This window comes from Nostoc sp. (genome assembly GCF_036919595.1).
In the GTDB taxonomy this organism is placed as follows: Bacteria; Cyanobacteriota; Cyanobacteriia; order Cyanobacteriales; family Nostocaceae; genus Nostoc.
Window position 1 is genome coordinate 1 of record NZ_JBALCO010000038.1, and the last position, 56687, is coordinate 56687.

Annotated in this window: 60 protein-coding genes and 4 pseudogenes (1 of these 64 running past the window's edge); 49 read left to right on the forward strand and 15 right to left on the reverse strand. The window is 41.9% G+C overall.

Annotated elements, in window-relative coordinates; all coding sequences use genetic code 11:
- Nucleotides 1-125: 125 nt before the first annotated feature.
- The 10 genes from rpmI to V7K21_RS04580 all read left to right on the forward strand — a co-directional run bounded on the left by rpmI (nucleotide 126) and on the right by V7K21_RS04580 (nucleotide 8093).
- Complete coding sequence (gene rpmI, locus V7K21_RS04535; RefSeq protein WP_335083311.1) at nucleotides 126-323, forward strand: 50S ribosomal protein L35; 198 nt, start codon at nucleotides 126-128, stop codon at nucleotides 321-323.
- A gap of 19 nt (nucleotides 324-342) precedes the next feature.
- A complete protein-coding gene (gene rplT / locus V7K21_RS04540) occupies nucleotides 343-699 on the forward strand; it encodes a 50S ribosomal protein L20 (RefSeq protein WP_069069781.1) in 357 nt (118 codons plus the stop codon).
- Between the two features lie 12 nt (nucleotides 700-711).
- A complete protein-coding gene (locus V7K21_RS04545) occupies nucleotides 712-1527 on the forward strand; it encodes a transporter substrate-binding domain-containing protein (RefSeq protein WP_335171942.1) in 816 nt (271 codons plus the stop codon).
- 94 nt (nucleotides 1528-1621) lie between these two features.
- Nucleotides 1622-2146 carry a tetratricopeptide repeat protein gene (locus tag V7K21_RS04550; RefSeq protein ID WP_335171944.1) on the forward strand — a complete coding sequence of 175 codons (525 nt, stop codon included), beginning with the start codon at nucleotides 1622-1624 and terminating at the stop codon, nucleotides 2144-2146.
- A 229-nt stretch (nucleotides 2147-2375) separates the two neighbouring features.
- Nucleotides 2376-4358, forward strand: a complete 1983-nt coding sequence (locus tag V7K21_RS04555; RefSeq protein ID WP_335171947.1) for a primary-amine oxidase — start codon at nucleotides 2376-2378, stop codon at nucleotides 4356-4358.
- 114 nt (nucleotides 4359-4472) lie between these two features.
- Nucleotides 4473-5042, forward strand: coding sequence for a peptidylprolyl isomerase (locus V7K21_RS04560; RefSeq protein ID WP_335171949.1), 570 nt, complete (start codon nucleotides 4473-4475; stop codon nucleotides 5040-5042).
- 361 nt (nucleotides 5043-5403) lie between these two features.
- Complete coding sequence (bchB, locus tag V7K21_RS04565; protein WP_335171952.1) at nucleotides 5404-6930, forward strand: ferredoxin:protochlorophyllide reductase (ATP-dependent) subunit B; 1527 nt, start codon at nucleotides 5404-5406, stop codon at nucleotides 6928-6930.
- Between the two features lie 153 nt (nucleotides 6931-7083).
- The gene (locus tag V7K21_RS04570; protein WP_335171954.1) at nucleotides 7084-7458 is read left to right on the forward strand and encodes a hypothetical protein; all 375 of its coding nucleotides are present in this window, start codon (nucleotides 7084-7086) and stop codon (nucleotides 7456-7458) included.
- 15 nt (nucleotides 7459-7473) lie between these two features.
- Nucleotides 7474-7830, forward strand: a complete 357-nt coding sequence (locus V7K21_RS04575) for a hypothetical protein (protein ID WP_335171956.1) — start codon at nucleotides 7474-7476, stop codon at nucleotides 7828-7830.
- Nucleotides 7831-7856: 26 nt separating this feature from the next.
- Nucleotides 7857-8093, forward strand: coding sequence for a hypothetical protein (locus V7K21_RS04580; protein ID WP_335171958.1), 237 nt, complete (start codon nucleotides 7857-7859; stop codon nucleotides 8091-8093).
- A gap of 163 nt (nucleotides 8094-8256) precedes the next feature.
- On the opposite strand, the gene V7K21_RS04585 is transcribed toward V7K21_RS04580, so the two are convergent.
- The 3 genes from V7K21_RS04585 to V7K21_RS04595 form a co-directional block, all read right to left on the reverse strand.
- The gene (locus V7K21_RS04585) at nucleotides 8257-9537 is read right to left on the reverse strand and encodes a tetratricopeptide repeat protein (RefSeq protein ID WP_335171960.1); all 1281 of its coding nucleotides are present in this window, start codon (nucleotides 9535-9537) and stop codon (nucleotides 8257-8259) included.
- A 195-nt stretch (nucleotides 9538-9732) separates the two neighbouring features.
- Nucleotides 9733-9915 carry a hypothetical protein gene (locus V7K21_RS04590; protein ID WP_335171963.1) on the reverse strand — a complete coding sequence of 61 codons (183 nt, stop codon included), beginning with the start codon at nucleotides 9913-9915 and terminating at the stop codon, nucleotides 9733-9735.
- Between the two features lie 30 nt (nucleotides 9916-9945).
- Nucleotides 9946-10251 (reverse strand): DUF2281 domain-containing protein, encoded by a 306-nt coding sequence (locus V7K21_RS04595; RefSeq protein ID WP_335171966.1) that lies wholly within the window; start codon nucleotides 10249-10251, stop codon nucleotides 9946-9948.
- Between the two features lie 402 nt (nucleotides 10252-10653).
- On the opposite strand from V7K21_RS04595, the gene V7K21_RS04600 reads away from it, so the two are divergent.
- Nucleotides 10654-13779, forward strand: a complete 3126-nt coding sequence (locus V7K21_RS04600; protein WP_335171968.1) for a plasmid replication protein, CyRepA1 family — start codon at nucleotides 10654-10656, stop codon at nucleotides 13777-13779.
- A gap of 313 nt (nucleotides 13780-14092) precedes the next feature.
- On the opposite strand, the gene V7K21_RS04605 is transcribed toward V7K21_RS04600, so the two are convergent.
- On the reverse strand, nucleotides 14093-14377 hold the full coding sequence (locus tag V7K21_RS04605) for a DUF2470 domain-containing protein (protein ID WP_335022487.1): 285 nt from the start codon (nucleotides 14375-14377) through the stop codon (nucleotides 14093-14095).
- A 258-nt stretch (nucleotides 14378-14635) separates the two neighbouring features.
- Here V7K21_RS04605 and V7K21_RS04610 point away from each other — a divergent pair, with 258 nt between their 5' ends.
- Nucleotides 14636-15391, forward strand: coding sequence for a metallophosphoesterase family protein (locus tag V7K21_RS04610; RefSeq protein ID WP_335171971.1), 756 nt, complete (start codon nucleotides 14636-14638; stop codon nucleotides 15389-15391).
- A gap of 78 nt (nucleotides 15392-15469) precedes the next feature.
- Here the strand turns inward: V7K21_RS04610 and V7K21_RS04615 are convergent, their stop codons facing one another.
- Nucleotides 15470-16333, reverse strand: a complete 864-nt coding sequence (locus V7K21_RS04615; protein WP_335171974.1) for a M48 family metallopeptidase — start codon at nucleotides 16331-16333, stop codon at nucleotides 15470-15472.
- 392 nt (nucleotides 16334-16725) lie between these two features.
- Between V7K21_RS04615 and V7K21_RS04620 the strand changes: the two genes are divergently transcribed.
- Complete coding sequence (locus V7K21_RS04620; protein WP_273762176.1) at nucleotides 16726-17259, forward strand: DUF4330 domain-containing protein; 534 nt, start codon at nucleotides 16726-16728, stop codon at nucleotides 17257-17259.
- Between the two features lie 95 nt (nucleotides 17260-17354).
- Here the strand turns inward: V7K21_RS04620 and V7K21_RS04625 are convergent, their stop codons facing one another.
- A complete protein-coding gene (locus V7K21_RS04625) occupies nucleotides 17355-18347 on the reverse strand; it encodes a metal ABC transporter solute-binding protein, Zn/Mn family (RefSeq protein WP_335171977.1) in 993 nt (330 codons plus the stop codon).
- A gap of 539 nt (nucleotides 18348-18886) precedes the next feature.
- Between V7K21_RS04625 and V7K21_RS04630 the strand changes: the two genes are divergently transcribed.
- The 6 genes from V7K21_RS04630 (at nucleotide 18887) to V7K21_RS04655 (ending at nucleotide 24071) form a co-directional block, all read left to right on the forward strand.
- Nucleotides 18887-19222 (forward strand): hypothetical protein, encoded by a 336-nt coding sequence (locus V7K21_RS04630; RefSeq protein WP_334794452.1) that lies wholly within the window; start codon nucleotides 18887-18889, stop codon nucleotides 19220-19222.
- 245 nt (nucleotides 19223-19467) lie between these two features.
- On the forward strand, nucleotides 19468-19818 hold the full coding sequence (locus tag V7K21_RS04635; protein WP_273762171.1) for a YtxH domain-containing protein: 351 nt from the start codon (nucleotides 19468-19470) through the stop codon (nucleotides 19816-19818).
- Between the two features lie 11 nt (nucleotides 19819-19829).
- Nucleotides 19830-20369 (forward strand): DUF948 domain-containing protein, encoded by a 540-nt coding sequence (locus V7K21_RS04640; protein ID WP_335171980.1) that lies wholly within the window; start codon nucleotides 19830-19832, stop codon nucleotides 20367-20369.
- A 647-nt stretch (nucleotides 20370-21016) separates the two neighbouring features.
- On the forward strand, nucleotides 21017-21826 hold the full coding sequence (locus V7K21_RS04645; RefSeq protein ID WP_334958059.1) for a TPM domain-containing protein: 810 nt from the start codon (nucleotides 21017-21019) through the stop codon (nucleotides 21824-21826).
- 103 nt (nucleotides 21827-21929) lie between these two features.
- Entirely contained in the window at nucleotides 21930-22559 is a 630-nt protein-coding gene (locus V7K21_RS04650) for a precorrin-8X methylmutase (protein WP_335171982.1), read from the forward strand.
- A gap of 99 nt (nucleotides 22560-22658) precedes the next feature.
- Nucleotides 22659-24071 carry a right-handed parallel beta-helix repeat-containing protein gene (locus V7K21_RS04655; protein ID WP_335171985.1) on the forward strand — a complete coding sequence of 471 codons (1413 nt, stop codon included), beginning with the start codon at nucleotides 22659-22661 and terminating at the stop codon, nucleotides 24069-24071.
- A 208-nt stretch (nucleotides 24072-24279) separates the two neighbouring features.
- Here V7K21_RS04655 and V7K21_RS04660 read toward each other — a convergent pair whose 3' ends face one another.
- Together V7K21_RS04660 and dapB are read right to left on the reverse strand one after the other, a co-directional pair.
- Nucleotides 24280-24966, reverse strand: coding sequence for a phosphate ABC transporter permease (locus V7K21_RS04660; RefSeq protein WP_335171987.1), 687 nt, complete (start codon nucleotides 24964-24966; stop codon nucleotides 24280-24282).
- Nucleotides 24967-25005: 39 nt separating this feature from the next.
- Nucleotides 25006-25842 (reverse strand): 4-hydroxy-tetrahydrodipicolinate reductase, encoded by an 837-nt coding sequence (dapB, locus tag V7K21_RS04665; RefSeq protein ID WP_335171989.1) that lies wholly within the window; start codon nucleotides 25840-25842, stop codon nucleotides 25006-25008.
- Nucleotides 25843-26188: 346 nt separating this feature from the next.
- Here dapB and V7K21_RS30585 point away from each other — a divergent pair.
- Nucleotides 26189-26351 (forward strand): annotated as a pseudogene (locus V7K21_RS30585) (transposase); the annotation flags it as partial.
- A gap of 452 nt (nucleotides 26352-26803) precedes the next feature.
- Nucleotides 26804-26960: pseudogene (locus tag V7K21_RS04670) on the forward strand (IS6 family transposase); the annotation flags it as partial.
- Between the two features lie 147 nt (nucleotides 26961-27107).
- Here V7K21_RS04670 and V7K21_RS04675 read toward each other — a convergent pair.
- On the reverse strand, nucleotides 27108-27770 hold the full coding sequence (locus tag V7K21_RS04675; RefSeq protein WP_335115531.1) for a TetR/AcrR family transcriptional regulator: 663 nt from the start codon (nucleotides 27768-27770) through the stop codon (nucleotides 27108-27110).
- 311 nt (nucleotides 27771-28081) lie between these two features.
- Here V7K21_RS04675 and V7K21_RS04680 point away from each other — a divergent pair, with 311 nt between their 5' ends.
- From V7K21_RS04680 to V7K21_RS04700, 5 genes are all read left to right on the forward strand, one after another.
- A complete protein-coding gene (locus V7K21_RS04680; protein ID WP_335171991.1) occupies nucleotides 28082-28390 on the forward strand; it encodes an antibiotic biosynthesis monooxygenase family protein in 309 nt (102 codons plus the stop codon).
- Nucleotides 28391-28646: 256 nt separating this feature from the next.
- Nucleotides 28647-29951 carry an alpha/beta hydrolase family protein gene (locus V7K21_RS04685; protein WP_335171993.1) on the forward strand — a complete coding sequence of 435 codons (1305 nt, stop codon included), beginning with the start codon at nucleotides 28647-28649 and terminating at the stop codon, nucleotides 29949-29951.
- Between the two features lie 53 nt (nucleotides 29952-30004).
- Nucleotides 30005-30337 (forward strand): hypothetical protein, encoded by a 333-nt coding sequence (locus V7K21_RS04690; RefSeq protein WP_335171996.1) that lies wholly within the window; start codon nucleotides 30005-30007, stop codon nucleotides 30335-30337.
- An 80-nt stretch (nucleotides 30338-30417) separates the two neighbouring features.
- Complete coding sequence (locus V7K21_RS04695; RefSeq protein ID WP_335171999.1) at nucleotides 30418-31029, forward strand: FAD-dependent monooxygenase; 612 nt, start codon at nucleotides 30418-30420, stop codon at nucleotides 31027-31029.
- Entirely contained in the window at nucleotides 31008-31379 is a 372-nt protein-coding gene (locus tag V7K21_RS04700; RefSeq protein WP_335172001.1) for an aromatic-ring hydroxylase C-terminal domain-containing protein, read from the forward strand. Before V7K21_RS04695 ends, V7K21_RS04700 begins: the two co-directional genes overlap by 22 nt.
- A 344-nt stretch (nucleotides 31380-31723) precedes the next feature.
- Here V7K21_RS04700 and V7K21_RS04705 read toward each other — a convergent pair.
- Nucleotides 31724-32009, reverse strand: a pseudogene (locus V7K21_RS04705) (transposase); the annotation flags it as partial.
- Between the two features lie 654 nt (nucleotides 32010-32663).
- Here V7K21_RS04705 and V7K21_RS04710 point away from each other — a divergent pair.
- Entirely contained in the window at nucleotides 32664-32822 is a 159-nt protein-coding gene (locus V7K21_RS04710; protein WP_335172004.1) for a hypothetical protein, read from the forward strand.
- A 29-nt stretch (nucleotides 32823-32851) separates the two neighbouring features.
- Here V7K21_RS04710 and V7K21_RS30590 read toward each other — a convergent pair.
- Nucleotides 32852-33168: pseudogene (locus V7K21_RS30590) on the reverse strand (transposase); the annotation flags it as partial.
- Between V7K21_RS30590 and V7K21_RS04720 the strand changes: the two are divergent.
- From V7K21_RS04720 to V7K21_RS04755, 8 genes are all read left to right on the forward strand, one after another.
- The gene (locus V7K21_RS04720) at nucleotides 33133-33264 is read left to right on the forward strand and encodes a hypothetical protein (protein WP_335172091.1); all 132 of its coding nucleotides are present in this window, start codon (nucleotides 33133-33135) and stop codon (nucleotides 33262-33264) included. The pseudogene V7K21_RS30590 and the gene V7K21_RS04720 overlap by 36 nt on opposite strands.
- Before the next feature lie 55 nt (nucleotides 33265-33319).
- Entirely contained in the window at nucleotides 33320-33865 is a 546-nt protein-coding gene (gene psbP, locus V7K21_RS04725) for a photosystem II reaction center PsbP (RefSeq protein ID WP_335172008.1), read from the forward strand.
- A gap of 98 nt (nucleotides 33866-33963) precedes the next feature.
- Nucleotides 33964-34557 (forward strand): Maf family protein, encoded by a 594-nt coding sequence (locus V7K21_RS04730; RefSeq protein WP_335172010.1) that lies wholly within the window; start codon nucleotides 33964-33966, stop codon nucleotides 34555-34557.
- The gene (locus V7K21_RS04735; protein WP_335172012.1) at nucleotides 34535-34747 is read left to right on the forward strand and encodes a hypothetical protein; all 213 of its coding nucleotides are present in this window, start codon (nucleotides 34535-34537) and stop codon (nucleotides 34745-34747) included. The genes V7K21_RS04730 and V7K21_RS04735 overlap by 23 nt, the downstream gene beginning before the upstream one ends.
- Before the next feature lie 3 nt (nucleotides 34748-34750).
- The gene (locus V7K21_RS04740) at nucleotides 34751-35488 is read left to right on the forward strand and encodes a phycocyanobilin:ferredoxin oxidoreductase (protein WP_334793554.1); all 738 of its coding nucleotides are present in this window, start codon (nucleotides 34751-34753) and stop codon (nucleotides 35486-35488) included.
- Nucleotides 35489-36510: 1022 nt separating this feature from the next.
- Nucleotides 36511-37950 carry an HlyD family efflux transporter periplasmic adaptor subunit gene (locus V7K21_RS04745; RefSeq protein ID WP_335172087.1) on the forward strand — a complete coding sequence of 480 codons (1440 nt, stop codon included), beginning with the start codon at nucleotides 36511-36513 and terminating at the stop codon, nucleotides 37948-37950.
- Nucleotides 37951-38515: 565 nt separating this feature from the next.
- Nucleotides 38516-39670, forward strand: a complete 1155-nt coding sequence (devC, locus tag V7K21_RS04750; RefSeq protein WP_335172014.1) for an ABC transporter permease DevC — start codon at nucleotides 38516-38518, stop codon at nucleotides 39668-39670.
- A gap of 123 nt (nucleotides 39671-39793) precedes the next feature.
- Nucleotides 39794-40501: a DevA family ABC transporter ATP-binding protein gene (locus V7K21_RS04755; protein WP_335172016.1), complete on the forward strand. Its 708-nt coding sequence runs from the start codon at nucleotides 39794-39796 to the stop codon at nucleotides 40499-40501.
- Nucleotides 40502-40641: 140 nt separating this feature from the next.
- On the opposite strand, the gene V7K21_RS04760 is transcribed toward V7K21_RS04755, so the two are convergent.
- Nucleotides 40642-41463, reverse strand: coding sequence for a hypothetical protein (locus V7K21_RS04760; RefSeq protein ID WP_335172089.1), 822 nt, complete (start codon nucleotides 41461-41463; stop codon nucleotides 40642-40644).
- Nucleotides 41464-41567: 104 nt separating this feature from the next.
- Here V7K21_RS04760 and V7K21_RS04765 point away from each other — a divergent pair, with 104 nt between their 5' ends.
- The 8 genes from V7K21_RS04765 to V7K21_RS04800 all read left to right on the forward strand — a co-directional run bounded on the left by V7K21_RS04765 (nucleotide 41568) and on the right by V7K21_RS04800 (nucleotide 50312).
- Nucleotides 41568-42365, forward strand: a complete 798-nt coding sequence (locus V7K21_RS04765) for an HAD family hydrolase (protein WP_335172018.1) — start codon at nucleotides 41568-41570, stop codon at nucleotides 42363-42365.
- A 50-nt stretch (nucleotides 42366-42415) separates the two neighbouring features.
- Nucleotides 42416-43156, forward strand: coding sequence for a Uma2 family endonuclease (locus tag V7K21_RS04770; protein WP_335172020.1), 741 nt, complete (start codon nucleotides 42416-42418; stop codon nucleotides 43154-43156).
- 337 nt (nucleotides 43157-43493) lie between these two features.
- Complete coding sequence (locus V7K21_RS04775; protein WP_335172022.1) at nucleotides 43494-43661, forward strand: hypothetical protein; 168 nt, start codon at nucleotides 43494-43496, stop codon at nucleotides 43659-43661.
- Between the two features lie 452 nt (nucleotides 43662-44113).
- Nucleotides 44114-44908, forward strand: a complete 795-nt coding sequence (gene rpsB / locus V7K21_RS04780; protein WP_334813368.1) for a 30S ribosomal protein S2 — start codon at nucleotides 44114-44116, stop codon at nucleotides 44906-44908.
- 217 nt (nucleotides 44909-45125) lie between these two features.
- Complete coding sequence (gene tsf, locus V7K21_RS04785) at nucleotides 45126-46070, forward strand: translation elongation factor Ts (RefSeq protein WP_335172025.1); 945 nt, start codon at nucleotides 45126-45128, stop codon at nucleotides 46068-46070.
- 218 nt (nucleotides 46071-46288) lie between these two features.
- Entirely contained in the window at nucleotides 46289-47128 is an 840-nt protein-coding gene (locus V7K21_RS04790; RefSeq protein WP_335172028.1) for a hypothetical protein, read from the forward strand.
- Nucleotides 47129-47212: 84 nt separating this feature from the next.
- The gene (gene recG / locus V7K21_RS04795) at nucleotides 47213-49699 is read left to right on the forward strand and encodes an ATP-dependent DNA helicase RecG (RefSeq protein ID WP_335172030.1); all 2487 of its coding nucleotides are present in this window, start codon (nucleotides 47213-47215) and stop codon (nucleotides 49697-49699) included.
- Nucleotides 49700-49964: 265 nt separating this feature from the next.
- Entirely contained in the window at nucleotides 49965-50312 is a 348-nt protein-coding gene (locus V7K21_RS04800) for a hypothetical protein (RefSeq protein ID WP_335172032.1), read from the forward strand.
- Nucleotides 50313-50478: 166 nt separating this feature from the next.
- On the opposite strand, the gene V7K21_RS04805 is transcribed toward V7K21_RS04800, so the two are convergent.
- Entirely contained in the window at nucleotides 50479-50694 is a 216-nt protein-coding gene (locus tag V7K21_RS04805; protein WP_335172034.1) for a hypothetical protein, read from the reverse strand.
- 23 nt (nucleotides 50695-50717) lie between these two features.
- The gene (locus V7K21_RS04810; RefSeq protein WP_335172035.1) at nucleotides 50718-51683 is read right to left on the reverse strand and encodes a glycosyltransferase family 2 protein; all 966 of its coding nucleotides are present in this window, start codon (nucleotides 51681-51683) and stop codon (nucleotides 50718-50720) included.
- Between the two features lie 482 nt (nucleotides 51684-52165).
- Between V7K21_RS04810 and V7K21_RS04815 the strand changes: the two genes are divergently transcribed.
- From V7K21_RS04815 to V7K21_RS04835, 5 genes are all read left to right on the forward strand, one after another.
- Nucleotides 52166-52381, forward strand: a complete 216-nt coding sequence (locus V7K21_RS04815) for a hypothetical protein (protein ID WP_335172037.1) — start codon at nucleotides 52166-52168, stop codon at nucleotides 52379-52381.
- Nucleotides 52382-52528: 147 nt separating this feature from the next.
- Nucleotides 52529-52765 (forward strand): hypothetical protein, encoded by a 237-nt coding sequence (locus V7K21_RS04820; RefSeq protein WP_335172039.1) that lies wholly within the window; start codon nucleotides 52529-52531, stop codon nucleotides 52763-52765.
- A gap of 208 nt (nucleotides 52766-52973) precedes the next feature.
- The gene (locus V7K21_RS04825) at nucleotides 52974-53366 is read left to right on the forward strand and encodes a hypothetical protein (protein ID WP_335172042.1); all 393 of its coding nucleotides are present in this window, start codon (nucleotides 52974-52976) and stop codon (nucleotides 53364-53366) included.
- A 37-nt stretch (nucleotides 53367-53403) separates the two neighbouring features.
- Nucleotides 53404-53622, forward strand: coding sequence for a hypothetical protein (locus tag V7K21_RS04830; RefSeq protein WP_335172045.1), 219 nt, complete (start codon nucleotides 53404-53406; stop codon nucleotides 53620-53622).
- A 395-nt stretch (nucleotides 53623-54017) separates the two neighbouring features.
- A complete protein-coding gene (locus V7K21_RS04835) occupies nucleotides 54018-55220 on the forward strand; it encodes an argininosuccinate synthase (RefSeq protein WP_335172048.1) in 1203 nt (400 codons plus the stop codon).
- Between the two features lie 88 nt (nucleotides 55221-55308).
- Here the strand turns inward: V7K21_RS04835 and V7K21_RS04840 are convergent, their stop codons facing one another.
- Nucleotides 55309-55941 (reverse strand): DedA family protein, encoded by a 633-nt coding sequence (locus V7K21_RS04840; RefSeq protein WP_335172050.1) that lies wholly within the window; start codon nucleotides 55939-55941, stop codon nucleotides 55309-55311.
- Between the two features lie 483 nt (nucleotides 55942-56424).
- Between V7K21_RS04840 and V7K21_RS04845 the strand changes: the two genes are divergently transcribed.
- Nucleotides 56425-56687, forward strand: the 5' portion of a protein-coding gene (locus tag V7K21_RS04845; RefSeq protein ID WP_335172052.1) for an STAS domain-containing protein. It continues 88 nt past the right edge of the window; 263 of the gene's 351 nt are visible here — the first part of the coding sequence; it begins with the start codon at nucleotides 56425-56427; its stop codon lies beyond the right edge, outside the window.

The window sequence follows — 56687 nt, forward strand, 5'->3', positions numbered from 1 at the left end:
ACTCTGCGTATTTTTCTGCGCCAGCGTTTTGGTATTGATGTTCTTACTTTTGAACAGCATCCTGTGGCTTAATTCACATAAGGCGTAGTATATAATTATGGATCGTGTCGAATTAAAGCTAGACCATGCCTAAACTAAAGACTCGTAAAGCAGCAGCGAAGCGATTCCGTGCCACCGGCACCGGCAAAATCGTCCGTCGTAAAGCTGGCAAAAACCACCTTTTAGAGCACAAATCTTCAGACAAAAAGCGTAGCATGTCCAAGAGCGGACTTGTACATGAACGCGATGAACTCAACGTGCGCTTGATGCTCCCATATTTGTAAGTATTTCAGGAAATAAGTTATGACACGGGTAAAACGCGGTAATGTAGCTCGGAAGCGCCGCAATAAAATTCTCAAACTAGCTAAAGGTTTTCGCGGTTCCCACTCAACTCTGTTTAGAACTGCCAACCAACAAGTGATGAAGGCTCTACGGAGTGCCTACCGCGATCGCAAAAAGAAAAAGCGCGATTTTCGTCGCCTCTGGATCACCCGCATCAACGCTGCTTCAAGGCAACACGGCTTGAGCTACAGCCAGTTGATCGGTAACTTGAAAAAAGCTGATATCCAACTAAATCGCAAGATGTTGGCGCAATTGGCAGTCCTCGATCCAGCTAGCTTCGGCAAAGTTGCTGAACTAGCAAATCAAGCTAAAGGATAAAGGTGGCAACGGATGTACAACGGATGTAACAGATGGCAAGTAATTACTCGGTTACATCTGGTATTATCCGCCACTATTTTTTGGATATCTTGCTTTTCCATACTGGGGACAGGATTAACTGCATCTGCCGCCGAAATGCCAGAGATTCAGCAGCGGGGCTATTTAACTGTTGCAGTTAAAGATAACTTGCGTCCCTTGGGATTTAAAGATACCAGTGGCAATTTGCAAGGCTTAGAAATTGACTTGGCACAGCGCTTGGCAACTGATTTGGTTGGGAAAGCAAAGGCTGTCAAATTGAAACCTGTAGCGAATCGCGATCGCCTGTCTGTAGTCTTAGATAAGAAAGTTGATTTTGTGATCGCTAGGGTAACAGCAACTGAATCTCGTAGCCGCATAGTTAGTTTCAGTGTTCCCTACTATTTGGATGGCACTGTATTAGTTACAAAAGATGCCTCTGTCCAGCAATTGAGTGATTTGGCAAAACAAAAAATTGCCGTACTGAATAACTCCAGCACGATTGCTAAAGTGCGGTACTATGTGCCAAATGCCGAGTTAGTAGGAGCGAATTCCTATGACGAAGCGCGAGAGGAAATAGAAAGTAATGCCGCCGTAGCCTTTGCCGCAGATGCTAGCGTTCTGAGCGGTTGGGTGCAACAATATCCCCAATATCGGCTACTACCAACTAAGCTGTCAACTGAACCCTTGTCTGTAGTCATGCCCAAGGGATTGCAGTACGATGAGTTAAGACGAAATGTGAATCAAGCGATCGCTCGTTACTTAGCAGAAGGTTGGCTCCAGCAACGCTCTCAATATTGGGGTTTACCTTAAGAGACGCGATTAATCGCGTCTGCCTCATCTCCCTCATGCCCAACAGGCTGATAATAGATTACAGAAGCAACTTTTAATATTTGTATTTGCAGCAATGGATAACAGTCTAGCCGTTGTTTATCTCTCAATTTTGGTGGTTCTACTCACAATTGCGGCCGTGGGTGTTTTTCGCCAGATTTTCAAAACTCGCAAGATTGAAGGCTCGTTTGGAAAATTGCGAAAGAAGTTAGAGAAAGAAAAGGGTACTACTCAAGAATATTATGAGTTAGCCAGTATTTATTCCGAAAAAAAAATGTATTCCCAAGCGATCGCACTGTTTCAAAAAGCTCTGAAAGCTGCCCCAGAAGAGGGAGAAGAAAATATTGCCCCCATTTACAACGGGCTGGGTTATGTTTATTTTATCCAAGAGCAATATGACCTAGCAATTCGTCAGTATAAAGAAGCCCTCAAATCTAAACCAGACTACGTAACAGGGTTGAATAATCTTGGTCACGCTTACGAGAAGAAAAAGTTAACTACTCAGGCGTTACAAACTTATGAAGAAGCACTAAAATTTGCTCCAAATAACTCTATTGCTAAACGTCGTGCTGAATCTTTACGCCGTTTGGTTTCTGCGTAAATTAAGACTTAACAAGAACAGCCCCTTCCGTACTAGCGTTGGAGTAAGATTCAAAGGAGAGAGGAATGGAAGTGAGGTCAGTGTGTATTGTATACAAACTAAAAGTGCTATAGTCTCCAGTCCCCCCAACTATTAGCAAATTAATTTAGCTTTAGCTTGCTTAATTTATCGGGTTTCAGGCTTCGGCTTAGAAATAGATAACTATACGTTTTTTGTAAGAATGTAAAAGATGATTAAGCGGCTAAAGCGTTTTTTGTGGCTAGCTATTCCCATCATTGTCGTCATTTCTATCTCACTTGGATTAATGGGGAAATTAATGGCTCAACAGCCTTCAATTTCCCATCCACTTACTTCGCTAACAGAGGTAGAAATTAGCACAGCTGTTTCGATCATCAAAAGAGAAAAAACTTTGAGCGAAATGGCAGCTTTTCCACTGATCGCTTTACAAGAACCAGATAAAGAAGAAGTTCTTAAATTTACACCTGGTAAAGCTTTTGGGCGAAAAGCTTTTTTGGTAATCTATGAGCGATCGCAAAACAAAACCTTTGAGGGAATTGTTGATCTGACAAGCAAAACCTTAAGTTCTTGGAAAGAAATACCGTCTGTCCAACCTGCGATCGTCAATTCAGAATATGAACTGGCAATTCAGGTAGTCAAAGCCGATCCCCGATGGCAAAAAGCGATGCGAAGGCGGGGAATTACTGATTTCGATCAAGTCAAAATTAGTTCGTGGGCCCCAGGAATCCTGAGTAAACAGGAAGAAGCAACAGGAAATCGTTTTTGTCGGAGCTTATCTTACTACAAGGGTAAAGGCTGGAACTATTACGGTAGTCCGATTGAAGGAGTCGTAGCAACTGTCAATTTGAACACGGGTAAAATCGCCAGTTTTGTTGACAGAGGAAATGTACCTTTCTCTAAGGAAAACTGGAACTATGATGTAAATTCCTTGGGCAAATTACTTTCACCACTTAAAGCATTAAAGATTCTGCAACCAAATGGTGCAAGTTTCCAAAGCAAAGACAATGAAATTAGCTGGCAAGGTTGGAAGTTTCGCTATTTAATGCATCCTCGGAATGGATTAATGCTGTACCAAGTGACGCATAAGTACGGGGAAAATATCCGACCAGTTTTATACCGCGCTAGCCTATCGGAGATGGTAGTACCTTACGGCGATCCTGAGCCTACTTGGTCATTTAGGAATGCCTTTGATGTTGGAGAATACAACCTTGGTTTGCTAGCAAATACGATGGAGTTAAGTAAGGAAATTCCCGAAAACGGCCTGTTACTAAATGCTGTATTTGCTAATGAGCAGGGAGAACCTTATGTAATGCCGGGGGTTATCGGTATCTACGAGCGCGATAACGGAATGCTGTGGAAGCACTATGAGTATAATACTCAGCGCAATGATGTCCGTCGCAGTCGAGAACTAGTGATGACAATGACTGCGGCGATTGACAACTATGATTACAGCATCAATTGGATCTTTCACCAGGATGGGACTTTGGAAGTCCAAAATGAATTAACGGGTATCGTCCTGGGGCAGGGAACGGCTTCTGAAAAGGAATCTGAAGATAATTCCTATGGTCGGCTAATTGCTAAGAATATCTTCGGAGTAAATCACCAGCACTTTTTCAACTACCGCTTAGATTTCGATGTAGATGGTCAAGCTAATTCTGTGATCGAAATGAACGTGAAAGCTTTGCCGATGGATGAGAAAAATCCATTAGGAAATGCGATCGCACTTGTAGAAACCACATTAACAAATGAAACGGCTGCTGTGCGCGATTTGGATCTGAAAAACAGTCGGGAATGGATGATTGTTAGTGCAGATAAGAAAAATCCGCTAGGGGCTGCACCTGGATATATGCTAATGCCTGGTGGAAACTCCATGTTTTTCCCAGTGGAAGGCTCAAAAATCCGTCAAAGGGCAGAATTTGCGACTCACCACGTCTGGGTAACAAAATATAAACCTGCTGAACTTTATGCTGGGGGCGATTATCCCAACCAGACTCAACCAGGACAGGGTTTGCCAAAATATATTGCAGACGATGAGTCCTTGATGAGTGAAGATATCGTGCTGTGGTACACAATGGGCGTAACTCATATTCCGCGATCGGAAGATTGGCCTGTGATGCCTGTTCACCGAGTTGGCTTTAAGCTAGTCCCTAGAGGATTCTTTAGCCGTAATCCAGTGATAAATTTGCCTGAGTAAAATATTCGTTTGCTCAAGTTTCCTTCAGTTTTTTGTCATGTTTAAAGGGAGCAACTTGAATGCTGATAAACTTGTATAGGTCAAATACAGGCACTTGTTAAAGTAGGATATCTAATGAACTTTCCAGAAATTAATATTCCCGGTAATGGCAAGCTGCACGCTCGTTTAATTACTTCCTTGGGTGAAATTGTAGTTCGTTTGGAGGAAGATCGAACCCCCAACACCGTCAAAAATTTTGTCGGTCTAGCAACCGGAACAATCGACTGGAAAGACCCTAAGACAGGTCAATCTCTGAAGGGTACTCCTGCTTACGATGGAATTCGCTTTCATCGAGTCATCCCTGATTTTATGATTCAGTGTGGCGATCCCCTGGCTCGTTATCCGGATATGGCCAACCGGTGGGGTACTGGTGGCCCAGGATATCAATTTGAAGATGAGTTTCATCCTGAATTGAAACACTCTAGTGCCGGTATCCTCTCAATGGCAAATGCCGGACGCGGTACAAATGGTTCGCAATGGTTCATTACAGAAGGGCCAACGCCTCATCTCGACCGCAAACACAGTGTTTTTGGTAAAGTTGTCGAAGGTATGGATATAGTCAACCGCATCGCCAATGTGCCTACGACTAGAGATCGTCCGAATCAAGACGTAGTGTTAGAAAAAGTAGAAATTTTTCGGCAGTAACTAACGCCTCTCTAAGTTGATTTATACTCTCTCGAATGAACAAACTACGCTAATATTATTCCCCTCTTTTTTAAGGGGGGTTAACATCCCGCCCCAAATTGAAAACAAATTTGCCGAAAAATTAAGATTTATTTAACTAAAACAACAGCCATGTTGTTAAAATCATCAGCTAGATTCCAATCAGTAAGCAGGTTTGAGGGATACCTACGCCTATGCACTCCAAATAAAACCCTTACAACTCTTCACTTATTCAGGGCTACAAGTTTTGAGACAATCAGAAACGATTTAATAATAATCAAGCACTTATAGTCCACTCTTATCGGACTCCGTGTTATTTCTGTTGAAAAGGGAGAACACAAACATGAAATTGGCTTACTGGATGTATGCAGGCCCAGCCCACATCGGCACTCTGCGAATCGCTAGTTCTTTTAAAAATGTTCATGCGATCATGCACGCCCCCATTGGCGATGATTACTTTAACGTCATGCGCTCCATGCTATCGCGGGAGAGGGATTTCACTCCGGTGACAACCAGTGTCGTTGACCGCAACGTTTTGGCGCGTGGTTCCCAAGAAAAGGTGGTAGATAACATCGTCCGCAAGGATGCTGAGGAACACCCAGATTTGATTGTGTTAACTCCCACCTGCACCTCCAGCATTTTGCAAGAGGATTTACACAACTTTGTCGAACGGGCACAATTGGAAGCGAAAGGAGACGTAATGCTGGCGGATGTCAACCACTACCGCTATAACGAACTGCAAGCAGCCGATCGCACTTTGGATCAAATTGTCCAATACTACATTGAAAAAGCCCGGAAGCGGGGCGAATTGGCAGAGGGCAAAACTGCAAAGCCCTCGGTTAACATTATCGGTACTACTACCCTTGGTTTCCACAACAATCACGACTGCACCGAACTGAAACGGTTGATGGCTGACTTGGGGATTGAGGTAAATACCTTAATTCCCGAAGGTGCTTCGGTGAATGATTTGAAGAAGATGTCCAGAGCCTGGTTTAACCTGGTGCCTTACCGTGAACTTGGTTTAACCACAGCTCGTTACCTGGAAGAACAATTTGGCACACCTTATATAGACATTACTCCAATGGGTGTAGTGGAAACTGCCCGTTGTATTCGCAAGATTCAGCAGGTAATTAACGCTCAAGGTGCAGAAGTTGACTACGAAGACTTCATCAATGAGCAAACCCTGTATGTATCTCAGGCTGCTTGGTTCTCCCGTTCTATTGACTGTCAAAACTTGACTGGCAAAAAAGCTGTGGTCTTTGGTGACAACACTCACGCCGCCGCCATTACCAAGATTCTGGCGCGAGAAATGGGGATTCATGTTGTTTGGGCTGGAACCTACTGCAAATATGATGCAGACTGGTTCCGCGAACAGGTTAGCGAGTATTGCGATGAAGTGCTAATCTCCGAAGATCATGGTGCAATTGGAGATGCGATCGCTCGTGTCGAACCCTCTGCTATTTTCGGCACCCAAATGGAACGCCACGTTGGTAAACGCTTAGATATTCCCTGTGGCGTAATTGCTGCACCCATCCACGTCCAAAACTTCCCCATTGGTTACAAACCATTTATGGGTTACGAAGGGACGAATCAGATTACAGATTTGATCTACAATTCCTTCACTTTGGGAATGGAAGATCACCTATTAGAAATCTTCGGTGGTCATGATACCAAGGAAGTAATTAGTAGAGGAATTTCTGCCGAATCTGATTTGAATTGGACAAAAGATGGTCAAGCAGAATTGAATAAGATTCCTGGTTTTGTGCGCGGGAAGGTGAAGCGAAATACTGAAAAGTTTGCTCGTGAGCGTGGATTTAAGGAGATTACAACTGAGGTATTGTACGCTGCGAAGGAGTCGGTTGGAGCGTAGATTTGGAGGTTGATTGAGAAGATTAAGGGGTAAGGATTTGTTGAGGATCTTTACCCCTCAATTTTATTCAATAAAAGGCTTGACAAGCAATTTTAGTCTAAGATAATATTAAATTTATTATATAAATTATTATTTTAAATAACCCAATTAAATATGAATCAAGACACAGCGGCATTACTTGCGGCGCTCCTTGATGCTGGCATTAAACACAGTCCTGAGAAAATTGTGCGGATTGCCAAGCAAACTGATGGCAAAATCATATTTTTAGAAGAGGGAAATGCTGAAGCAGGACTTCAACACATATTAGAAGAACATTCTTTAGAGTTTGCAGATCAGGGAATCGAGCCAAACCAGATACCAGATGCAATTATTACCGCAGTAACCCAAGGTAAAATAATTGGTTATCAAGGAAGAAAAAAAACTCGTACTATTTATGAAGTTAATTTTAATGGCAAAACCCAATACATCTGCGTGACTGTGAGCGATAATGGATATATAGTGGGTGCTAATCCTAGAACTTCCTCATAATTCGGTGAAGTGACTATGGCAGAAAAAATCAAACTCATGGCTGATTATGGATGCTACCCAATATGGTGGGCTAGTTCCGATAAAGCTGGAGATATTGATCCAGAGAGAATGCCATTAAGTCAAGAAACTATTAGCCGTTTGGAAAAATGGGCAGAAGTTTATGATGCAAAGTTGAACTGGGAAGATCCTAATTCTTCAGGTTTTCCCAGTTTAGAGGCTAAAAGGGCTTTTGAAGCAGAAGGAATTAGCTTGTGGAAGCGACTGCAAAAAGAACTTGCACCTAACTATGAAGTTTTCTATTTCAGTGAAACATTACGTAAAGTTATAACTGATACTAATGAATTAGACTCTTTGCGTACTATCTGTGCTTAATTGATAGTCCACAAAAAAATTAAGCAATGACAAAAGTTAGTTTATTTCAGTGGGTAGAACTGAAGCAAGATGTTCCTAACAGCCCTGTAAAAGCTGGCAATAGCGGGGTTGTATTGGATCATCTATGCCCTACTAAAACTCAGCAAGAGCCAGGATATATTTTAGAAATCTTTATAGACGGTGAAACTCTAGATGTTGTTTCTGTGCCTATTTCCTGGGTCAACCCTCTACCTGAAACCTGGAGAAGTATTGAACTAATATAAATCTAATGCAGCACCAAGAAATTTAATTGCGATCGCGGTTTCAAAGAAATCAACGCTGAGGTGTTGTATGCTGCGAAGGAAGCTGTCGGGGCTTAGTTTCGGGATTAGCAGATTTTGATATAGGGGCGTTACTTAAACAGAACGCCCTTACTATTATCAATAATCAATAACTGTAAAGATAATCCTCTGGATTGCTGAGGTCATCCACATAGCCGTAATCCATAGATGTATCATAAGCTTCTTCAGGAAAATAGCCTTGGTTATAAGAATTATCAATTTCCTCAGCATCAAAAAATTTTAGTTCTGATAAACACCTATTATCAGGTTTAGATTTATCAGAATGTTTAAATTTTCCATTAGGAACAGAGTTCAAATTTTCTAATATAGCTTTTGCTAAATTTCTGTTATAGCTTTTTGGATCGTTATTAGCAATTTCTTGAATTATTGGAAATGCATATTTAGGCAAGTTGATTAGAGAAAGAGCCTTTAAAGCGTATTGCCTAACCTGTGGTGCAGGGTAAGTTAGATTATCTAATAAAAGACGAATAGCTAAAGCACAGATATTTTTGTAACTATTGGCAAGTTTGTGTATAGCTGAAGCAGCTAATCTTTTCTCGTCATAGGAGCTTTTTCTAGAGAGATATGGAATAAGATAGGAAATTGCTTCTTCTCGATTTGATTCACCTAACTCAAATGGAGTCCATTTAGCCAGTTTATCAGGTTGGTTATTTTCACAAAAAAGTTTTGCAGATGTTTGAAAATCTCTGATAGCTTCTTCCCTTTTTTTTAATTTATAGTAACTCTTTCCTCGACTGTAGTATGCTGCAACCAGATTAGGATTAATCTGTAATGCTTGGTTAAATTCTTTAATTGCTTCTTGATACTCTTCAAAGTGTAAACGAACTCTTCCACGCTGATAATATTGAGTAGCATTATTGGATTTGAGTTGTAAAACTGTACTATCGCCTCCTAATAAATATAGACGAATTTTTTCTAGCTGACGGTTAGCATTTAAATATTTAGAAGTTATACATAACGCCTGCTTTAAATCTTCAACTGCACCATCATAATTGCCTATTTCAGCTTTAGTTATTCCTCTATAGTAGTAAGCATGGGCATTATTATGATTAAGACTTAATGCTTCATTCCAAGCCATTATTGCCCCTTGCTGATCTCCTCGCTGACGACGGTCAACCCCTAAATTAAAATAATTAATAAATGTTTTAATAGCAATATTTTGCTGACAAAAACTCTCTTGTGGAAATTCATCAACTTCTTTTTTATCAACTGAATTTATTGATTCCTCACATTCATCTTCATCTATAAAGTCAAGTGCATCAGAAGGTGAAGGATCATAATATGAATTATCTATAAGCTCTGATAAATCATCACCATAACCGCCACTCAGATAATGAGAACTAATTCCATTGATTCTGCCTTGCATTGCAACATCCTCTAAACTCACACTTAAATCGTATGTTTTAGATCGACGAATGACCTCAGAAAATCTTCGGTTAACACTGCAAGAAATAAGTTAGTCCATCCTGATATATTTACGAAGACTTTATTTAGCAATCTTTAACTCCTGCTCCAAATTTTTCCTTAGATACTTATCGTGGTTTTCTCCTAAATCAGAAACCTAAAATCTCAATGTACCTAGTAGCGGTAAAATTGGATCTGACTCAGAAGTATCTGCTAATTTTACTGATTGAGCCAGTAATTGCATAATTAAGTCTTCTAAAGATAGATTCAGTTTCTCAGCCTGAGCAGTTAATTTACTTTCTAAGTCATCTGGCAACTGTATTGTTAATTTTTTAGCCATTTAATTTACTGTTACTAATCTAGTGAGCACTTATTCAGATTGCACTACTAAAACTCCCTCAAAATACTTAACAGGCAAACCCTTCTCCAGTTCTCCTGGTTGCCAATCATAAGGTTCATAGCTACCCAAATTTGATAAGTCAGTCTCTAGCCATCCAGCATCAGATTCTTCATCTAATTCTTCACTGACTACAGATAACTGAGATTCTTGACGATTCTCCTTTCGCAACTCTAAAAACTCAACAAAATCTAGAACTTCCTGCTGTACATTTTTTGAGAGGTGTTCTAGTTTCTCTAAAATCTTTTCTTTGAGAAAATCCATGCTTGCAGCCACCATATTTGCATAATAGTGTAACTCATAAGTTCTACCCAGAATAATCGGCTTTTATGCAAAAAGCGGTGTATAACCACAAGCCCCTGGTGCGTCTATGAATCCTGACAAAACTGTTCTTGCAAAATGTCACCCCATAGCGATCGCTGCTGCAACCCCTGAGGCGATCGCATTCCTTAACAGAAAAATTTACTGATAAATAAAAATTAATTGCGAATAAATATCACAATACAAAATTATTACTTTGGGGATCTAATAAGCAGAATAACCCACTAGAGTCAGAACCGATGTGTCTCCCATTACTAAGTAAAAAAAGTATCATTAAAGTCTAGCAATCTCTCTTAGAGGAAAAAAGTAGATGCATGTTAATGTTTTAATCTCATTGACTTTCCCTTCGTACGTTTCCCTATGCATCTGCACTATTTACACCCCCAACACCTTGAAGAATTAGTCAAGAGTAGTGGTATAGACTTACACCTAGTGCAACTCAATTTTAGGTCACTCCAAGGCGTAACTGCTTATGAGTACCTATTGATTTCTGAGCTACTCCCCCGCACCAATACTGGAATGGTGAAAAGTGGATGGTTGCAGCGTTACGCTCATATCACTGAAGGTGGTTGGTGGTGTTCCGGGCTAGACCCTTTGAATAATTGGCAAATGATGGAATGGGGATGCTTTAAGCCAAACCAACCCCGACAGAATCACAATGGTAAGTCCATCAAATACGAACATCCTCCCAGCACGCCAACGCGGTTATTTTGTTTGCGGGTGACGCTGCAAGTGTGGCAGCAAGTCGCTGGACGTTACAATCTGGTCATGCCTGACAATATTACCATTACTGCTGATGGTGAAGTTAGAGGCTTTTGGCAATGGGTGATGCAACAGAACATTCCTCTGATTCTCTGCGAGGGTGTGAAGAAAGCAGCCACACTTTTGACGCAAGGATATGCAGCTATTGCCATTCCCGGAATTACCAGTGGTTATCGGGTTGTCAAAGACGAATTTGGTAAAGTTACCCGTCGTCAGCTGATTCCCGACTTAGCAGCGTTTGCAATTACAAAGCGTAGCTTTTATATTTGCTTTGATTTTGAAATTCAACCTAAAAAAATTGCTGCTGTAAATAATGCTATTTCTCAGCTTGGTTGTTTATTCCAGCAAAAAAATTGCCCTGTTAAAGTCATTGAACTTCCAGGAATGGAAAAAGGGGTTGATGAGTTTATCGTTGCTAAAGGTGCAAGTAGTTTCGAGAAAGTTTATCGTCAAAGTGTTGATTTAGAAATTTATCTTGCTCAAACCAAACCCCACACTGAGTTAAGCATTCCTGCTGCACTCACCTTCAACCGTCCTTATATAAGTGAAATACCTTTCCCCACTTCTGGATTAGTAGGAGTCAAATCAGGCAAAGGAACAGGTAAAACTACAGCACTGCAAGCTGTTGTTCAGCAAGCAAAAAGTAGAAATAAACCCGTTTTATTAATCACTCACAGAATTCTACTAGGACGATTTTTGTGTGAGAAAATTGGTATTCAATGGGGAATAGATAAAAATTCTAAATTCCTAACTCCTAACTCCTGTACAGACGCGATTAATCGCGTCTCTCCTCTTAAATCTTTTGGATTGTGTGTTGATTCCATTTGGAAACTTAACCCTGAAAATTGGCAGGGAGCAATAGTAATTCTGGATGAAGTAGAGCAATCTTTGTGGCATCTATTAAATAGTAATACTTGTATACACAAGCGTGTAAAAATATTAAAATTATTTCAGCAACTAATTTCCACAGTTTTAACAACTGGGGGATTAGTAATTGCCCAAGATGCTGATTTATCAGATGTATCACTTGAATATTTACAGGGATTGGCAGGAATAAAATTAACACCTTGGGTAGTTCTCAACCAGTGGAAACCTCAGCATGGTTGGGACGTAACTTTTTATGATTCGCCGAACCCAACACCGCTAATTCACCAACTCGAATTAGATTTACTTGCTGGACGTAAATGTTATGTTACTACCGATAGTCGGGCTGGGCGTTACAGTTGTGAAACAATTGAACGTTATCTGAAAGAGCGGTTAGAAAAATTACGACGGCAATTTCCTAAAACTTTAGTAGTTAGTAGCCACACTACAAACACACCTGGCCACGAAGCAGTTGATTTTATCGCAGCTATCAACCAAAAAATCTCTGAATATGACGGCATTTTTGTTACCCCAAGCCTTGGTACAGGAATTAGTATTGATGTCCAACATTTCGACCGAGTTTATGGCATTTTTCAAGGGGTAATTCCTGACTCGGAAGCAAGACAAGCATTAGCGAGAGTGCGGGATGATATTCCGCGTATTGTCTGGTGCGCTAAACGAGGTATTGGTTTAATTGGTAGTGGTAGTACAAATTATCGCTTGCTATCTGATTGGTATCAGGAAAATCAAAAAGAAAACTTAGCTTTGCTTAGTCCACTACATAAAATAGATGTAGATTTACCTTTAGTTCATGACCCGATTCATTTGCGAACTTGGGCTAAGTTATCTGCACGAGTAAATGCCTCTATCCGCCTCTACCGACAATCGATGCAAGATGGTTTGATTGCTGATGGACATCAAATTCAGATGCGGAGTAATGCTGTTCACAATAATATTATTCGAGATTTACGCCTGGCCTTTTTGGCAACTGATGCTGATGATTTAGCTACCCGTAGAAGATTAATTTTAGAAATTGTCAAAGTTCAAAAAGATTGGGTGCAAAGCCGTCAAAAAGCTAAAGAAATTAAACGTAAAATTAAAGATATTAAGCAGCAAAATCAACTATTGTTAGCAACTGCTGTAGCTAATGCTCAAGATATCGATTATGTAAAATATGAGCAGCTATTAGTGAAGCATTCCCTAACTGATGGAGAACGCAACCAAATTAACAAATATGTTCTCAAACAAAAATATGAGATAGAAGTTACTCCTTGGCTGAAGTTGCAGGATGACCACGGATATTATCCTCAACTGTTAATTCACTATTATTTAACTCACGAAAGCGAGTATTTTCATGTTAAAGATGAGCAAGAATGGTATCAGCAATTATCTTGGGGTGAAGGTAAAGTTTTCCTACCAGATTTAAAAACTTATACGCTCAAAGTTGAGGCGATGAGAGCCTTGGGAATGCTTCAGTTTCTCGAAGCAGAACGAGAATTTACCGAGAGTAATCAAGATTTGATATTGCTGAAGAATATTGTTTTTCAGCATAGTAAGCATATTAAAAGAGCACTTGGTATTAACTTAGTTTGGGAGAAAGAGCAGGTTTCAGCAATAAAAATACTCAGCCGACTGTTAAATTTGTTAGGTTTGAAACTAAAGCGGGTAAATGAGGTTTATCAAATCGACCTGAAAACGCTTTATGATGGCAGAGAGAAAATATTTGCAGTTTGGCATCAACGGGATGAGTTAATGTTGGCTCATGTTAAGAGTGTTGGCTATGAGTTGACTGATTATTCTTCAGACTGGAAGCTTGAAATTATCCAAACCAAGCCTTATGCCGCAGTGGTCAACAAATAATTACAAATTGTGAATATCCTGTAGCTTAATATCTATGTAATAATTTACCTGAAAATAGCTGTAAGTACAATTGCTTTAAAAAATCAAGATTGTGAGACCATATTACAACCTGAACTAATAGAAGTGATCGCTATATTTTACTTAAGTAGAACGGCGTAAATAATTAAAAGTTTGTAGTGTACCCCTTTGGATATTTTGCTAGGCTAACAAAAAAAGGATTGAGTCGCTTACTACAAACTCAATTACAATAACTTTACATTGCAAAACACATAGTTTGATTTATTCCCGCCGACTTACTTACCTATCCCAATTTCTACTTTGCCTTCACCCGCGCCTGCTTCACCATCGCAATTAGAGTTTGATGGGCATCTTCCGCATCTGCTAAAACATGATCAAACTGAATGCGGACTGGCACAGCTTCCCCATTCACTTGCGCTGTTAAATCCATACCTTGTGCGTCAATTGACAGCATTTGTGCTGCGATCGCATCTGTTATACCGCCAAAAGACTTAGCATAAATAACTATGGCATCAGCATGATCATCATTCATATGCTTGCAGATGCGCGAACTAATATCAGCAGAGAAATCCTTAGACATTGTTGAGATAAAAATTTAGCAATACAGCAACAGCTTACATTTTAAGATTTTAAGCTAACGCGGGTAAAATTTGCTGATTTTCTTTCTTAGCAGTAAAAACTATGCATACTACCCTATCTTCATCATCAATATATTTTATTTATAGGTGAATAATTAAATTAAAATAAAACTTATTCAGTATTTTTACCTTCCATTACGGAAACCAGACAGCTTAAACTGTAGCAGAAGTATTAGCCAAACTATTGAAGCTAAGAGACAATGAGCGAAATTAGCCCCAGACGAATTGTAATTGGGGATGTGCATGGTCACTATGAAGGTTTGATGACATTGTTGGAGGCGATCGCCCCCACCTCAGATGATCAAGTCTATTTTTTGGGAGACTTAATTGATCGCGGTCCTCATAGCGCACAAGTAGTTAATTTTGTCAAGCGACATAACTATTTATGTTTGCTGGGAAATCATGAGCAGATGTTATTAAACATTCTGACCAATGAAAGAACCTCCTCCCCGACGATGCAAGCATGGTTGTATAGTGGGGGGCAAGCTACCGTAGCCAGTTACCACGAGGCTACAATTCCTGATGACCATCTAGATTGGTTCAAGACTTTGCCTACATATCTCGACTTGGGGGATATTTGGTTAACTCATGCTGGTGTTGACCCTTGCAAGTTGGTGACAGAACAAACTGCCGATCAACTGTGCTGGATACGAGAGGAATTTCATAGTATTGAAAAACCCTACTTTGCCGATAAGCTAATTATCATCGGTCACACCATTACCTTTACTCTGCCGGGTGTTTCTCCTGGTAAACTGGCACAAGGACAGGGATGGCTAGACATAGATACTGGCGCTTATCATCCCCGGAGTGGCTGGTTGACTGGACTGGATGTCACGAATAATTTAGTTTACCAAGTTAACATTTTTAAACACTATCTTCGCGCCCTGCCCTTAAAAGATGTAGTGATCAGAGTTGATCCAGCCAAAATCAAAGTTGATCGCCGCTACAAGAATTGAGCATCATTCGAGATGGGAAGATAAGGAAGATAGGCGAGATCAGGGAGATGGGGCAGAAATAACCCTTGACTCTTGATTTTAAGACCGCACTAATGGTCGAATATTAGCTTTATAACTAGCATTATTCAAGCCATAATTTCCATTACTGGGTTGAGAGTTAATTGCACTTCTGAGGGCATCAATGCGATCGCTGGTTCCGGGGTGCGTACTCAAAAATGTTGGAGCAGAACCACCTTTTTTCAGCAGCTTTTCCATAAAGGAAACCATTGCAGACTGGGCGTAACCAGTCCGTGTCAAAGTTCGTAGTCCTCTTTGATCGGCCTCAAATTCATTTTTACGACTGCGTGGCAAGTCTCGCGCTAACTGGACACCAATTTGCACTGCCGTATTCCGGTCTAAGCCAGCAGCTGTTAATAGGCCACCTTCAAGCGCTTTTTGCTGCATCTGTTTGACTACGTGTTTCCCCCCAATGTGACCAATTTCATGGGCGAGTACACTTGCCAGTTGCGCTTCATTGTCTGCGGTTTTCAGCAAACCCGTGTGGACATAGACATAGCCGCCCAAGGTAGCAAAAGCATTAATACTGTCATCCTGAACTACTTGGAAGGTATAGGGGAGATCGGGGCGATCGCTATTAACTGCTAAACGCCGACCAACTTGTTCCACGTAACGATTAACTTCGGGATTGCGGTAAAGCCGGACTTGACTACCGATTAATTCCTGATTAATCTGCTTACCAAGATCAACTTCTTGGTTAGGGGATATATTAGAAAGCTGAAATGCCTGAACTCCTTGAAGTAGAAGAGGCAAGAAGTCTAAAGTTCTTCCAGGCAAGGGTGTACTTAGGCACAGGCTCAGAGCAACTACCACTGAAATTAAAGGATAAAACCAGCGACGCCGCCACACACGGGAATTTGCAACAAAACTTTTCCAGTTGAACATAATACACTCTGAAGATTATTTTGGGAGAACATAAAATGATGGGACAAATTATGAGACGGATTTAGAGTATTCTAAGTTGCATTCTTAACTCAAGACCAAAGGAGTTGTTATACAGGTAATGTTTGGCAAAGCTACCGAATTGCGGGGATTAACGATTCCCTCTAGAGATAGGCTTAAACACGAGATATTAATTTCTGGGTGCGTCAGTCTTAACAGGCAAAAGTTTGAGGGTTAGCTGCCACCCCTGTAGAACTTACGAACTCGTGATAAACTGTCGCATAACCGTAATCCCCAGCCGCTTTGAGTTATTACCAAATAGGGAAAATTGCCGTTCCCATAGAAAGCCTTCTTGCTACAATCAATTACTTCGCTATTACTTCGGAAAAGTTTTTATGGCTATTTTAGATTCAAAAGGTCGCTTGTTCGGCAAAATCAATCTTCTAGATTTAGGTGCTGCGCTGGTAATTCTGCTAGTTATATTTGGCATCTTTATCTTCCCTGGTACTTCTGGTTCTGTTGCCCAAGTTGGTGCGAAAACAGTACCGATAGAAGTAGACTTAGTAGTCCGTGGTTTGAACGTCCGTGACCCTGAACAATTATTCAATAACGGATTAAAAAAAGGCGGAAAAACTAATGTGATTATCCGCAATCAACCCCACGGAGAGATTGAGATTAAATCCATTCAACAGCTACCTAGAACAATCAATATTCCCCAACCCGATGGTACTGTTAAAGAATTGCCTGATCCGAAGACCAATAATTTTAGTACAGATTTGATTTTGACTTTAGATGGCAAAGCCCAGCTTACTGAAAATGGACCAGTTCTGGGTAACAGTAAAGTTAAAATTGGAATGCCATTTGAGTTAGAAGGCTTTAACTACAACTTTAATGCAACTGTTATTGATCTCAGGTTAAAAGACAAATAGCATTCCCATTTTCGTCTTAAAAAAAGGGGCTGGTAAACCGAACTTTATGTCATCTAAAAAACTCGGTTTATCAGATTACTCAATTGAGATTATAACTACTGAGCAGCTTTTACTTGAAACATTAAATACGTCCCTTCTAACCCTTCTACAATTGTGCGTGTATTGGCAATCATCATTTTCTGATAAGTGTCTGCCTCACTTCCTGGTTCACCAAGTCCCTGAGCATACAACTTCCTCTCAGAAATTTTTACTCCAGCAACTTTTGCTACAGATTGAAGTAAATTAGGGTTAATTGCTGTATCAGCAAAAATTGTTGACACTTTCGCCTGTTTAATATTTGTAACCAAATTTTTCACTCTTGCAGCTGTTAGGTTTTTGTCAGTACTGATACCTTGCAATCCCCCTACTAATGAAATACCGTATGTTTTGGTGTAATAACTCAGTGCATCAGAGGTTGTAACTAACTTACGTTCTTTAGTAGGAATACTCGCAATTCTTGACTTAATCCAGCCATCTAGTTGAGTAAGTTCATTCGTGATTTTTCTGGTATTGCTGGTATAAGTCGCGGCATCACTGGATTCTAATTTTCCCAGGTTGCTATTAATTACTTCCACCATCCTGATCGCATTCTTAGTATTGTGCCAAAGATAAGGATCGTTTACTTTCTTATCGCCTCGCTGAAATTTTTGTGGCTTAGGCACCGCAAATTGACCGACGGCTATTTTCGGTGCAGAGTTTTTAGTCGCTTTAATTAATTTGATTAGATTTGGTTCTAAATTATAGCCACTATAGAGAATAAGATTAGCTTGCTCAATGGCTTTACGATCCTCCGGCTTTGGTTTATAAAATTGGGGGTTGGCAGTAGGAGAAATCAAGCAGGTAAGATTAACAGTATTTCCGGCAACCTGTCTGGTTAAGTCGCATAGTACACTTGTAGTTGCTACGACTTGGGGAAGATTCTCATTTACCTGCGTGGTAGTTTGAGTAAATGTAGTTCTTGCAGTTTGATTTCCGCACCCAACAAATCCAATCGTCAAAGCAACAAGAATAGCTCGTAAGGAATTATTTGATGGTGGTTTTTTTGACATCCTAAACTCCTACTGGATGTATAAAAAAAGATAATCATTATTATTAAAAAAGTCAGAATTTTGAATTCTGAATTCAGCTTAGGCAATTAGCGAACAGTCAGAGTTAGGGCTTTTAGCGATCGCTGTGCTAACACCAAAGGCGAACTGAACCTTTGAAGAGAATGGGGAAAAAAGACCCTGCAATTTTTGGTAAGTGAACTACAAATGAGGTTTTTGCAGGCAAAAACCTCGCTTCACGCGACAGGCTGCAAAACTGCTAGGGATAAAAACACAATCAGCAAAGCGATGCTAGGGTGTCTTTGGTAAGAAGTGTAGTGCAGTTCTCTCACCATCTGTTGAAGCGGCTATACCATTGTGCTTATGTGCCGCCAAAGTCGCAAATTGACTAGAATTATTCGCTTAAGGAGAGGAACATAGTGATGATGGGGCCTATTAATCATACGGGTTGATTTCGCAAAGCAAGTCGTGAATCTAAATTGTAACTGCGGTTTTGTGAGGTGTGGGCATATGCTTGTTACAAATATTGGTGAAGATAAACAATGGTAATTTTAGTTATCCTCGTTAACACCCTGATTTCACTGATACTATTCTATGTGGCTTGGCGGGTGTGGCAACTCAAGCAGCAGTTAGCATACATAGCAGATAAGTTAACCGTCTATGAAAGTTGTACACATGCAGCACTGAATAAAGCACCCGAAAATATTTATCTTAGCCAGGAGAATATTTACAACTTACGGCAGAAAAATCAAGCACTACAAATACAAATTCAACAAGTGCGGCAAATTATCAGTCTACTTTTGCTAGGACGGCAAATCTGGCAGCGTTATTTTCCTAGACTAGAGTTAACACCTGGGAAAAAAACAGTCGCAAAATGAGTTATGTCAAGTTCGGATGAACATTTATAATTAGGGCTGACACGGGGATGCGGTGACACAAGGAGGTGAGGATACGGTGAGACGGTGACACTAGGAGTTTTGAATTATAAGTAATTAACAGTTTCGATATTAAAGCAACATTTTTGGCTGATATTTTGTCACGATAGATTAACTGGATAAAATCGTTTAAGTCTTGCAAGGGGAGAAAACCCACCTAAAATGGGTGTAAGGAGAGCAATAACAAGATGTCTAATAACCGTTCTGGAGTATTTATTGGCGGTTTGATGCTGGGAGCTACCATCGGTGCTTTGACCGGTTTGCTCGTAGCTCCACGCACAGGGCGCGAAACGCGTAAAATTTTGAAGAAATCTGCCAATGCTATCCCAGAATTGGCAGAAGATTTATCAACGAGTGTACAAATCCAGGCAGATCGTCTCTCTGCCAGCGCACTGCGAAACTGGGATGAGACTTTAGATAGATTACGGGAAGCGATCGCAGCAGGTGTAGATGCCAGTCAGCAAGAAAGCCAAGTCTTAAAGCGGCAAACATCTGTTGAAGACTCAGATTCTCTTGCCCAGCAATTAGAACGCTCATAAATAACATAACCGTGATTGATCCCCTGTTTTGGTTGGGACTTTCCTTACTCTTAGTTGCCACAAGTTTGACTGCGGTTTTATTGGTGGCAATACCGGCTTTCCAGGAGTTAGCACGCGCTGCTCGCAGTGCAGAAAAGCTATTTGATACACTTTCACGGGATTTACCACCCACTTTAGAAGCTATCCGCGTGACTGGTTTGGAAATCACTGACTTAACTGATGATGTCGGAGAAGGTGTAAAAAGTGCTAGTCAAGTCATGAAACAAGTTGATCAAAGCCTCGATAGTGCAAGAATTCAGGCTCAAAATCTGCAAGTAGGTACACGCAGCATCTTTGTTGGCGCGAAAGCTGCTTGGAGAAACTTCACACGCCAAAAACCCGCGAGGCGAACAGGCGATCGCATCCCAAGCAATGAACAACCACCACTCACGTTGCGAGAAAGAGAAGTGCTCAGGCAAGAAAATCGCCGCCTAAAAACAGAAGTATACCGCGCTAATGACGGTTACAACGACGCTGCTAACTGGGAAACCAATTTCGATGATGAAGATTGACCAAAAAAAGGGCATGGGGCATTGCTTATCTTTCTTGTTACGGTGTTAAAACGTGCTACTTTATCAGCTTGCTTAAAAAAAGCGATTTTTGTTTATGGATAAACTTCGACATTGTATTTAGCAATTTTGAAAAACGGATAAAGCATATTTTAATGAAGCTGTCTTTGGGAGCATCCCAATTTGGAAAAAATAAAATAATCAAGATAATTCGCGATGATTAATCGCGAATTATCTTGGTGTCATTAATCTTGTGGATCTTCTGACTATCGCTCAGATCCAGAACTATTAATAATTCTTTGTTAATCATCTCTCACCTCTAATCATTCCCTTTTTATGCCAATAATGATGATCAAAAGCAGGGTAGGCGGCAAGCGACGCTTGCCACCTACCTCTCTCCCCAGCCACGATTATCATTTTTATTAAGGATATTTTGAGTATTTTAACTGATTGACAAAATGCATTTTATCTTTATTTATCAGAAATGGTACTCCCAAGTCCCTATTCCACAAAACCCGATTCCCAAAAACCCTTTGCTTTGATCCCTTAGATTAGAGTAAAGTAAACAAGTGTAAAGAAGTATCACTTTTCCAGTACTCTTTTAAAACAACTTGTTCACTTTTACCGTTGATATTTGTATAAAAACGTCCATGCAATCTTGTTTTTGGCGACGAATTCTGTTATCTATCGCAGTATTTTTCCTGGCTGGGACAATTTGGGTCATGCACTCTCCCCCAGCACTGGCTTATGACAATCCTGACTTACTCCCTAACACCTTTACCCCAGTTGTAGACTTAGCAAAATCTCTTCCTGTACTGCAAGAAGAAAAGCTTGTCAAAGATTTAGAGCAGTTTGAAACTGATACGGGTTGGAAATTGCGAGTATTGACCCAGTATGACCGCACCCCAGGTCGGGCAGTCATAAAATATTGGGGTTTGGATGACAAAAGCATTCTACTAGTTGCCGATTCTCGTGGCGGTAACATCCTTAGTTTTAGCGTCGGCGATGCTGTTTATAAACTTTTACCCCGGACTTTCTGGATAGAACTACAAACCCGCTTTGGTAATTTGTACTTTGTCCGTGAACAAGGCGAAGACCAAGCTATTCTGCAAGCCTTAGAATCGGTTAAAGGCTGTTTACTCAAGGGTGGTTGCAATGTTGTCCCCGGACTGCCACGAGAGCAATGGATTCTCACCTTGATTACCTCAGTTATTGGTGGGGTGATTTGTGGATTTGCATCTCAACCCCGCGAGAAAGGACAAGTTTTCGCTTGGCAATGGGCTTTAATTTTCTCACCTTTGTGGGGAATCTTATTTATTGCCTTTGGTATTGGGCCAGTGGTGACACGCACAAGCGACTGGTTACCTCTAGTTCGCAATATCTCTGGGTTTCTCATTGGCGTCTTGGTTGCTTACTTATCTCCTATTTTCAGTCGGTCTTCTTCTAGTAATGAGTTATAAGTGCTGAGTTAGAGTTATGAGTTTTTAATTAACTTATAACTCCTAACTCCTAACTCTCTGAAGCTGATAAGCTGAAAGCTAATATTTGAGAAGCTCAACAAAAATGGAATGGCACGTAACTGATGCTCAAAGTTTAGCAATCATTGATAGTGAAATTGAAAATCATGTTTTTTCACCAGCAGAGTATGAAATTGTGCGTCGGGTAATATACTCTACAGCTGACTTTGAGTATAAGTCTTTGATTCGTTTCTCTGAGCGTGCCTTGCAAGCTGGAGCAGCAGCACTAGCCGCGCGTACCACGATTGTGGTAGATGTGCCAATGGTACAAGTAGGTATTACCTACGAGATTCAAAACACCTTTGCCAATCCGGTGTATTGCAGTATGGAAGCTCTAACACGCCCTCAAAAAGAAAAAACTCGGGCAGCATGGGGAATAGAAACCTTAGCAAAGCGTTATCCAGAAGGCATTTTTGTGGTGGGTCAAGCACAAACAGCACTAACAGCACTAGTGGATTTAATTGAAGCTGAGGAAATTAGACCTGCTTTGATAATTGCGACTCCAGTGGGATTTGTAAATGTTAATCAAGCAAAGGAGCGCTTACAAGACTCTCTAGTGCCTCACATTACAATTGATAGTCGCAAAGGTAATGCAGTTGTAGCAGCTGCGATCGTTGATGGATTGGTAGACTTGGCTTGGCAAGCCTATGGACAAGATGGAAATCGGGGGAGTTAGGAAAGTCAGCTCTATCGTTCCCTTTATGCCAAATAGTATTTAAAACTACAAATAACCTGATATTTTTGTTAAGTAGTGCCGATAAAGGAGCCTTTTCCTGTGGTATTTCAACGTTTCCGTTTAATTGCATTTCTTGCAATTCCCGTGGTATTAAGTCTTTTGGGTGGGAAAGAAAGGATAAAAGTATCTTTAGTTGAAAACGCCCGTCAGGTATCCACTAACAAGGAAATCATCCTAGCCAACCACAAACTAATCAGCATTAAGGCGACTCCGAAAACATATTATGTTAGTGGTAGGGGAGACGATACAAATAGTGGACTCTCTACTTCATCCGCCTTTAGGACAATTCAAAAGGCAGCAGATATAACTAACCCTGGCGATACAGTATTGATCATGAACGGAGTATATACAAATTTAGCCAAAGCTCCGAGTGTAGTAAGTATTAAACGTTCTGGAACTGCAAATGCATGGATTAGGTATAAAGCATATCCTGGGGATTTCCCAAAAATTAAACACAATACATGGAACGGTATCCTGATTTCAAATGGAGCTTCATATATTGAGATCAACGGGCTGGAAGTTATAGGAAACAATGCCAATATAACCCTTGCTTATGCATTAAGTCAAAAGACTAACAGATCAAATCCGCTTACAAGCGGAAACTGCATAAGCATGGACGGACGAGCCAATGGTCATGTTCATCATATCCGTATTTTAAACAACAAAGTGCATGACTGTGGAGGAGGAGGTATCGGAGCATTGCAGTCTGATTATGTGAAGGTGGATAATAACATTGTGTTCAATAATGGCTGGTATGGTGTTTATGGTTGCAGTGGCATTTCGTTGGGGAGCAATTGGAATTCTGACACCAACCGGGGATACAAGATGTTCGTGACCAACAACAAGGTATATAACAATCGCATGTACATCCCTTGGATTGCGGTGGGAAAGATCACAGATGGTAATGGCATTATTATCGATACTTCCAGAAATGAGCAGAACCCAAATTTGGATGCATATGTAGGACGGACTTTAATTCAAAACAATTTGACATTTAATAATGGTGGTTCAGGGATTCATACATTTTTAAGTGAGCATGTTGATATCGTCAATAACACATCTGTTTTAAATAATCAGAGTCCAGAAATTAAAGATGGGCAAATATTTGGCAATGTGTCATCTGATGTCAGAATTTTAAGGAACATTCTCTATGCTTATCCTGGCAAGAATATCAACGGTAACAATAAAAATAAAAACGTTATTTATGATTATAATATCTACATCAATAGTTCTAAAGTAAGTGTTAAAGGACCTCACGATATTGTTGCAGACTCAGAGTTTTTAAGTAAGCATCCTACTCTAGAAAAAATATCTAGCAATTGGAAATCGCGGCTAGCTAAACAAAATCCGCCGAGGCGGACTTATGTAGAGCCTAAGTCGGGAGGTTTTGTTTGTGGGTCAATGACCTATCGTTTGAAAGGGAAACTCATCAAAGTGGGATGCTCCCGTTAGCAAGAAGGCAAAACGCACAGGGCAGGAGATGATTTATGCTGAATCCAAATGCCCGAACCTCATGGGCGACTATCGGGGAGTCTTGCGGTTGAGAGCAAACTACCAAAATCTCTGCAATAGGTGGCTCATAATTAGTGTCAGTCTGTCCTTTGCATGTGTCTGAAAGAGAAGCCTATACTGATTACATCCTCCTGCCTGCTTTACTTCTTTAATCCTCTACTCTCCGACGCCGCCGAGGCGGCTTTTGTTGTTGGTCTTCACTCAAGCGACGACCGATTTCGTTAAAGAAATCCCGCCGCAGATAAGGATAATCGCTAACCCACAGGTCACGACTGGGAAAGTATATATCGCTGAATTCTTCAATACTGCTCAAATCTGAGCGATTTGACATCACTACCATTTCTGCAATTTGACCACGAGTAATAACTTTGTGGGCAGGACGTAATGGTGCTACAAACTCAATACTAAATCCTGTGTCATCACCCACCTCTAAGTTAATCTGTTTTTCTCGGTTTTCTACAATCACTAATTCGCCTTTGCTGTTGACTGTTTCGGTTTTACCCATCAACTGGTCTGTAATCCACCAATCTAGCACTCGACCACGGAAAAAGCCGCCATACTTATAACGGCGGCATTGCAAATTCCGCATACTTGCTTGAAACACTGGATACCACAGCCAAAAAAAAGCGCCAAGTATCCCCAGCACAAATACTATTGAAGCAAAAGGAAGCCTAAAAACGACTGTCACAAGCAAAATAACAACTACGGCAACTACAGAAATTAACAGCCGTTGCAAAAAATTTGAGAACTTCCCCCAGTAGTACTTGTACTGCAAACCAGTGGCAATTAGAGGGACAACTTGTTCAAATTTCTGGCGAGTCAGTGGTACTAACATGAGTGCTGAGTGATGAATGCCCAATAGTGAGTTTAAAGTTTAAAGTATCTTTTCTAATCCATATACTAACGACTTTAGCGCTAAGACTTTGCGAATCGCTAGTAGCACTCCTGGCATATAGCAAGCGCGATCGCTCGTATCATGTCGTAGAGTATAAATCTGTCCTGCTGCACCAAAAATAACTTCCTGATGGGCAATCAATCCTGGCAAGCGGACGCTATGAATTCTAATCCCTTCATCTGCTATACTGCCCCTAGCTCCGGGTAATTTCTCCGTTTCTTCTACAAGAGCAGGGTTAAAAGTTTTACCCAATTCTCCTAATAACTGCGCTGTTTGAATGGCAGTACCACTCGGAGCATCAGCTTTTTGGTTGTGATGCAGTTCGATAATTTCTACATGGTCAAAATATTTTGAGGCTGCAACTGCGGCTTGTTGCAACAGCACCATACCAATGGAAAAATTAGGAATAATTAGACAACCAGTGCTAGCTTTGTCGGCAAAGTCTGCCAAGTCTTGGATTTGTTCTGGACTTAATCCAGTGGTGCCAACTACAGGACGAATACCGTAAGCGATCGCACTACGAATATTGTCATAAACTGAATCGGGATGGGTAAAGTCTACAATCACCCCTGGAGGAGAGTGTCTGTCACCAGCCACATACCCCAACATCGGTTCTAATTGATCGGTAATTGGCACTTCCAGGGGTTCGCTTAAACCCGCCAACTCTCCAGCGTCTTTATCTTGATGTTCCAAACTGTGGTCAATTGCACCCACTAGGTTTAAGTCAGGCGCTTGCGCCACCGCCTTAATCACCTCACGTCCCATTTTACCAGCAGCACCGTTGACAATAACCGGGATAGGAGCTTGATTCGTCATAGGTCGAGAAATACTTTTTGAGCCAACAAGGGAATTGTAAAGACTTTGGTGATCTAGTAGCTAGCTTTTCAAATCTCTGGCTTAATTCCGACTCCTCTGATTTATGCAGCTAATCGCTCAGTTTTTCGACTCCCGAAAGCGGATGGGTTCTCATTTTTATCCTACTATCTTAGCCAGTAACCCGTTTTATTTTCCCTACTTCACTTACCACACCTCCAAAAATAATCCTACACTGTGCCTAATAAGCAGCTCTTATAGGCTATTTATAAAGTAAATCTAAAGAAGGATAGCTAAGTATAATTGCAAAATATAATACCTTAAAGACAGTGTATCTATTTAGAAAACAATGGCTCGAAAAGCTTATTCGACCGACCTTCATGACTTAGAATGGGAAATTTTGGCACCTTTGATTCCACCGACTAAATCTGGTGGGCATCCTCTCCCAAGGGGAGACGCTCCGCGAACGCACAACTGATATGAAGGAAGTATGTAATGCCATCTATTATCATTAGACATCTCCGAAAAATCCCAATACCTTTGTGTGACTGAACTTCAAGCTTGCGATCGCCGATAAAAGTATCAGCCAGTCTCAACGTCAAAATCAGGGTTTGAGACAGTTACGGGAAGTTTGTTTACCAGCTGACTGATTCTAGTTGATTTTTTGGGCTTATTGATAAGCTAATTTTATCATTGATTCAAGACCATCAGCTTTTTTACAGCTACCAAAAAAACTGTATTATACACTACTATTTTTTGGGGATCGCAAACTTTTCGGTCTACTGAAAGTATTTCATTTTTCGAGTAAGCTTTTCCTACCTAAAAAATTTTTGGGCAACCCCCCGTACCCCTAAGATATCCATTTTACAGTACCTACTTTAAGCGAGCGATTGCACCCATCTATAGTTTCATGGCATGAATTATTATAATTCCCACAGAGCATAGCTTAAAGCTTTTCTTAGTGCCATTCAGTTTCGGGTCGTTCAACACAGCACGACGAACCTTGCGAGGAATGGAAGCAATGCATATGCTGCGTAAAGGACAGGTTAAAGCTATTAACAAGGGTGATGTGCAAGTACAGATCGGAATTTGTGTCTCAAATTTTTGGAGTTGCCCAATAACTAACTGAGATTGGGAAGGATCGCCTGTCCTCAAATCATTTTTGCGACACAATCCCTAGAATTGCCTGTTTTTGAACCATGCCCAACTCTGCAATCTGCCGACGAACCGAAAACCAATGCCTCGAAAACGCTGATTTCTGAATAAATCTACTCTGTGCCCGTGTGTGCCCGCAAAAATACGTCTACAGCACTCTGAACCCACTCTGCTAGCGCTTCGTCAGTTTGAAACAACGAGGGTAGCTGAAAACTGGCGCGGAGCATCGGCCAACCGAATACAATACTCATAAAGTGATCCGCTGCAAGATCAGTATTGTTGATCGAGAGAACTTGACGCTGCACCAGCGATTCTAAATACTGCTTGACGATTTCTCGTCCCCAGCCCGGTCCGTTCTGCCAAAATGCATTGGCGAGATCAGAAAACACCGGAGCTTCAGCGATCAACCGCCTTTGTAGTTGCTGACCATTGTCGCTCAAATTTGCACGCAAAACCTGTAACCCATACTGATACAAGACTTCGTGGGCAGGCGCATCCTGGCGGAGGATGGCAGAAGCGACGGGATCGACCAGCTTTTCGGAGCGACGCTTCATCAGCGCGGCGAAGAGTGCCGCCTTGCTGGGATAAAGCGAGTAGATCGTCTGCTTAGAAGCACCCGCTCGGTTTGCAATCTCATCTGTGCTGGCACGGGCAAAACCCTGTTCGAGGAACACCGCAGTCGCGGCTTCTAGAATCGCCTCATTCCGCAAATCGCGTTCATCTGCACGGGGTCGCCCGGGTCCACGCTTTTTGACCTTGGAGCCTTGTTTGCTCATTTCTGAATCGGACTCTGTAACCTTCCAATCCTAACTATAGCGATATCTACTGCTAAATTCAGGCGCTAACAGGAGGGCTGCTTTATTCTTCTTCACATATCGGGCTTGCAAATAATCTTTGAAGTTGATACATTAATAGTACTGAACAGTACCATTGATTCATACCTGTACACTCTTGTGACACCGTTGATGATTGAGTTCACATGATTCTACAAAAGCTGCATAATTTCAGCATCTCAATTTCGAGAAGGTATACAGCATCATTGCAAAACACCGTTTTAACGACGATCCACAGTCAGCGGAGCTAAAATATGCCAGTTACTTTAATCAATCCCTTTGTCGTTCCCGCAGACAAAGAAGAATTTTTGAGAGCCTGGAACGAGACCACGCGAGTCTTCTCTAGCACACCCGGTTTCATTAAAACCCACCTGCACAAAAACACGGGTGTCGGCGACGGAACCTTTCAATACATCAACATCGCGCTATGGGAAAATGCAGACGCCTGGAATGCGACCCACGGCGGCTACAAACCTGGTGAAGAAAGCATTCCCGGTGTCGAACACCATCCTGACATCTTCCAGGAAGTGATCGCTTCCAAGAGTATGCGCGAAGTGGACTAGCGAATGCCGCTGTAAGGGCAGCCGCTGATTCTGCTGCTGAATCCATGCACTAAGTTTCAAGAACGCCTCTACGGTGATTACAGATTGGTGATTACAGGTTCGCCGCAAATACGATGGTGCGTACCCCTACGGAGAAGCAAGCTACGCATAGCGTGTCCAAAGAACTCAGCACCCGCTCTCTGAGATCGCAGTTGCTCAGACGAGAGACCGCCGAAGGCTCTACACCTTGAAAATCCTCGAACAAAGGAGTAAACTCATGCCGACAATGCCTCTCAATATTACCCGCCGCGCGAAACGGCTCTCAGAACAACGTTGGCTATTAGATGCAATCATCAGCCTGATGGGACCCGATTGGGATCAGAGTCGTCTGGGCTATATGTCCAGTGCTTGCGGACACGATTCGCAGGGTGACTTCATCGGACTGCGCCAGCGAATCAAGACTTACAACGACATGACACGCGAGTTCATGCAGGCGGCGCGACGCCGCGAGCTGCGTGCCGAAGCCGAACTAAAGCTGGGACATGATTCTACAGCCCGTGAGAGCTTTTTTACAGCTAGCATTCTCTATGGTGGAGCGCAGTGGTCGATCGAGGCAAACACACCTCTGAATCTCGCTCTGAATCAGAAGAAGACGGATTGCTATGCCAAGTTCATCCAGCTCGCGGGTCGGCACATCGAGCCTATTGATGTGCCGTTTGAGGATCGATCGGTACCAGCGATTCTCTCCCTCCCACCGACATACAAGCATGGCGATCGCGTTCCCTGTGTTGTGATCATCTCCGGTATGGACGGCTGGAAAGAGTTATCGGTGGCGATGGACGGGGACAAGTGGTTGCAGCGAGGCTTCGCGGTTCTGGCGATCGATGGCCCGGGGCAGGGCGAGGCGCTGATTCGGGAGGTCTGGTACGACCCAGACACCTACAGCAAATTGGGTTCATCTGCGTTCGACTTGGCGGCTGCCCGTCCAGAGATTGATTCCAGTCGGATCGTTGTGCATGGTCTCAGCTTCGGCTCTTATTGGGCGACCACGCTGGCGGCGGCTGAACCGCGTTTTCTCGCCTGCGGCGTCGCCATGACCTGCTTTGAAGCTGGCGGCTTCTCGCTGTTTGAAACGGCAAGCCCAACGTTCAAACTGCGGTTTATGTACATGACTGGCGCAACAGATGAAGCAGAGCTTGACCGGCTCGCCCAGAAACTCGACGTCTCCAAGCTTGCTTTGCAGATTAAGTGTCCATTCCTGGTCGCGGCGGGCGAGGACGACCAGTTGAGCGACTCCCACTATACCTTCGACTTCCTCAACAGCCTGACAGGTGTTAAATCTTTGATCTTCTATGAGGGCGAAGACCACGGTATGCACGCCAGCCGTGCCGGACAGCTAGGACCGGAAGCGTACACGATGGTGGCGGACTGGCTGAGCGATCGCGTGCGAGGTATCGAGGCTCAGTCTATGTACACCGAGGTGGATACAACTGGCATAATTCACGTCGAACCGTGGGGAGACCAGCGTGAGTATACCTATGGCATCACGGAGAATACGAAGAAGCTGATCTTTGGCAACTAATTGCGATCATTAACCTTCAGGCAGGAGATTCAAGATGGCAGTAGAACACAAAAATGCAGCTAGCTGGGACATTTCTTGATCGCCAACACATTGAGACAGCCCTCAGTCAACTCAAAGCGGCTAATTTTTCCATGCACAACGTCTCAGTCGTTGCCCAGCACGGTGACTCAAACGAGGCGACGCTGAAGCCATTGGAGCCAATGGTACAGTCTGAAGCTCAATTTGCTCGTCACCGCCTGATCGAGCGAATTGAGCATGGTGCTTTAGATGCTGGGAGTTGGGGCGGTATTGTCGGCAGAACAACTATTACGAGTTATGGAGCAAATCATTCAAAAGTATCCTGCGGCAAAAACCAACTTCTTGCAAGGTTACGAAAGCTAAGTTAACTAACACCGAATCAGCCGAAGCTTGGCTTCAAAAAGCGATCGCTCATTTGCAGTACTAGCTACCAAGAACAGAACTCTTTATGAACGAACAAGACAAACGGACAACAAGCAGTCCTCGTCCAGTGCTGATTGTCGGCGCGGGACCAACGGGAATGACAGCGGCGATGGAACTCTCTCGCCTCGGCGTTTCTGTCCGCATTGTGGATAAGCTGCTGCAACCTTCTACTACATCTCGTGCTCTTGCTGTGCAAACGCGCACTTTGGAACTCTTCGAGCAGCGCGGGCTAATCCAAGAAATGCTGCGAATTGGTAACAAAAGCACCGCAGCGACCATCTATGGAGATGGCAAGCGCTTGGGTAAAGTACACCTTGAAGAGATCAAAAGCCGTTACAACTTCATCATCCTCATCCCTCAGTCGGAAACAGAACGCATTCTGCAGGAGCAACTGCTTCGCCAGGATGTTGAGATCGAGCGCGGTACAGAGATGATCGCGTTTGCTCAATCAGAGTCGTCCACTCAGCCTGGACAGGGTGGTGTGAAGGCTGTACTCCGCAACCGTGAAGGAGAACTTGAAGAACTGGAATGCTCAGCGAGGTCGCTGCGAATTATCGCAAAAGCTCACTTTCCCAAACCTATCACATTCATGGCAACCTCCAGGCGGGCGATCGGATGCCAGACATGGATATACTGACGTGGAATCTGGATTCGTTAAGTGATACCCAGCCTCGCAAAATGCACCTTTATGAAATCCTCGATCCATCGTGCTTTACTCTGCTGGTAGCAGGGGGTGAAAGTATAACCGACCTCCTTGCTACCTGGAAAGAGCAGCTCGAGCCTTGGCATGGGTTTCTGAAACTGCAACGCATCGCGCCTGCCTCTACCCAACCGGAAGCAAAGATGCAATTTGACAGCGCCTTTGGCAGTAGTCAGAGCCTTTTCCTTGTGAGACCCGACTCGTATCTCGGCTTTGTTGGCAATCAGAATGCTTTACCAGCACTGACAGAATGGCTCGGTCGATGGTTTTCACCAACTGCAAGTTGATTGAATCAATATAAATAACTTCAGGAGAGTAACTATGACCAACAACGCTACCTCAGCTTCCTTAGCGCCGAAGACTGTGCCCTGCTGATGATCTGACTATCATACAGGTACAATGCTGGGTGTGCAGGATATCCGACTGGATCTAGTTCTGCTCCAATGTTCTCGCACTAGCCTCGCTCAGGAAAGTTCACAATCTGCCAACGGTGCTTACGGCAAGCTATGTTAATGGTTCCAATGGATCAATTATGCCCGAACTCCTCGAAATGTTTTCGACCGCACCAATGTAACTGGACAGTGATTGCCGCTATGCTGCAACGGGACTGGCGACGACCCACCGCCGAGGGCACTGCACTTGGCTGTGCCAAACGACCTATTTTTTCTCTTAAGCGATCGCGCAATGTATGATTTAATTCTTCCCAAATCCCGCATTTTTGCCATTTTCGGTAATAGCTGTAAACTCTCGAGCTTGGGGGCAAGTCTCCTGGAAGCATATCCCATTGACACCCTATTTTTAAGTGATAATAGATGGCATTACATACTTCCTTCATATCAGTTGTGCGATCGCGGAGCGTCTCCCCTTGGAAGAGGATGTCCACCAGATTTAGTCGGTGGAATCAAAGGTGCCAAAATTTACCATTCCAAGTCACTAAGGTCGGTCGAATAAGCTTTTCGAGCCATCGCTTTCTAAGTAGATACATTGTCTTTAAAATATCCTACCTTTGCAATTATACTTGCCCAGCCTTCTTTAGATTTACTTTCTAAATGCTATCAGTCTTTTTTTGTCAAGTTTCGTTGACTATTTATAATCTTTTTGTTAAATTTATTTACATAACTTAGCAAAGTCCAAACTTAACTACCTAACTGGTGTTAGCTAAGAAAATAAGATTTCTGTATCGCTATATCTCATCGACATTTAGACTTCTCCCATCTACCTCGGCTATCAAGTCGGGGTTTTTATATTCTCGATTAACTTTTCTTTAATAGTTACTACTGATTTAGTCGTCTTTGAGATGACTTTCGCTATTAGCCATAGGTTTCTAACCTATGGCGGGTGATGGTTCAGGCGCGAGATTGAACATTATGATAATTGCGGAATATTGCCTTGACTACAAGTCCGCCTCAGAATGAATTCTGAGGCTCATAGCTCAAGTCAGCTTAAGCTGACTAAGTACAGTTTTGCGTAAAAGCGTAGCGTTTTTAATGCAGGGGAACGCATTAACATTCCAAGGAAATGCATTGGCATTGCATTGAGATGCATTAACAAAACAAGCCAACGCATTAACAATGCAAGCCAACGCATTAACAAAACAAGCCAACGCATTAACAAAACAAGCCAACGCATTAACAATGCAAGCCGACGCATTAACAATGCAAGCCAACGCATTAACAATGCAAGGTATTGCCAAATTTAATTTGCTACGAATTAGTAAAATGTTGTACTAAGGTTCAATGAACTTAAAGATCAATGGAATTCATTGCTTTAGCTGCGTGAGTTTTGGCCCATCATTTTCATGATTATGCCGTTCCAAAGACAAAATTATAGTCCCATTGGAATGATGCGCTTTCTGATTCTGCACATACACAACAGCTAGCTCAAGTTGTTTGCTATTGAAAAAACACCATATCCGCGTTGCCAGTCAAACAAATCCTGTGAGGGCGAGAGATGATTAAGATGATAAGCGCTACTGCTTTTAATATTTTGAACAAAATCAGAGATAGAAAGTCTCGGTGGAATAGAAGCCACTAAATGGATATGGTTTTCTATTCCGCCCACAGCCTGGATAATGCTACTAAACACCAGGGAGTATTTGCCGACATTTGGGCATTGCTCGATCCCTTCCCATCTAATGCGTCATCCGAAGCGTCCCGGTTGGTGGGAGAATAAAAACGAGAAATGATGCTTGCTTGGTGTTGTCTCCAGCCCAAAGGAATCTGTAGAAATGTGGAAACGAATTGTATTAATTTTGCTATTGGTGTTGAGCTTCAGCCTGAGTAATTCTGGTGTAGCGGCTGCGGTTGGACTCAAAAGCTTTGTAGACACTAGTGATGGTTATCAGTTTTTATATCCTAACGGCTGGCTACAAGTTAAAGTTGCCAACGGACCAGATGTAGTTTTTCACGATTTGATTGAGGTGTCTGAAAATGTTTCGGTTGTGATTAGCCCAGTTCCACAAAGTAAAACTTTGTCAGAATTAGGAACCCCAACAGAAGTAGGATATAAGTTAGGAAAAGCAGCTCTAGCGCCTCCTGACTCTGGTCGTTCAGCTGAATTAATTAATGCCGCACAGCGAGAAGTAGACGGTAAAACATACTACCTTTTAGAGTATGAGGTTAAACTCCCCAATCAACAGGAACGACACAATATCGCTAGCGTCGCTGTTAGCCGTGGTAAGCTTTTTACCTTTAATGCCTCAATTCCTGAAAAACGCTGGCAGAGAGTTAAAGGAATGATTGATGAGGTTGTCAATTCTTTTTCTGTCTATTAATTGTGGAGTGGGGAATAGGGAATAGGGGATAGAGAAGAAACTTAATCACCAATCCCCAATGCCAATGCCCCATCCCAAATTACCAAGTTTGTCAGATCATGAAAATTCCACCTTTTGTACTTGCCTCAGCTTCCCCAGCCCGACGCCGCTTGCTGCAAACTGTTGGTATTGAACCGATAGTTCAACCAAGTGACTTTGATGAGTCGCAAATCCAATTAAGTGAACCAGCAGAATTGGTCAAAACTCTTGCCCAATATAAGGCGGAAACTGTAGCCCCGCAGTTTGAATCGGCTTTGATTATGGGTTGTGATTCAGTTTTGTCTATCAAGGGTGAAATTCACGGTAAACCAGCAGACTTTTCTGAAGCGATCGCCCGTTGGCAGATAATGCAAGGTAACTTTGGCGACTTGTACACAGGTCACGCTTTAATTGACCTTGACCAAAACCGCTCTTTAGTCAAGTCTCAAGTTACAAGAGTTTACTTTGCTCAAATGAGCGATCGCGCAATTAAAGCCTATGTTGCCACAGGTGAACCCCTCAAATGTGCTGGAGCCTTTGCCATTGAGGGTTTTGGTAGTTTCTTTGTAGAGAAAATCGCAGGCTGTCACAGCAATGTAATTGGACTCAGTTTACCCTTGCTGCGGCACATGCTAGGGGAATTGGGATACGATGTCACTGATTTGTGGCAATAGTCCTTTGGCTTTTGTCATTTGCCCAATGACGCCACTTGCTTCTCCTGTCAAAGACGCTGCGCGAACAAGCGGGGAACCCCGGCAACGCAGTGGCTCCCCAATGCCCATCAAGTGTTTGCTTATATTGCAGTCCACGACAGGTATGGCACAACAGGTTGTAGACTGGCTACTAGATCGCATTCCTAACTAGAATATGTCATTTACTTCTATGCCCTCGCTGCGTGAGCAACAACATCCCCTAATTCGTCAGCTAGCTGATTGTATTGAGGCAGCTTGGCATCAGCACCTGGATCTATCGCCCTATCATTTGCCTGATGAGTTGGGGTATGTGGAAGGTAGACTAGAAGGCGAAAAACTGACAATTGAAAATCGCTGCTATCAAACGCCCCAGTTTCGGAAAATGCACTTGGAACTGGCAAAAATCGGAAATATGCTGGATATTTTGCACTGCGTCATGTTTCCCCGTCCAGAATACAACCTGCCGATGTTTGGTTGCGATTTAGTTGGGGGTAGAGGTCAAATTAGTGCAGCGATCGCAGACCTTTCTCCGATTCACTTAGAGCGCACCTTACCAGAATCTTATACTTCTGCACTGACACAGCTAACAGTGCTTAACTTTTCCCAACCCCGTGAATTACCTGAATGGGGAAATATTTTTTCTGATTATTGCATCTTTGTTCGCCCCAGTTCCCCAGAAGAAGAAACAATGTTTCTTTCGCGTGTGCGAGAATTTTTAGACATTCATTGCACCCAAGCGATCGCCTCACATCCTGTTTCAGTTGAACAAGTCACACAAAATATCGCCGGACAACACAACTACTGCACCAAACAGCAGCAAAACGATAAAACCCGCCGCGTACTAGAAAAAGCCTTTGGCCCAGCTTGGGCAGAACATTACATGACTACAGTTTTATTCGACCTGCCAAATTAATCATCCCCCTCATCTTCCCTATCCCTCTGATCCCTGTGATCTCCTTCCAGACTCACAGTTACCCATCTGTAAGCTCTGTTACGTTTTCGCGTAACGGATAAATGTAGAATTCATTCAACGAGAGTTTAATGGAGTCCCAAAACAACAGTAGGAAAAGTAGTCAGGTCTTTAAAGCAAATATTACAAAATGGTTTGTTGTCTTGGTAGGTGCAAGCAACTAGAGACAGCTAACTCATTGACCAGAAAGTTAAGGAAACTTTAATGTTAAGAATGCTCAAGTTGACCCTTCTCTACGAGAGGCTGCGCCAACGACTTCTCTACGAGACGCTACGCGAACGCTCAGGGTGAACAGATATTTTTTAGTTAGTTAATCATTAATTCACTTAAGGAAGACTAACTTTTGTAGCAAGATTGTATCAAGCATTGGCAACAGTCTATTTTTGATATTTCTTTTCAATTTTGTGACTAACCGTAGCCGTAGCGAATGTAGCAGTACAGTACCGCATCATACCAATTTGGGATTTTGTGTAGAGACGCGATATATCACGTCTCTACATCTAGATTCATACTGCTTGTGAATTCTGCTAACTCGCATTGCACTCATGTCTCAATAATACTCAGAGTTATTAAATAGCCAGCTACTATAGCGTTTCTAGGTTTCAATACAGACCTAACCTCAGCCCCAACCCTGCAAGGGTTGGGGAGTAAGCCTCAAAGCCTCTGACGCCACGTGCTTCAAGTCGGCAGAGCCGCCCAACGCAGTGGCTCCTCTTTTTAGGAGAGAGGAATGGAAGTGAGGTCACTGTATTGCATACAAACGAGCGATGCCTACGGCGGGCTACGCCTACGCTATAGAAAACACCATTTTGCAAAACCATAGTGTTGAGCGTTCATCACACAATGGATTTTAAGCCATACCCAGCTTTAAACCACTGTTGTTTGTCCTAAACGGCTGGCTGTTGATTAAAAACCCTTTTATTTTTACTTCCATCAGCACAATTCAGGTAAACGGGCAACATACTATGTCAAGGGTGACTGAAAAGCCAAAGCCAAGTGAGCGGCCACTTAATCATGAACAACCTAAGATTTGGTGGGGTATCGCTGTAGCTGTACCAGTAGTAATAGCTGCTGGGGTACTAGGTACAGCTAAAATCGAGCAGTTGAGAAAACTAACTACATCTGCACCCGTAATGCCATCTACCAATAGCATTAGTGCTTTAGGGCGTTTGGAACCGCGAGGCGAAGTTGTTAAATTGTCCGCCCCATCCTCAGGATTAGCGCCATCGTCACGAATTCAGCAACTTCTGGTAAAAGAGGGTGAACAGGTAAAGCAAGGCCAAATTGTGGCAATTTTGGATAACCGCGATTCCCAAATAGCCGGACTAGAAGAGGCAAAAGCCAAGGTGCAAGAATCCCGTGCGAATTTAGCGCAAATCAGAGCCGGATCTCCAAGAGATATTCAAGCCCAAAGAGCAGTTATTGCTCGCTTACAAGCGCAGTTTGTTGGGGAAAGGGATGCTCAACAAGCGACGATCGCGCGGGTTGCAGCTCAGTTTAGTGGAGATAAACTCGTTCAACAAGCAACCGTGAATCGCATAGAAGCTGAACTCAGTGGGCAAAGAGAAGCTCTTAGAGCAACGCTTACACGTATTAAAGCTCAACAGCGCAATGCTCAAGTAGATGCCGGACGCTATGATTTTTTATACCGAGAAGGTGCGATTTCTCAGCAAGAACGGGATAGTAGACGCCTGAGTGCAGTGACTTCTAATCAGCAGGTTGCCGAAAGCCAAGCTACACTAAAGCAGACATTGGCAACCTTACGACAGCAAGTTGCTGAAGCTAGAGCTAACCAAATACAAAATTCAGCAACTTTGCAACAGCAGCTAATCGAAGCCAAAGTTAACCGTGACAAAACTTTAGCAACTTTGCAAAGACAAATAGATGAAGAAAAGGCCAAACTGAGCAAAATTTTAGATGTTAGTCCTACCGATGTGCAAGTAGCGCAAGCCCAAGTTAGTAATGCGATCGCAAATGTTAGAAAAGCCGAAGCAGAATTGAGGTTAAGCTACGTTCAAGCACCAATAGCTGGAGAGATTTTAAAAGTTTACACCAAGTCAGGCGAAGCCATAGGTGCAAATGGTATTGCTGAAATTGGACAAACCAGCCAAATGTTTGTGATTGCTGAAGTCGCTGAAGACAGTATTGGAAAAGTGCGTATTGGTCAAAACGCCACTATCAGCAGCGATAATGGAGCATTTAGCGACGAATTAAAGGGAACTGTTACTGAAATTGGTAGAAAAATTGGTAAAAAAGATGTGCTGAATACAGATCCAGCAGCAGATGTGGATGCCAGGGTAGTAGAAGTGAAAATTGCTCTACCTCCAGAAGATAGCCAGAAAGTTTCTGGTTTAACTTACGCTAAAGTTCTTGTCGAAATTAATAGCGAATCAAGTTATAGGTGAACAGTAATACAAATTTATGATTTGATATTTTGGATTAGGCTGTTTCATCAATCTCAAACATTCTATAAAAAATGTCTGATAAATTACAACAGGTTACAATTAAGTGAGGTACAAAACCTAGATTCCAAAGCCAATACAGTTCAGTTAATACCATTTCTTTGTGAAGCCGCGCCAAACCCTTTTAACTTCTTTCTTTGTGTCCTACCCTGCGGTCAGCCACTTTGTGTCTATGCGTCCTTCTCTACGAGACGCTACGCGAATGCGGTTCGTTTTTCTTTCTTGTACTTAAATATGGTTTAGCGCATCTTCATACAGAATTGGTATAAGCATTTTTTCCTTCTCTCTGTACCTCTGCGGTAGCCTGCGGTCAGCCACTTTGCATCTACGTTCAAAAAATAAAAAATTTTAGCCTTAACTAAATCGGATTGAGATATAAAGACTGTTTTACCACTGAATTTGCCAATTTTTGATTTTAAATTTATCCTTCAATCCAAAATTCAAAATCAAAAATTGAATGACTTTTGAATTCCACTGTAATTGATAACTGTGCTTGGATACCTATAACATGAATCAAAAAATACCTCTGTCGTGGCTACAACTGACAAGGGAAAAAACTCGCCTAGCTGTGGCTTTGGCAGGAATTGCCTTTGCTGATATTTTGATGTTTATGCAACTCGGTTTCCGGGATGCTTTGTATTATAGTAACGTTCGATTTCATAGCAGCTTGCAGGGCGATATTGTTTTAATCAATAGTCAATCTAGTGCTGTTCTGGCAATGAGGAGCTTTTCTCAACGGCGGTTATATAAAGCTTTAGATTTACCCGCAGTACAATCAGTACATCCTATATATTTGGACTATACAGTCTGGAAAAATCCTGTAACAGGCCGTCCTCGTAGTATCCTGATATTTGGAATGAACCCAGAGAATAACTTAGTTAATTTACCTGGAGTTCAGGAGAATTTAGATAAACTTAAACTGCCTGATGTAGTTTTATTTGACCGTTCTTCTAGAGTGGAGTATGGGCCAATCGCTGCTAATTATGAGCAAGGAAAGACTGTAATAGCAGAAGTACGAAGGCGGCGAATTAAAGTAGGAGGACTATTTACATTAGGTGCATCATTTGGTGCAGATGGAAATTTAATTACAAGTGATATTAACTTTCTGCGAATATTCAGCAATCGTCAACCAGGATTAATTGATATTGGGTTAATTAGATTAAAACCGGGAGCAGATGTTAAAGTTGTCGTCCAAGAATTACAAAAATATTTACCTAATGAGGTAAATGTTTTAACGAAGCAAGAATTTATTGATTTTGAGCGTAATTATTGGGCAAATAGTACAGCTATTGGCTTTATTTTCACATTAGGGACTGTCATGGGTTTTATTGTAGGGACTGTAATTGTTTATCAAATCCTTTATACAGAAGTTGCAGACCACTTAGCTGAGTATGCTACTCTCAAGGCAATAGGTTATACACAAAACTATTTATTAACAGTCATTCTTCAAGAGGCTTTGTTATTAGCAGTTTTTGGATATTTTCCTGGAATTATTTTTGCTTTATTTATGTATAAAGCTGCCAGAGATGCGACACTTTTACCAGTCTTTATGAGTTTTGATCGGGCGGTAATGGTGTTGATTTTGACAATGCTTATGTGTATTATATCTGGTGCGATCGCAGTCCGAAAATTACGTTCTGCCGATCCAGCAGATATCTTTTAATTAATTAAATATTAAGTAAAAGATATTGTTAGTGTTTATAGATTAAAGTGGATAATTAAGAAACATTTTTTAGTAATTACTACAGTTTTATTTTAAAAACTTTAACTTAGAGCTAACAAAATTATGACCCAAAAAGAACCTATTATTGCCATTACAAATCTCAATCATTACTATGGCAGAGGCGCACTTAAAAAACAAATATTATTTGACATTAACCTAGAAATTTATTCTGGTGAAATTGTAATTATGACTGGGCCATCCGGTTCAGGTAAAACAACATTACTGAGCTTAATTGGTGGTTTGCGATCTGTACAAGAGGGAAGTTTGAAATTTTTAGGTGAAGAACTCGTTGGCGTCAGTCAAAACAAACTGGTGCAGATGCGACGCAGCATTGGTTATATTTTCCAAGCTCATAATTTGCTAGGGTTCTTGACTGCGAAGCAAAATGTGCAAATGGCGGTAGAATTGAATAATATTTCTAAAACAGAAGCAGTGGCTAAATCAAAAGCCATGCTGGGGTCTGTTGGTTTAGAAGAACAAGTTGATTACTACCCAGACAACCTTTCTGGTGGACAAAAACAAAGAATTGCGATCGCCCGCGCCTTGGTGAATCGTCCTCCACTGGTACTAGCAGACGAACCAACAGCTGCATTAGACAAACAATCAGGACGCGATGTCGTGGAAATAATGCAGAGTCTGGCTAAAAATCAGGGAACTACTATCTTATTAGTGACACACGACAACCGCATTTTAGATATAGCCGATCGCATCGTAGAAATGGAAGATGGTCTTTTAACCCGTAATTCCCCCAATGCAACTATTGGGTCATGATTTGGAAGTAATAAATCACAACTGATAACTAAATTGTGACGCAAATAAATATTGCCTATTTACTCGTAAGGGTCATTTTTTGTCATTGGTCATTTGTATCTACAAAGGAAAAAGGACAAATGACTAATGACATTCATAGTTTATTGTCTAACCGAGCCTGATTTTTTCATTCCAAGTGGCTTTGGCAAAGTTTGGGCATTTGGTTGGCGATTAGTCCGAAAAGTCACATTCACGCCTTCATTCGATTGCTCTAGCACCAGTAGAGGCGTAGGTTTAGCCTTTTGATCCCAATGCATGGTAGCAATCCGACCTTGAATTGTTGGTTGCCAGCTATCTTCGTCTTCTATGGGGCTTAAATAAGTTTCTATACAGTCAATAATTTGACTAATAGTAGCAGAACTTGCTTGCGTCGGTAACTTCATTAACCGGATTTGAATGCGAAATAGAACTCGCTTGGCAGAGTTCCCTGGACTACCAGTCTCATACTCTACATCAAAAATTTCATCAACCTGCCGTCCAGCGCTATTAGCAATTCCGACTGATCCAAGTTGTGCTTGATTTGGACGCAGGGCTTGAGAAACTTTATCTTTAATCTGAATCTTCACTTGATTAAGGATTGCAAAATGAAACACCTCCTCTGACATCCGCATTCGCAGATAATCCAGGTTAAAGTCCCGTGAGTTGACCAAATCAGGATTAGTTTCCATTTGACGAATTGTTTCCAATGCCAGCTTAAATTTTTTCTCTAATTCTCGCGTGCGGAATTGTTCAAACTTAAGTTTTTTCTCCAGCTTATTCATCTGGAGCTTACTATACACAATTAAAGCAATCACCCCTAAAGCCAGTCCTCCTGAAGTTACCAACAATAATGGTGGTATTTGAGGATTACTTGCTGGCACTTCCTGGGATGCCTTTTTAGTCTTTGTCCCGGAGGATTGGGCAAGAAACATCGAAGTGGACATGGTTGGAAACTGAAAAACTTGACTCCTGATGTTTAGGATGCCCAAATCTTCAATGTCATCTTGCTGTATCATTAATATTTTTTACAGCCTTTTACAAACCGCATATGTCCAGACATTTGAGCCTCCCTACCCTGTCTAAGGTTTCATCTACAAGCTTTAGCAATATTCGTCTGATAGCCACAGATATGGATGGCACCCTGACTAGACGAGGAAAATTTACTCCTGCACTGCTGCAAGCTTTAGAGGATTTAGCGGCAGCTGACATTAAGGTGCTGATTGTCACAGGACGTTCTGCTGGGTGGGTGAGTGGATTAAGTGCGATTATGCCAGTGGCAGGTGCTATGGCAGAAAATGGCGGTTTGTACTTTCCACCTGGAAACCAGAAACCAGTAGTCTTAACACCCATTCCTGATTTAGCTAAACATCGCCAGTACTTGGCTACGACTTTTGAGAATTTACAAACTAAATTTCCCCAAATCCAAGAATCTGCCGATAATCGCTTTCGCATCACCGACTGGACTTTTGATGTAGCTGCTTTGCGTCAAGATGAACTACAAACCCTAGACAATCTCTGTCAACAAATGGGTTGGGGATTTACCTATAGCAACGTGCAGTGTCATATTAAACCTCAAGGGCAAGATAAAGCTGTGGGATTGTTGCAGGTATTGCGCGAATATTTGCCCCAATACTCACCAGAACAAATTGTCACTGTTGGCGATAGCCCCAATGATGAAAGTTTATTTGATCGGCGTTATTTTCCTATTTCTGTAGGCGTGGCAAACGTGCTGGAATATCTGAATCAGTTGAAATATCACCCTGCTTATATTACTAACGCTGCCGAAGGCGAAGGATTTTGTGAATTATCTAGTTATATTCTGAAAAGCTTGCACATCCCAAGTTAGGCAGAGCCAGACTTGCTTTACAATAATCTCGTAGCACTGATTTTGCAACCATGACGGCTACTCTAAAAGTTGATATCGAATCAGAAATCTTCTATCCCAGTGCTGATGGTCAACCAGTGGCAGAAACCTACGACCACCTTTATGCCTTGCTAACTACTTTGGAAGTACTGAAACAGTATCTGACACATCGTCAAGCAACAGTATTGGCAAATCAATTTCTTTATTATGCACAGGGTTTTCCTAAGTTACGCGTAGCCCCAGATGTGATGGTGATTTTTGATGTTGCACCTGGCGGTCGGGACAACTATAAAATTTGGGAAGAGGGTCAAGTACCAACAGTAATTTTTGAAATGACATCCTTTGGTACTAAGGGACAAGACGAAATCTTCAAAAAGACCCTCTATGAGCAGCTAGGTGTCAAGGAATACTGGCTATTTGACCCTAAAGGTGAGTGGGTAGAACAACAGCTACGTGGCTATCGCCTGCGGGGGGAAATCTACGAACCTATACAAGATGGACGCAGTGAACCGTTACAACTGCGTTTGGTGGTTGAGGAAAGGCTAATTGGGTTTTACCTTGAGGATACAGGGGAAAAATTACTGATCCCTGATGAACTGGTACAGGCTTTACGGCAGGAAGTTTTAGCAAGGCAGCAAGCAGAAGAACTGGTAGAACAGGAACGCCAACGAGCAGAACAAGAACGCCAACGAGCAGAACAGGCAGAATTGCAGATAGAACAGTTAAAGGCAAGGTTACGTTCGCTGAATGTAGACCCCGATACTATTGAGTAACATGCAGGGTGTAATTTTATAAATTGCTTTAACTACGCCCATCGTAGACATCGCACCAAATACACTAATGAGTGACCGTGAAATTTAAAAATTGTTACAAACAAGTAGACAATTTGTTACCTATATTTTTGCCACATTTATTACCTTAGACAGAATAGAATAGATGGGTGTCCACCGCGTTTCAATCTCGGAAGTCTCAACAGTAGTGATTTGATTGAGAAGACTGTTTTATAAAATCATTCGCAAGAGGTTAGCGTTTTATTTCCAGCTTCCAGTAGAAAGTCCAAGACCAATGGTAGAGTCAAGAATTTACCTTTAAATACTGTGGTATTAAATTATGCAAGAAATTGAAAGATTCTTTGGCAACTTGTTCAGTAGCGTAATCAACCGCTTTAAGTATTTTGCGATGGACACTGCCGAACAGAAAATGAGAGAAACTATCGACGAACAGATCAAACAACGGCGACAAAAACCCAAACCGAAGGATCAAGAAGACTGCGAGTAGATAGGTCTTTTGGGGTAGTTTAAAACTAGTCAGTTAAACACTAATACATGACGGCGTAAATGCAGCTACCATTTCAATTAACAAGATTTGGGAAAAAATCCCTTCTTTAAAGGTAGGCAAACTGATGCCATGTACTAGGGTGTAGCTCCCCTGGCTTAAAACGCGTAACTTCAGCTTTTTTACTGAGTATTTCTTACTAAAAAGGGTAGTGATCGCTGTTGAAGGCGTTTAAAACAGCAATATTTTTATCACTATCACTACAAGCATAGCGCTTCCTATTGTTGAGCGGGCAGCGCTATTTTCTCGCTCTCACTGTGTCAACCAACTACAACTCTTCCGAATATGCTAACCTAGTATGGTTAACTAATCTCGCACATCTGAGAATTCGGGTGTTTCCCTGTTGGGAAATACGCTTGGATGGAGGTTTAACCCGAATCGGAGTTAGAAAATATATGCCAGTAGTTTCATTGGCTCAGATGATGGAGTCAGGGGTTCACTTTGGGCATCAGACCCGGCGTTGGAACCCAAAAATGTCTCCTTACATTTATACTTCCCGCAATGGTGTACATATCATCGACTTGGTGCAAACTGCCCAGTTGATGGATAATGCTTATAACTACATGCGATCGCACGCTGAACAAGGGAAGAAATTTCTTTTTGTTGGCACTAAGCGCCAAGCGGCTGGAATTATTGCCCAAGAGGCCAGCCGTTGTGGTTCCCACTACATTAACCAACGCTGGTTGGGCGGAATGTTGACTAATTGGGCAACCATCAAAACACGAGTAGACCGTCTGAAAGATTTAGAACGCCGTGAGGAAACTGGCGCACTAGATTTATTACCGAAAAAAGAAGCATCAATGCTACGTCGGGAAATGACGAAGCTTCAGAAATACTTGGGCGGCATTAAAACAATGCGGAAAGTCCCGGATATCGTTGTAATTGTAGACCAACGGCGGGAATATAACGCAGTTCAAGAATGCCAAAAGCTGAATATTCCGATTGTGTCCATGCTGGATACGAACTGTGACCCAGATGTAGTAGATATCCCTATCCCAGCAAACGACGATGCTATCAGGTCAATTAAGCTGATAGTAGGAAAATTGGCGGATGCCATTTATGAAGGTCGTCATGGTCAGCTGGATGCTGAAGAGGATTACGAAGATTACGAAGGTGGTGAGTATGACGAAGACTACGAAGAAACCGAATATACTGACGCCGTAATTCCCGATGAGGAAGAAGAGGAATAAGTAAAGCAGGGGTGAAGTAAGTGTCCGAGGGAGGGCGGTTGCTTGCACACTAGCAGCAATCCGCCCTAGCTTACGGCAACTCGTAGGCTATGATAGAGACGAAAAAACTCATACCTGATAACTTCATTATTTTTTCTCCCTAAGCCCTGAGTAAGATAGAAATACTCAACACCCGTGAGCGATTACAAGTCGAGGTCAAGTTAGGAATTTAGGCAACATGGCGGAAATATCTGCAAAACTCGTCCAAGAGCTACGCCAAAAAACTGGTGCTGGCATGATGGACTGCAAAAAGGCGCTGATAGAGACTGAAGGCAACGTAGAAGAAGCCGCAGACTGGCTACGGAAAAAGGGCATTTCTAAGGCGGGGACAAAAAGCGATCGGATTGCGGCAGAAGGTCTAGTAGACACTTACATTCAGCCCGGAGGTCGAGTGGGTGTACTCATCGAAGTCAACTGCCAAACCGACTTTGTTGCTCGTAACGAGGCTTTTAAAGCTTTAGTTAAGAATCTGGCAAAGCAAGCAGCAACTGCTGATAGTCTTGAGTCTTTGTTGGCTCAACAGTATGCTGATAGTCCAAGCGGGACTGTAGAAGAATTCATCAAGCAAACCATTGCTACGCTCGGTGAAAATATCCAAGTGCGTCGCTTTATCAACTTTGCACTAGCAGAAGGCACGCAAGGTGTCGTAGACAGCTACATTCACACAGGCGGTCGAGTTGGTGTATTGGTAGAGTTGGGTTCCCAAACTGAGTCAGTGGCTACTAATCAAGAGTTCCAAACCTTGGCACGGAACACTGCGATGCAAGTTGCAGCTTGCCCAAATGTCGAGTATGTGAGCGTAGATCAAATCCCTAGCGAAATTGCCCAAAAGGAAAAAGATATCGAAATGGGCAAGGATGATTTGGCGAACAAGCCTGATAATATCAAAGAAAAGATTGTTCAGGGACGGATTGAAAAACGCCTGAAAGAATTGACTTTGATCGATCAGCCTTACATCCGCGATCAGAGTATTTCCGTGGAAGACCTCTTGAAGCAAGCGAAGGCACAATTAGGCGAAGAGATTCAAGTGACTCGCTTTGTCCGTTATGTACTGGGCGAAGGCATTGAAAAGCAAGAAATTAGCTTTGCTGATGAAGTCGCTGCACAAATTGGCAGCAAGTAATGTTAGTCATTGGTCATTAGTCATTAGTCTTTATCAAGGACAAACGACCAATAACTCTTTACTAAACAGGTCAAGCAAATAGCCTGACCTGTATTTTATTATTAGAGACGCGAAATATCGCATTTAATTTAAAATCTAAAATCCTCTGGAAAGTTACCCTCAAATAAATTTGTACATTTGTACTATGTAATAGTTCACATGGGCAAGAACGAAAAGATATGGCAAGAGCAATCGAGCGAATTGAACGGGATATTGCAGCACTAAAAGAAGCGATTCGGGCGATCGCAGTAGAACTACAAAGCGCTTATGCTAATTATCTAAACACTTTGGGGCTAGCTGTACGAAAACAGTTGATTCTGGCGAGTTACCACCTTTGTACTCAGGGGTATCCTGAAAACTTTCTGCATTTGTCATTGAATCAGCGTCAACAATTGCAACAAGCCATCCGCAAGTTGGGTCAAGTGGCATTTGAGCAATTACTCACTTGTATTAAAAGTGAGAAAGTAGGGGAAGATGGAAGAGATGAGGGAGATGGGCAAGATGGGGGAGTAACATCCTCATCTCCTGTGATACTGGGCATATCTACTCCTGAGCCTCTCACCCTCGACACCTCTAATCCTATAGAACTGGCAAAATGGCAACATAACTTAGAAGAGGTCACGCAAGAGATACTGAAAAAACTTTCGCATGATGCTAATCTTTTATTACAAAAAGCTGGGGTATCACCCAAAAAATTACCAGAACCGATTTTAGCAGCTGCGGCGGCTGCATCAGAAGCGTCTGCCGAGGTTATGCCAGGCCCACCCAACTTATTAAACTTAGTAATTGAAATTGAAAATGAGCAGCAGTCAGAAGATTCTGAACTGACGCAAATCATGGCTATTAACCTGCGGCTAGGGGAAATTGAATTTGCTGATGTGACACTCTCCTCTGAGCGTAGGCAAATCCGCAGTATTTTAGTTCAGATCAACAAGCTAGGACGAGAGTATCAAAAAAAACATCGAGAAAAAGCGATCGCTGAAGCTGAAGCTGCTTGGCGTGCTAGCTGGTTTGAATAAAGTTATGAGTTATGAATTATGAGTTATGAGTTATGAGTAATTTATTCCTAACTCCTGACTCCTCACTCCTCACTCTGCTGACCAATGACTAATGAAAAACCAGACTGGATACGATTGCACAAAGCCTTGGCAATAGAAGCTGAACGTGGCTTTACAGACTTGGTGGGCAAACAGTACCGCTTCAGTGAATTTCTTAGCCTGACTTTGGGCAAATTCCCAACAGGTTTGCCCCAAACTGAACGCCGCCGTTGGCAAGGATTAGCGGTGCAATTTGCTAGTTATCCACATTTAGCAGTGGAAGAAAGACAACACTTAGTAGCAGATACTCGCAGGTATCTCTCCCAACTACAGCAAGAGCAGCAGGGGGAGCAGAGGAGCAGAGGAGTAGAGGAGCAGGGGAGAATTTATCAATCCAAAATCCAAAATCCAAAATCTAAAATTATCACTGAGGTGAGTCGGAGGCTTGCCCCAAAAATTGAGCAAAAACTTAGTGATTTAGCAGAAATAGGCTTCAAAAAAGCTGATAATTTGGCACGGCTTGGTTTACACACTGTCCGCGACTTGCTTTTCTACTATCCTCGTGACCATATTGATTATGCGCGTCAGGTGAATATCCGCGAGTTACAGGCGGGTGAGACGGTGACAATAGTGGCTACTGTGAAGCGTTGCAACTGCTTTACTAGCCCTAAAAATCAGAAATTATCAATTTTAGAACTGATTGTAAAAGATAACAGCGGTCAAATCAAAATTGGTCGTTTTTACGCAGGTACACGCTTTAGCAGTCGCGCTTGGCAAGAAAGTTTAAAACGTCGTTATCCAGTAGGTAGTATTCTGGCTGCGTGTGGGTTGGTGAAAGAAAGTAAATACGGCTTGACACTGGATAATCCAGAACTAGAGGTTTTGGCAAATCCAGGAGATTCCATTGAGTCGCTGAATATTGGGCGGGTGGTGCCAATTTATGGACTGACTGAGGGTGTGGTGGCAAATACAGTGCGACAAGCGGTAATTGCTGCTTTGCCTGCTGCAACTCACCTGAAAGACCCTCTGCCAAGTGGTTTGCGACAAAAGTATGGTTTGATGGAATTGAAAGATGCGATCGCTAACATTCATTTTCCCAGTGATAGCGCCGTTCTACAAGTTGCCCGTCGTCGCCTAGTCTTTGATGAATTTTTCTACCTACAACTTGGTTTACTGCAACGTCAGCAGCAAGCAAGGGCGATTCAAACCAGTGCCATCCTTGTCCCACGCGGTCAACTTGTAGAGAAATTCCACGAAATACTGCCTTTTCAACTCACTGGCGCACAGCAACGTGTTCTCAACGACATTCTCAATGATTTGCAGAAACCTGTGCCAATGAATCGTCTGGTGCAAGGCGATGTCGGTTCAGGTAAAACGGTCGTCGCCGTGCTAGCTATCCTCGCAGCAATTCAATCCGGCTACCAAGCGGCGCTGATGGCTCCCACAGAAGTTTTGGCAGAACAACATTATCGCAAGTTAGTTAGCTGGTTTAACTTGCTGCATTTATCAGTAGAATTATTGACAGGTTCCACTAAAACTGCTAAACGAAGACAAATACATTCTCAGTTAGGAACTGGTGAATTACCTCTGTTAGTGGGAACTCATGCTTTAATTCAAGACCCTGTAAACTTCCATCAATTGGGGTTAGTGGTGATAGATGAACAGCATCGTTTTGGGGTAGAACAACGGGCGCGTTTACAGCAGAAAGGTGAGCAACCCCACGTACTAACTATGACAGCTACCCCAATTCCCCGAACCTTAGCACTGACAATACATGGGGATTTGGATGTGAGCCAAATTGATGAGTTACCACCAGGACGACAAAAAATTCAAACAACAGTATTGTCAGGTCAGCAACGCAACCATGCTTACGACCTCATCCGCCGAGAAATTGCCCAAGGTAGACAAGTTTACGTGGTTTTGCCGTTAGTGGAAGAATCAGAAAAACTGGATCTGCGATCGGCTGTTGATGAGCATCAAAAGTTACAAGAAAGCGTTTTTCCCGACTTTCAAGTGGGGTTGCTACATGGTCGCATGAGTTCAGCCGATAAGGATGAAGCGATTACCAAATTCCGCGATAACCAAACGCAGGTTCTAGTTTCTACTACTGTTGTTGAGGTTGGTGTAGACGTACGTAATGCTACAGTAATGCTCATTGAAAATGCAGAGCGATTTGGCTTATCACAACTGCACCAACTCCGGGGGCGTGTCGGTCGGGGCGCGGCTCAGTCCTATTGTCTGTTGATGAGCAGTTCTAGGAGTCCTGATGCTCAACAACGCTTGAAGGTGTTGGAACAATCTCAGGATGGCTTTTTCATATCTGAAATGGATATGCGTTTTCGTGGGCCAGGGCAAGTACTGGGAACTCGTCAATCTGGAGTGCCAGATTTTACCTTGGCGAGTTTGGTTGAGGATGAGGAAGTTTTACTTTTAGCGCGGCAAGCAGCAGAGAAAATTATAGAGATGGATGCTACCTTAGAGCGTTGGCATTTGATGAAAGAAGAGTTGAAGTATCGGTATGAGCGGTTGATGGGTGGGGCGATTTTGACATAATATATAATAATTCTGAAGTAGAGGACTAACCCGCCTTAACCATCCCCTAACCCGCATAACCCTTTGATTCCCTGTAGCGATCGCTTTGGGGAATTGTGATTTAGTGGGGTTATCTCAGTAGAAAATCACGTTATTTGTATCAGGTTTGTAGTGCTAGCGATAAAATAATTTAACTATCACGCCGCCCTAAAAACAATATTTATCGGTGTTTGAGGATATTGAATCAAAGGAGAAAGTAAAATTGTAGGAGTTCAACACAAGGAAAATGACTGATATACCCGAATATTTCCCTAACCGAATAGACCGTATTGAACAAATAATCTTGGGGTTGGCTGAAAGACAAACTAGTACACAAGAACAATTAGACAATTTAACCATTAGACAAGCTAACACACAGGCACAACTGGATGAACTAAGCCAAGAAATGAGAGAGCTAACCAGTAACGTTGACCGTGTTTTGGGTCGTAGTGCGATTTTGGATGATGTGTTACTTGAATTACGTGATAGCCATGAACAACATCAACGTAATTTTGAAGAACATCAACGCACCACAAACGCTGCATTACAAAGTCTTGAGTCAATATTGTTGCAGTTGATCAGAAATAATTCTTGAGATGCGATGGTAAGAGTTAACGACCGCAGGTAGCGTATAAGAGTACCTACGGTCAAACTTAAGCCATTCCCCATAATTCCATTTGTACCCCGTAGCGCTATAGCTAGCTGTGGGGTTTTGCATGGGTAGCGAGGTGCGATCGCTCCTGAAGGAATTAATTTTATTACTATCTAGCTTGCCTCAATTGTAGATATTTCTGTAAACCTTTATGAGTCAAATAAATCGAATCTACGTCATTAAAAACTTTAGCTGTAAATGAAATTAAATCACTCTCTTTTAATAACACCAAAGTTTGCTCTAACTCAATATGACCAAGACCTGCGTTATCATAAATCAAATGATAAACCGTTAATTTAGGATTTTCTTCAGAGCTTTGGATCAATTTAGAAGCAACTCACTATTCAATCACGATACTTGCTGCATTTCGGCATAAGCTTCATAAACACCCTTCACGTTGTACCAGTTAAGAAAAATTCGGGCAATTTCTAAAGCCAATTGAGGTTTACCTAAATTAATTAGCCATTGCAAAAATGGAGCCATTGTTCGTTCATTAAGTGCGCCATTGAAGGACAAAATTCCCCAAAGTAAACGATGCAGCCAAGTCATTTGAATCATCATTCGCACTTCCCATGTGGGATGCTTTTGATAAAACAAAACTCCCATACGTCCGCGTTGAATTTCTTGGTCAATCAATCGGGGAACTTGCTCTAAGTTAAATGGTGGATGCCAGTGATATCCTACGGCTTCTGGACATTTAATTAGTGTCAAACCTAGTTTTTTAAGCCTCATACCCAATTCTAAATCTTCCCAACCATAGAGTTGAAAGCTAGTGTCAAAAAGTCCCGCTTTCTCTAGCCAATGTTTAGGGATTGCTACATTTCCAGTAGCAAAAAAAGCTGCTGAAAAATCTGTGACTTTGTAGGGTTCAGCCGTTGGATTATCGAAATTACAAGTATTAATAACTGCACCGTAAGTGAAAAAGCGAGCGCTCCTCAATTTCTCCTGTCCCTGCATTAGTGCATCCGCGTGAGCTTGCAAGAAATTATCCAGCACTACTAAATCACTATCAATAAAGATAATTGTATCTCCCAGCGCCTGTTCTACCCCCAAATTGCGAGCCGCCGCTGGGCCAGCATGGTCTTGCTGAAACCATCGTACATGGGAAAATTCCTTTTTGTGTTCTGCCAACCACTCCAATGTGCCATCAGTAGAACCATCATCCACCAAAACAATCTCGTAACCAGAAACTGCACTTGGCTTACTCAACTCCTGCACCTCCAAGGCGCGGAGGCACTTTTCTAAAATCGGTTGGCGATTATAAGTCGGTATCACAACGCTGAAAAACACACTTTCACCCACAACACTACTCATCTCCAGGATAGGACAGATGGAGCGTTGACACTGTTCCTTACCTGATTCTGGTCACAAAAACAGTAAGGGATAATCATTGGTTAATTAATACATAAGTGGATGGGTGTAAATAAATATAATATGGACTGTCATTTAACGGAAATATTACCATTCCTTAAATTAACTAGGATAAATTTCATATAGTCTTAAATATATTCTAGTGTTCAGATATTAGTGCATTTAAAATTATGTATCTCTAGAATAAAAAAATGGTGAGTAATTTCCAGAAATATATATAGGACTCAGATTTCGATTTGGAAAACATCCTCAGACTAAAAAGCACATTTTATTAAGGTTTGATCTGAAATATTGTTTATAAATCAGGAGTTATATAGTAAAGTAAAATCCTTAATCACAGGCTATTTGAGGATAATTTGTGAATATATAATATTCTAAATTAAAAACAGACTTATCACAAATGGGCAATTAGCTTAAATCAGGTAATGCTTTGTGCTAATTTGACAGTTAAATGTACAACAGCCCAAGAACGTGATCGCTTACTCAATAAATTACAAACTCATCTGCAAAAAACTTTTAAGATTACTGAAGTAACTTTGCAGCTAACTAGCTGTAAAGTTACTTCAGTAATATCTATTCATCCTTTATTAAACCAAGATATAGCTTTAATGTTATCGCCAAACAAAACCCATTCATCCTGAAATAATGGCTAAAAATATATCAATTATATCAGTTTTTTTATCCTTATAATTCAGATTTAAACATGATGCTTATCGACGTTTTTTTAATTGTAAAAGCATAGCTATTGTCTAACAAGCACAACTTATTTACTAGGAGGTTTGCTAATCATGACTTTAATTCAAAAATCAAAAATAGTTTCAGTTATCAAACAGTACAAACGTGTATTGGCTTGGTTCATATCTGGTTTAGTTGTGGCAATCGTGCTCTTTTTGGGAACATTGATTCAACAACCAGCTACTGCCTCTAACCAGAGTCATGTTACAACTTCTACTCAACCAGATGTAAGTGCTACCCACTCAAACTTCGAGAATAATCATCTTGAACCCAATTTTTATCAGTATTAGAACTTACGCATAGTCTACGAATTATTCTCTAGGAGACGCTCTGTGTACCCCTACGGAGAAGCAAGCTACACGTAGTATTTCATAGAGTTGGCGCTATCCTGCGGCAAGCCACTACGTGTCTTGATAAATTAAGCTTTTTGGGAATTTTTGGGTAAACATTGAGTGTTAAAAGCTACTAATTGCTCGATCAATCTGAAGGCATACTGCAATGATTTCATTTTTAGGAAAGTACAGACGCTTCCTAGCTTTGACTATGGCTGGCTTTTTCTGTACCGTTCTGCTGATGTTCGGTAATTCTGTTTTTCAGCCGACTATGGCCGCTGGTAATGGAATTAACGTGATTATCATGATTGGCGATGGCATGGGTTGGAACATGGCACCGGCCGCAGCCCTTGCCAAAGGCGCTCCCTTTTACACCAGTGGGAAAGGCTCTGGTCTGAGCTTTCAAAATTTGACTGGATATGGATTAGTGACCACTTATGGCACAACGATTCAGGGCAATACACCAGCTAAACCAATAAATCAACCCCACCTCACAGGTAACTCTGGCTTAGATGGGTCTAATCCACTCACAGGTACAAGTCGGCCACTCCTATACTGAAGCAAATGATCCATTAGCCCTAGTTTTAACCGACTCTTTGGGAAAAATTCCTGAAGGACAGGGATTAGGGTTGCAATTTACACCGGGTACTTTTGAAGTTTACAGTGGCAATTTTATTGATCTAAATGATGTTCAGATTATCAGTTACACCAGCGTTCCTGAGCCAAATTTTACCCTTGGGTTATCTGTGTTGGGACTGGGTGTATTATTTGCCAAAAAGCAACTATCTTCTAGGTCATCAAGCACAAAAGCTTGAACCAAGTTACCAAGAATAAAGTGTTAGGCAGTTAATTTGCATCTATTGAAAACAGGGTATAATTATTTACCCTGCTACTAATTTATTGCATTTATAAAAGATGTAATATATAATACATAAATTACTGAGTATTGTAAAAATTAATATTTTTAAAGTTATATCTAGCTTTCAGGCACAGATGCTGTACTTCATCTACTCGTATCTGCTGTATTGATATATAGGCGATCGCTCTATTTGCAAACTTCGATTAGAGTTAACCACAAATTAACCTATGCAGATTCTTCTGTCTGAGTTTGCTGACAATCTGCCTACAGGTTGTTGCATAAAGAAAATATACATGGATTAGTTTAGATATAATAATGACTCATTGTTTGTTTTCCTAACTGGAGAAATTAATGGGTCGCGCCAAAAAAGTTGTCTTGGCATATTCTGGCGGAGTCGATACCTCAGTTTGCATCCCCTACCTCAAAAAGGAGTGGGGTGTGGAAGAGGTGATTACCCTAGCAGCAGATTTAGGTCAGGGAGATGAATTAGAGCCAATTCGAGAAAAAGCTCTGAAATCGGGTGCAAGTGAATCCCTAGTGGCGGATGTTAAAGACAGCTTCGTTAAAGATTACGCCTTTGGAGCGATTCAAGCCAACGCCCTCTATGAAAATCGTTATCCTCTAGGAACTGCCCTTGCCCGTCCACTAATTGCCAAGGTATTAGTAGATACAGCCGAAAAATATGGTGCTGATGCGATCGCTCACGGTTGCACCGGCAAGGGTAACGATCAGGTTCGCTTTGATGTCTCTGTTACTGCCCTGAACCCCAACCTAAAGATCCTCGCACCAGCCAGAGAATGGGGAATGAGCCGTGAAGAAACGATCGCCTATGGGGAAAAGTTTGGTATCCCCTCACCAGTCAAAAAATCCTCTCCCTACAGTATTGACAAGAATTTGCTCGGTCGTAGCATTGAAGCGGGTAGTCTCGAAGATCCGTCATTTGAGCCACCAGAAGAAATTTATGAGATGACCAAAGCGATCGCTCACACTCCCGATGAGCCAGAGTACATCGAAATTGGTTTCCACGGTGGTATTCCCACAACCCTTAACGGCATAGCTAAAAAGCCAGTTGAGCTAATTGAACAACTCAATCAGGTGGTAGGAAATCACGGTATCGGACGGATCGATATGATTGAAAACCGTTTGGTGGGGATCAAATCGCGGGAAATCTATGAATCACCCGCGATGTTGGTGCTAATTCAGGCACATAGGGACTTAGAAAGCTTGACTTTAACGGCAGATGTCACCCATTACAAACGTGGGATTGAAGAAACTTACAGCCAAATTGTTTATAACGGTCTCTGGTACAGTCCACTCAAAGTTGCACTGGATGCCTTTATTCAAAAGACACAAGAACGAGTCTCTGGAACTGTGCGAGTGAAGTTGTTCAAGGGCAACTTTACGATAGTTGGGCGTTCGAGCGATAATTCCCTCTATACTCCTGATTTAGCAACCTACGGAGCCGAAGACCAATTTGACCACAAAGCTGCTGAAGGCTTTATCTACATTTGGGGACTACCAACTCGCATTTGGTCGCAGCAAGTTAGAGGTTAGGAGTTAGGGGTTAGGGGTTAGGAGTTAGAGTTAAAAATGCAAAATACAAGAAGTGAAAGTTAAAAGAAATAACTTTTCACCTTATTTCTCACTCCTCACTCCTCACTTCCTTAACTTGGCGAGACTCTAGCCACAGGGGCACAACAATTAAGGCAGCGAGGATTAGTAACGCTGCGATCGCAAATTGACCCACCCAAGCAACCAATTGTTCTAAAGAGACAATTTTGCCCGCAAAAAAAGCTAATGTCACCATCAAACTAGCCCAAGCAACTGCTCCTAACAAGTTGTATAAAAAGAATTTTCCAAAGGGCATTTCGGCTATACCAGCTAGTGGTGCAGCAAAAACTCGCAACAACGCCAAAAAACGTCCAAAAAATACTGCTTTAGCAGCATTTTGACTAAATTGATCTTTAATGGTCAGCAGCCGCACTTCCGAAATCCGAAGTATGCTACCAACTTTTACCAGAAAAGGCCAACCGCTAACTCTACCAATCCAATAACCACAAGTGCCACCAATGACAGCACCCATAATCGCGTCACCGAGAACTAGCCAGAAATTTAGTTCATCACTGCCAGCTAGAAATCCGCCCACTAAGGTCACGGTTTCACCAGGAAGAGGAATGCCTAAATTTTCTAGCAAAATTCCCAAAAAAATTGCCCAATACCCGTATATATGGGCGATTTTCTGGATGTTTTCTAGTGAAATCAACTCTAAAGACATCCTGCACCGCCGACTTTACAAATTTTTACTTTTATTATATCTTTGCTTGTTTTTGAGCGGGGTGTCAATCAAACCGCTATATAGAGTCATTTAGTCATTAATTTAATTCTGAATTAACCATAGTTTATAGTCTATGATAACGATGAACTTTTGACTATTAGCTATGCAACTTTTATAACTAAGTATCATAATTTCATGTTTTTTAAAAATTAAAAAATTCATAAAAAATTTATAAATATCTAGTTAAATGATAAAAATATTGTAAAAGATACGGTTGATACCGAAATTGTTAGGCGCTTATGCCTATATTGATGAAAGTTATCACAAATTATACGGCATGAATACTGAATTAATCTCTCTCAACTGCATGACTGCAATTGCCCAAATATCTGGGTAAAACAGTAATTTTGCGGTTGAAAGAGAAAAGGTATTGATGTCTTTTTTCGATTTTTTGTCAAGTGTTCCAACTACCCTATTAAATTTATGACTCTTACACAAGAATTTCAAGTGATTTTGTTTAAACCCCAAGGAAGCATAGATTTGGAAGGCGGTAAGGCTTTAAGTCAACAGATGGCTGGAGTAGTACCCCAAGCTGAGCAACTCTGGGTTATTGACCTAGTAGAAGTTAATTTCATGGACAGTTCTGGGTTAGTCCCTTTAGTAAAAGGGTTAAAAGCTGCACGTCAGAGTGGTTGCCGCTTGGTTTTATGCAATGTGCAAGCTCCTGTACGGCTAATTTTTGAACT

Bases quoted from the DNA above. Each gene is read 5' to 3' on its own strand.
- rpmI (WP_335083311.1), top strand. From the start codon at position 126: ATGCCTAAACTAAAGACTCGTAAAGCAGCAGCGAAGCGATTCCGTGCC.
- rplT (WP_069069781.1), top strand. From the start codon at position 343: ATGACACGGGTAAAACGCGGTAATGTAGCTCGGAAGCGCCGCAATAAA.
- V7K21_RS04545 (WP_335171942.1), top strand. From the start codon at position 712: ATGTACAACGGATGTAACAGATGGCAAGTAATTACTCGGTTACATCTG.
- V7K21_RS04550 (WP_335171944.1), top strand. From the start codon at position 1,622: ATGGATAACAGTCTAGCCGTTGTTTATCTCTCAATTTTGGTGGTTCTA.
- V7K21_RS04555 (WP_335171947.1), top strand. From the start codon at position 2,376: ATGATTAAGCGGCTAAAGCGTTTTTTGTGGCTAGCTATTCCCATCATT.
- V7K21_RS04560 (WP_335171949.1), top strand. From the start codon at position 4,473: ATGAACTTTCCAGAAATTAATATTCCCGGTAATGGCAAGCTGCACGCT.
- bchB (WP_335171952.1), top strand. From the start codon at position 5,404: ATGAAATTGGCTTACTGGATGTATGCAGGCCCAGCCCACATCGGCACT.
- V7K21_RS04570 (WP_335171954.1), top strand. From the start codon at position 7,084: ATGAATCAAGACACAGCGGCATTACTTGCGGCGCTCCTTGATGCTGGC.
- V7K21_RS04575 (WP_335171956.1), top strand. From the start codon at position 7,474: ATGGCAGAAAAAATCAAACTCATGGCTGATTATGGATGCTACCCAATA.
- V7K21_RS04580 (WP_335171958.1), top strand. From the start codon at position 7,857: ATGACAAAAGTTAGTTTATTTCAGTGGGTAGAACTGAAGCAAGATGTT.
- V7K21_RS04585 (WP_335171960.1), bottom strand. From the start codon at position 9,537: ATGCAAGGCAGAATCAATGGAATTAGTTCTCATTATCTGAGTGGCGGT.
- V7K21_RS04590 (WP_335171963.1), bottom strand. From the start codon at position 9,915: ATGGCTAAAAAATTAACAATACAGTTGCCAGATGACTTAGAAAGTAAA.
- V7K21_RS04595 (WP_335171966.1), bottom strand. From the start codon at position 10,251: ATGGTGGCTGCAAGCATGGATTTTCTCAAAGAAAAGATTTTAGAGAAA.
- V7K21_RS04600 (WP_335171968.1), top strand. From the start codon at position 10,654: ATGCATCTGCACTATTTACACCCCCAACACCTTGAAGAATTAGTCAAG.
- V7K21_RS04605 (WP_335022487.1), bottom strand. From the start codon at position 14,377: ATGTCTAAGGATTTCTCTGCTGATATTAGTTCGCGCATCTGCAAGCAT.
- V7K21_RS04610 (WP_335171971.1), top strand. From the start codon at position 14,636: ATGAGCGAAATTAGCCCCAGACGAATTGTAATTGGGGATGTGCATGGT.
- V7K21_RS04615 (WP_335171974.1), bottom strand. From the start codon at position 16,333: ATGTTCAACTGGAAAAGTTTTGTTGCAAATTCCCGTGTGTGGCGGCGT.
- V7K21_RS04620 (WP_273762176.1), top strand. From the start codon at position 16,726: ATGGCTATTTTAGATTCAAAAGGTCGCTTGTTCGGCAAAATCAATCTT.
- V7K21_RS04625 (WP_335171977.1), bottom strand. From the start codon at position 18,347: ATGTCAAAAAAACCACCATCAAATAATTCCTTACGAGCTATTCTTGTT.
- V7K21_RS04630 (WP_334794452.1), top strand. From the start codon at position 18,887: ATGGTAATTTTAGTTATCCTCGTTAACACCCTGATTTCACTGATACTA.
- V7K21_RS04635 (WP_273762171.1), top strand. From the start codon at position 19,468: ATGTCTAATAACCGTTCTGGAGTATTTATTGGCGGTTTGATGCTGGGA.
- V7K21_RS04645 (WP_334958059.1), top strand. From the start codon at position 21,017: ATGCAATCTTGTTTTTGGCGACGAATTCTGTTATCTATCGCAGTATTT.
- V7K21_RS04650 (WP_335171982.1), top strand. From the start codon at position 21,930: ATGGAATGGCACGTAACTGATGCTCAAAGTTTAGCAATCATTGATAGT.
- V7K21_RS04660 (WP_335171987.1), bottom strand. From the start codon at position 24,966: ATGTTAGTACCACTGACTCGCCAGAAATTTGAACAAGTTGTCCCTCTA.
- dapB (WP_335171989.1), bottom strand. From the start codon at position 25,842: ATGACGAATCAAGCTCCTATCCCGGTTATTGTCAACGGTGCTGCTGGT.
- V7K21_RS04675 (WP_335115531.1), bottom strand. From the start codon at position 27,770: ATGAGCAAACAAGGCTCCAAGGTCAAAAAGCGTGGACCCGGGCGACCC.
- V7K21_RS04680 (WP_335171991.1), top strand. From the start codon at position 28,082: ATGCCAGTTACTTTAATCAATCCCTTTGTCGTTCCCGCAGACAAAGAA.
- V7K21_RS04685 (WP_335171993.1), top strand. From the start codon at position 28,647: ATGCCGACAATGCCTCTCAATATTACCCGCCGCGCGAAACGGCTCTCA.
- V7K21_RS04690 (WP_335171996.1), top strand. From the start codon at position 30,005: ATGCAGCTAGCTGGGACATTTCTTGATCGCCAACACATTGAGACAGCC.
- V7K21_RS04695 (WP_335171999.1), top strand. From the start codon at position 30,418: ATGAACGAACAAGACAAACGGACAACAAGCAGTCCTCGTCCAGTGCTG.
- V7K21_RS04700 (WP_335172001.1), top strand. From the start codon at position 31,008: ATGCCAGACATGGATATACTGACGTGGAATCTGGATTCGTTAAGTGAT.
- V7K21_RS04710 (WP_335172004.1), top strand. From the start codon at position 32,664: ATGCAAGCCAACGCATTAACAAAACAAGCCAACGCATTAACAAAACAA.
- V7K21_RS04720 (WP_335172091.1), top strand. From the start codon at position 33,133: ATGGTTTTCTATTCCGCCCACAGCCTGGATAATGCTACTAAACACCAG.
- psbP (WP_335172008.1), top strand. From the start codon at position 33,320: ATGTGGAAACGAATTGTATTAATTTTGCTATTGGTGTTGAGCTTCAGC.
- V7K21_RS04730 (WP_335172010.1), top strand. From the start codon at position 33,964: ATGAAAATTCCACCTTTTGTACTTGCCTCAGCTTCCCCAGCCCGACGC.
- V7K21_RS04735 (WP_335172012.1), top strand. From the start codon at position 34,535: ATGTCACTGATTTGTGGCAATAGTCCTTTGGCTTTTGTCATTTGCCCA.
- V7K21_RS04740 (WP_334793554.1), top strand. From the start codon at position 34,751: ATGTCATTTACTTCTATGCCCTCGCTGCGTGAGCAACAACATCCCCTA.
- V7K21_RS04745 (WP_335172087.1), top strand. From the start codon at position 36,511: ATGTCAAGGGTGACTGAAAAGCCAAAGCCAAGTGAGCGGCCACTTAAT.
- devC (WP_335172014.1), top strand. From the start codon at position 38,516: ATGAATCAAAAAATACCTCTGTCGTGGCTACAACTGACAAGGGAAAAA.
- V7K21_RS04755 (WP_335172016.1), top strand. From the start codon at position 39,794: ATGACCCAAAAAGAACCTATTATTGCCATTACAAATCTCAATCATTAC.
- V7K21_RS04760 (WP_335172089.1), bottom strand. From the start codon at position 41,463: ATGTCCACTTCGATGTTTCTTGCCCAATCCTCCGGGACAAAGACTAAA.
- V7K21_RS04765 (WP_335172018.1), top strand. From the start codon at position 41,568: ATGTCCAGACATTTGAGCCTCCCTACCCTGTCTAAGGTTTCATCTACA.
- V7K21_RS04770 (WP_335172020.1), top strand. From the start codon at position 42,416: ATGACGGCTACTCTAAAAGTTGATATCGAATCAGAAATCTTCTATCCC.
- V7K21_RS04775 (WP_335172022.1), top strand. From the start codon at position 43,494: ATGCAAGAAATTGAAAGATTCTTTGGCAACTTGTTCAGTAGCGTAATC.
- rpsB (WP_334813368.1), top strand. From the start codon at position 44,114: ATGCCAGTAGTTTCATTGGCTCAGATGATGGAGTCAGGGGTTCACTTT.
- tsf (WP_335172025.1), top strand. From the start codon at position 45,126: ATGGCGGAAATATCTGCAAAACTCGTCCAAGAGCTACGCCAAAAAACT.
- V7K21_RS04790 (WP_335172028.1), top strand. From the start codon at position 46,289: ATGGCAAGAGCAATCGAGCGAATTGAACGGGATATTGCAGCACTAAAA.
- recG (WP_335172030.1), top strand. From the start codon at position 47,213: ATGACTAATGAAAAACCAGACTGGATACGATTGCACAAAGCCTTGGCA.
- V7K21_RS04800 (WP_335172032.1), top strand. From the start codon at position 49,965: ATGACTGATATACCCGAATATTTCCCTAACCGAATAGACCGTATTGAA.
- V7K21_RS04810 (WP_335172035.1), bottom strand. From the start codon at position 51,683: ATGAGTAGTGTTGTGGGTGAAAGTGTGTTTTTCAGCGTTGTGATACCG.
- V7K21_RS04815 (WP_335172037.1), top strand. From the start codon at position 52,166: ATGCTTTGTGCTAATTTGACAGTTAAATGTACAACAGCCCAAGAACGT.
- V7K21_RS04820 (WP_335172039.1), top strand. From the start codon at position 52,529: ATGACTTTAATTCAAAAATCAAAAATAGTTTCAGTTATCAAACAGTAC.
- V7K21_RS04825 (WP_335172042.1), top strand. From the start codon at position 52,974: ATGATTTCATTTTTAGGAAAGTACAGACGCTTCCTAGCTTTGACTATG.
- V7K21_RS04835 (WP_335172048.1), top strand. From the start codon at position 54,018: ATGGGTCGCGCCAAAAAAGTTGTCTTGGCATATTCTGGCGGAGTCGAT.
- V7K21_RS04840 (WP_335172050.1), bottom strand. From the start codon at position 55,941: ATGTCTTTAGAGTTGATTTCACTAGAAAACATCCAGAAAATCGCCCAT.